This is a genomic window from Halomonas sp. A3H3 (assembly GCF_000982975.1).
In the GTDB taxonomy this organism is placed as follows: Bacteria; Pseudomonadota; Gammaproteobacteria; order Pseudomonadales; family Halomonadaceae; genus Vreelandella; species Vreelandella titanicae.
Map to the genome: position 1 here is coordinate 3,894,017 of NZ_HG423343.1, position 56,942 is coordinate 3,950,958.

Annotated in this window: 51 protein-coding genes and 4 tRNA genes (2 of these 55 running past the window's edge); 29 read left to right on the forward strand and 26 right to left on the reverse strand. The window is 54.4% G+C overall.

From position 1 onward, the window contains the following. The 8 genes from HALA3H3_RS17560 to HALA3H3_RS17595 all read right to left on the reverse strand — a co-directional run. Positions 1–3,169: the 5' portion of an FAD-binding and (Fe-S)-binding domain-containing protein gene (locus HALA3H3_RS17560; protein WP_022522878.1), read on the reverse strand. It extends 38 nt beyond the left edge of the window; the window shows 3,169 of its 3,207 coding nt (coding positions 1–3,169); it begins with the start codon at positions 3,167–3,169; its stop codon lies off the left edge, out of view. Between the two features lie 102 nt (positions 3,170–3,271). Beyond that, positions 3,272–3,862: a DUF4202 domain-containing protein gene (locus tag HALA3H3_RS17565; protein ID WP_022522879.1), complete on the reverse strand. Its 591-nt coding sequence runs from the start codon at positions 3,860–3,862 to the stop codon at positions 3,272–3,274. A gap of 286 nt (positions 3,863–4,148) precedes the next feature. Next, positions 4,149–4,892, reverse strand: coding sequence for a FadR/GntR family transcriptional regulator (locus HALA3H3_RS17570; protein WP_022522880.1), 744 nt, complete (start codon positions 4,890–4,892; stop codon positions 4,149–4,151). 12 nt (positions 4,893–4,904) lie between these two features. Next, on the reverse strand, positions 4,905–5,954 hold the full coding sequence (locus tag HALA3H3_RS17575; RefSeq protein ID WP_022522881.1) for a four-carbon acid sugar kinase family protein: 1,050 nt from the start codon (positions 5,952–5,954) through the stop codon (positions 4,905–4,907). Positions 5,955–6,071: 117 nt separating this feature from the next. Beyond that, positions 6,072–7,196 carry an iron-containing alcohol dehydrogenase gene (locus tag HALA3H3_RS17580; RefSeq protein ID WP_022522882.1) on the reverse strand — a complete coding sequence of 375 codons (1,125 nt, stop codon included), beginning with the start codon at positions 7,194–7,196 and terminating at the stop codon, positions 6,072–6,074. Further along, positions 7,193–8,113, reverse strand: coding sequence for a dihydrodipicolinate synthase family protein (locus HALA3H3_RS17585; protein WP_022522883.1), 921 nt, complete (start codon positions 8,111–8,113; stop codon positions 7,193–7,195). The genes HALA3H3_RS17580 and HALA3H3_RS17585 overlap by 4 nt, the downstream gene beginning before the upstream one ends. Further along, entirely contained in the window at positions 8,110–9,063 is a 954-nt protein-coding gene (gene pdxA / locus HALA3H3_RS17590) for a 4-hydroxythreonine-4-phosphate dehydrogenase PdxA (protein WP_022522884.1), read from the reverse strand. Before pdxA ends, HALA3H3_RS17585 begins: the two co-directional genes overlap by 4 nt. Further along, complete coding sequence (locus HALA3H3_RS17595) at positions 9,060–10,229, reverse strand: sialidase family protein (RefSeq protein ID WP_022522885.1); 1,170 nt, start codon at positions 10,227–10,229, stop codon at positions 9,060–9,062. Before HALA3H3_RS17595 ends, pdxA begins: the two co-directional genes overlap by 4 nt. 496 nt (positions 10,230–10,725) lie before the next feature. Between HALA3H3_RS17595 and HALA3H3_RS17600 the strand changes: the two genes are divergently transcribed. Genes HALA3H3_RS17600 through HALA3H3_RS17615 form a run of 4 tightly spaced genes read left to right on the forward strand, consistent with a single transcriptional unit; the run spans position 10,726 to position 14,407 of the window. After that, complete coding sequence (locus HALA3H3_RS17600; protein ID WP_022522886.1) at positions 10,726–11,751, forward strand: TRAP transporter substrate-binding protein; 1,026 nt, start codon at positions 10,726–10,728, stop codon at positions 11,749–11,751. Between the two features lie 56 nt (positions 11,752–11,807). Then, positions 11,808–12,320, forward strand: coding sequence for a TRAP transporter small permease (locus HALA3H3_RS17605; protein WP_053857032.1), 513 nt, complete (start codon positions 11,808–11,810; stop codon positions 12,318–12,320). Beyond that, positions 12,317–13,615 (forward strand): TRAP transporter large permease, encoded by a 1,299-nt coding sequence (locus HALA3H3_RS17610; RefSeq protein WP_022522887.1) that lies wholly within the window; start codon positions 12,317–12,319, stop codon positions 13,613–13,615. Before HALA3H3_RS17605 ends, HALA3H3_RS17610 begins: the two co-directional genes overlap by 4 nt. A 45-nt stretch (positions 13,616–13,660) precedes the next feature. Continuing rightward, positions 13,661–14,407, forward strand: a complete 747-nt coding sequence (locus tag HALA3H3_RS17615; protein WP_022522888.1) for an SDR family NAD(P)-dependent oxidoreductase — start codon at positions 13,661–13,663, stop codon at positions 14,405–14,407. Between the two features lie 498 nt (positions 14,408–14,905). Here HALA3H3_RS17615 and HALA3H3_RS17620 read toward each other — a convergent pair whose 3' ends face one another. Next, positions 14,906–16,153, reverse strand: coding sequence for a dicarboxylate/amino acid:cation symporter (locus tag HALA3H3_RS17620; protein WP_022522889.1), 1,248 nt, complete (start codon positions 16,151–16,153; stop codon positions 14,906–14,908). A 419-nt stretch (positions 16,154–16,572) separates the two neighbouring features. Here HALA3H3_RS17620 and serS point away from each other — a divergent pair, with 419 nt between their 5' ends. Continuing rightward, positions 16,573–17,850, forward strand: a complete 1,278-nt coding sequence (gene serS, locus HALA3H3_RS17625) for a serine--tRNA ligase (RefSeq protein WP_022522890.1) — start codon at positions 16,573–16,575, stop codon at positions 17,848–17,850. Here serS and HALA3H3_RS17630 read toward each other — a convergent pair. Next, entirely contained in the window at positions 17,795–18,652 is an 858-nt protein-coding gene (locus tag HALA3H3_RS17630) for an SIMPL domain-containing protein (protein ID WP_022522891.1), read from the reverse strand. The two genes, serS and HALA3H3_RS17630, sit on opposite strands and share 56 nt — an antisense overlap. Positions 18,653–18,856: 204 nt before the next feature. On the opposite strand from HALA3H3_RS17630, the gene HALA3H3_RS17635 reads away from it, so the two are divergent. Then, positions 18,857–19,960 (forward strand): AI-2E family transporter, encoded by a 1,104-nt coding sequence (locus HALA3H3_RS17635; protein ID WP_022522892.1) that lies wholly within the window; start codon positions 18,857–18,859, stop codon positions 19,958–19,960. Positions 19,961–20,028: 68 nt separating this feature from the next. Here the strand turns inward: HALA3H3_RS17635 and trxA are convergent, their stop codons facing one another. Beyond that, positions 20,029–20,352, reverse strand: a complete 324-nt coding sequence (gene trxA / locus HALA3H3_RS17640) for a thioredoxin (protein WP_007113240.1) — start codon at positions 20,350–20,352, stop codon at positions 20,029–20,031. Positions 20,353–20,743: 391 nt separating this feature from the next. Between trxA and cysB the strand changes: the two genes are divergently transcribed. Then, a complete protein-coding gene (gene cysB, locus HALA3H3_RS17645) occupies positions 20,744–21,718 on the forward strand; it encodes an HTH-type transcriptional regulator CysB (protein ID WP_009287995.1) in 975 nt (324 codons plus the stop codon). A gap of 14 nt (positions 21,719–21,732) precedes the next feature. Here cysB and HALA3H3_RS17650 read toward each other — a convergent pair whose 3' ends face one another. Beyond that, on the reverse strand, positions 21,733–22,353 hold the full coding sequence (locus HALA3H3_RS17650) for a phosphoadenosine phosphosulfate reductase domain-containing protein (protein WP_022522893.1): 621 nt from the start codon (positions 22,351–22,353) through the stop codon (positions 21,733–21,735). A gap of 117 nt (positions 22,354–22,470) precedes the next feature. After that, positions 22,471–23,826, reverse strand: coding sequence for an aminodeoxychorismate synthase component I (gene pabB, locus HALA3H3_RS17655; RefSeq protein ID WP_022522894.1), 1,356 nt, complete (start codon positions 23,824–23,826; stop codon positions 22,471–22,473). Positions 23,827–24,059: 233 nt separating this feature from the next. On the opposite strand from pabB, the gene HALA3H3_RS17660 reads away from it, so the two are divergent. From HALA3H3_RS17660 to prpD, 6 genes are all read left to right on the forward strand, one after another. Continuing rightward, complete coding sequence (locus tag HALA3H3_RS17660) at positions 24,060–24,803, forward strand: GntR family transcriptional regulator (RefSeq protein ID WP_022522895.1); 744 nt, start codon at positions 24,060–24,062, stop codon at positions 24,801–24,803. A gap of 48 nt (positions 24,804–24,851) precedes the next feature. Next, on the forward strand, positions 24,852–25,742 hold the full coding sequence (gene prpB, locus HALA3H3_RS17665; RefSeq protein ID WP_022522896.1) for a methylisocitrate lyase: 891 nt from the start codon (positions 24,852–24,854) through the stop codon (positions 25,740–25,742). A gap of 232 nt (positions 25,743–25,974) precedes the next feature. Next, positions 25,975–27,102 carry a bifunctional 2-methylcitrate synthase/citrate synthase gene (gene prpC, locus HALA3H3_RS17670; protein WP_022522897.1) on the forward strand — a complete coding sequence of 376 codons (1,128 nt, stop codon included), beginning with the start codon at positions 25,975–25,977 and terminating at the stop codon, positions 27,100–27,102. Positions 27,103–27,169: 67 nt separating this feature from the next. Next, positions 27,170–29,779 (forward strand): Fe/S-dependent 2-methylisocitrate dehydratase AcnD, encoded by a 2,610-nt coding sequence (acnD, locus tag HALA3H3_RS17675; RefSeq protein ID WP_022522898.1) that lies wholly within the window; start codon positions 27,170–27,172, stop codon positions 29,777–29,779. A 101-nt stretch (positions 29,780–29,880) separates the two neighbouring features. Further along, a complete protein-coding gene (prpF, locus tag HALA3H3_RS17680) occupies positions 29,881–31,080 on the forward strand; it encodes a 2-methylaconitate cis-trans isomerase PrpF (protein WP_022522899.1) in 1,200 nt (399 codons plus the stop codon). Between the two features lie 54 nt (positions 31,081–31,134). After that, entirely contained in the window at positions 31,135–32,619 is a 1,485-nt protein-coding gene (gene prpD / locus HALA3H3_RS17685) for a 2-methylcitrate dehydratase (RefSeq protein ID WP_022522900.1), read from the forward strand. A 78-nt stretch (positions 32,620–32,697) separates the two neighbouring features. Here the strand turns inward: prpD and HALA3H3_RS17690 are convergent, their stop codons facing one another. Further along, positions 32,698–32,979, reverse strand: coding sequence for a ComEA family DNA-binding protein (locus HALA3H3_RS17690; protein ID WP_022522901.1), 282 nt, complete (start codon positions 32,977–32,979; stop codon positions 32,698–32,700). A gap of 271 nt (positions 32,980–33,250) precedes the next feature. Between HALA3H3_RS17690 and pyrF the strand changes: the two genes are divergently transcribed. After that, entirely contained in the window at positions 33,251–33,952 is a 702-nt protein-coding gene (gene pyrF / locus HALA3H3_RS17695; RefSeq protein WP_022522902.1) for an orotidine-5'-phosphate decarboxylase, read from the forward strand. A 30-nt stretch (positions 33,953–33,982) separates the two neighbouring features. On the opposite strand, the gene lapB is transcribed toward pyrF, so the two are convergent. The 3 genes from lapB to HALA3H3_RS17710 all read right to left on the reverse strand — a co-directional run bounded on the left by lapB (position 33,983) and on the right by HALA3H3_RS17710 (position 35,880). Next, positions 33,983–35,188, reverse strand: coding sequence for a lipopolysaccharide assembly protein LapB (gene lapB, locus HALA3H3_RS17700; RefSeq protein ID WP_009288003.1), 1,206 nt, complete (start codon positions 35,186–35,188; stop codon positions 33,983–33,985). Continuing rightward, positions 35,189–35,494: a LapA family protein gene (locus HALA3H3_RS17705; protein WP_022522903.1), complete on the reverse strand. Its 306-nt coding sequence runs from the start codon at positions 35,492–35,494 to the stop codon at positions 35,189–35,191. It lies immediately after the preceding gene. An 89-nt stretch (positions 35,495–35,583) separates the two neighbouring features. Beyond that, positions 35,584–35,880: an integration host factor subunit beta gene (locus tag HALA3H3_RS17710; protein ID WP_008959540.1), complete on the reverse strand. Its 297-nt coding sequence runs from the start codon at positions 35,878–35,880 to the stop codon at positions 35,584–35,586. 206 nt (positions 35,881–36,086) lie between these two features. Between HALA3H3_RS17710 and HALA3H3_RS17715 the strand changes: the two genes are divergently transcribed. Both HALA3H3_RS17715 and HALA3H3_RS27445 read left to right on the forward strand, forming a co-directional pair. After that, positions 36,087–36,380, forward strand: a complete 294-nt coding sequence (locus HALA3H3_RS17715; protein WP_022522904.1) for an FAD assembly factor SdhE — start codon at positions 36,087–36,089, stop codon at positions 36,378–36,380. Further along, positions 36,340–36,768, forward strand: a complete 429-nt coding sequence (locus tag HALA3H3_RS27445) for a hypothetical protein (RefSeq protein WP_022522905.1) — start codon at positions 36,340–36,342, stop codon at positions 36,766–36,768. The genes HALA3H3_RS17715 and HALA3H3_RS27445 overlap by 41 nt, the downstream gene beginning before the upstream one ends. Here HALA3H3_RS27445 and nadB read toward each other — a convergent pair. From nadB to uvrY, 7 genes are all read right to left on the reverse strand, one after another. Next, the gene (nadB, locus tag HALA3H3_RS17725) at positions 36,765–38,372 is read right to left on the reverse strand and encodes an L-aspartate oxidase (RefSeq protein WP_022522906.1); all 1,608 of its coding nucleotides are present in this window, start codon (positions 38,370–38,372) and stop codon (positions 36,765–36,767) included. The genes HALA3H3_RS27445 and nadB overlap by 4 nt on opposite strands. A gap of 270 nt (positions 38,373–38,642) precedes the next feature. Further along, positions 38,643–38,729, reverse strand: a tRNA-Leu gene (locus tag HALA3H3_RS17730). Positions 38,730–38,797: 68 nt separating this feature from the next. Then, positions 38,798–38,871 (reverse strand) — tRNA-Cys (locus HALA3H3_RS17735). 86 nt (positions 38,872–38,957) lie between these two features. Continuing rightward, positions 38,958–39,032, reverse strand: a tRNA-Gly gene (locus HALA3H3_RS17740). Between the two features lie 84 nt (positions 39,033–39,116). Beyond that, the gene (pgsA, locus tag HALA3H3_RS17745; protein ID WP_022522907.1) at positions 39,117–39,665 is read right to left on the reverse strand and encodes a CDP-diacylglycerol--glycerol-3-phosphate 3-phosphatidyltransferase; all 549 of its coding nucleotides are present in this window, start codon (positions 39,663–39,665) and stop codon (positions 39,117–39,119) included. 95 nt (positions 39,666–39,760) lie between these two features. Continuing rightward, positions 39,761–41,575, reverse strand: coding sequence for an excinuclease ABC subunit UvrC (gene uvrC, locus HALA3H3_RS17750; protein WP_009288006.1), 1,815 nt, complete (start codon positions 41,573–41,575; stop codon positions 39,761–39,763). Positions 41,576–41,616: 41 nt separating this feature from the next. Beyond that, complete coding sequence (gene uvrY / locus HALA3H3_RS17755; RefSeq protein WP_009288007.1) at positions 41,617–42,267, reverse strand: UvrY/SirA/GacA family response regulator transcription factor; 651 nt, start codon at positions 42,265–42,267, stop codon at positions 41,617–41,619. Positions 42,268–42,463: 196 nt separating this feature from the next. On the opposite strand from uvrY, the gene HALA3H3_RS17760 reads away from it, so the two are divergent. After that, positions 42,464–42,539: transfer RNA gene (locus HALA3H3_RS17760), tRNA-Ala, on the forward strand. Between the two features lie 73 nt (positions 42,540–42,612). Here the strand turns inward: HALA3H3_RS17760 and argF are convergent. Continuing rightward, on the reverse strand, positions 42,613–43,533 hold the full coding sequence (gene argF, locus HALA3H3_RS17765; protein ID WP_009288008.1) for an ornithine carbamoyltransferase: 921 nt from the start codon (positions 43,531–43,533) through the stop codon (positions 42,613–42,615). Between the two features lie 261 nt (positions 43,534–43,794). On the opposite strand from argF, the gene grxD reads away from it, so the two are divergent. The 8 genes from grxD to HALA3H3_RS17805 all read left to right on the forward strand — a co-directional run bounded on the left by grxD (position 43,795) and on the right by HALA3H3_RS17805 (position 49,910). Then, complete coding sequence (gene grxD / locus HALA3H3_RS17770) at positions 43,795–44,145, forward strand: Grx4 family monothiol glutaredoxin (RefSeq protein ID WP_022522910.1); 351 nt, start codon at positions 43,795–43,797, stop codon at positions 44,143–44,145. A 162-nt stretch (positions 44,146–44,307) separates the two neighbouring features. Beyond that, a complete protein-coding gene (dnaX, locus tag HALA3H3_RS17775) occupies positions 44,308–46,326 on the forward strand; it encodes a DNA polymerase III subunit gamma/tau (protein ID WP_022522911.1) in 2,019 nt (672 codons plus the stop codon). Positions 46,327–46,401: 75 nt separating this feature from the next. Next, a complete protein-coding gene (locus tag HALA3H3_RS17780) occupies positions 46,402–46,728 on the forward strand; it encodes a YbaB/EbfC family nucleoid-associated protein (RefSeq protein WP_022522912.1) in 327 nt (108 codons plus the stop codon). Between the two features lie 3 nt (positions 46,729–46,731). Next, a complete protein-coding gene (recR, locus tag HALA3H3_RS17785; protein WP_009288010.1) occupies positions 46,732–47,337 on the forward strand; it encodes a recombination mediator RecR in 606 nt (201 codons plus the stop codon). 47 nt (positions 47,338–47,384) lie between these two features. Then, positions 47,385–48,518, forward strand: coding sequence for a ribonuclease D (gene rnd, locus HALA3H3_RS17790; RefSeq protein WP_022522913.1), 1,134 nt, complete (start codon positions 47,385–47,387; stop codon positions 48,516–48,518). Next, the gene (locus tag HALA3H3_RS17795) at positions 48,518–48,832 is read left to right on the forward strand and encodes a YcgL domain-containing protein (protein ID WP_022522914.1); all 315 of its coding nucleotides are present in this window, start codon (positions 48,518–48,520) and stop codon (positions 48,830–48,832) included. Before rnd ends, HALA3H3_RS17795 begins: the two co-directional genes overlap by 1 nt. 12 nt (positions 48,833–48,844) lie before the next feature. Next, positions 48,845–49,423 (forward strand): acyl carrier protein phosphodiesterase, encoded by a 579-nt coding sequence (locus HALA3H3_RS17800; RefSeq protein ID WP_009288012.1) that lies wholly within the window; start codon positions 48,845–48,847, stop codon positions 49,421–49,423. A gap of 31 nt (positions 49,424–49,454) precedes the next feature. Then, positions 49,455–49,910 carry a YcgN family cysteine cluster protein gene (locus HALA3H3_RS17805; protein ID WP_041159210.1) on the forward strand — a complete coding sequence of 152 codons (456 nt, stop codon included), beginning with the start codon at positions 49,455–49,457 and terminating at the stop codon, positions 49,908–49,910. A 15-nt stretch (positions 49,911–49,925) separates the two neighbouring features. Here HALA3H3_RS17805 and HALA3H3_RS17810 read toward each other — a convergent pair whose 3' ends face one another. Further along, entirely contained in the window at positions 49,926–52,028 is a 2,103-nt protein-coding gene (locus HALA3H3_RS17810; protein ID WP_022522916.1) for a S9 family peptidase, read from the reverse strand. Positions 52,029–52,090: 62 nt separating this feature from the next. On the opposite strand from HALA3H3_RS17810, the gene HALA3H3_RS17815 reads away from it, so the two are divergent. The 4 genes from HALA3H3_RS17815 to hrpA all read left to right on the forward strand — a co-directional run. Next, positions 52,091–52,516, forward strand: coding sequence for a hypothetical protein (locus tag HALA3H3_RS17815; protein ID WP_022522917.1), 426 nt, complete (start codon positions 52,091–52,093; stop codon positions 52,514–52,516). Between the two features lie 63 nt (positions 52,517–52,579). Beyond that, complete coding sequence (locus HALA3H3_RS17820; RefSeq protein WP_027958452.1) at positions 52,580–53,359, forward strand: class II glutamine amidotransferase; 780 nt, start codon at positions 52,580–52,582, stop codon at positions 53,357–53,359. 212 nt (positions 53,360–53,571) lie between these two features. Beyond that, the gene (locus HALA3H3_RS17825) at positions 53,572–55,242 is read left to right on the forward strand and encodes a long-chain-fatty-acid--CoA ligase (protein WP_022522918.1); all 1,671 of its coding nucleotides are present in this window, start codon (positions 53,572–53,574) and stop codon (positions 55,240–55,242) included. Between the two features lie 305 nt (positions 55,243–55,547). Beyond that, positions 55,548–56,942: the 5' end (the start) of an ATP-dependent RNA helicase HrpA gene (hrpA, locus tag HALA3H3_RS17830; protein ID WP_053857033.1), read on the forward strand. It continues 2,640 nt past the right edge of the window; only the first 1,395 of its 4,035 coding nucleotides appear in the window; its start codon is at positions 55,548–55,550; its stop codon lies beyond the right edge, outside the window.

The following is a 56,942-nucleotide window of genomic DNA, read 5'->3' on the forward strand; positions in this document are numbered from 1 at the left end:
GATGTAGCAGCACTTGTTCAGAGTAGCGCTTTACCTGGCTGCGGCAGGAGTAACCGGTGGCCAGTAACTTGCCTACGTTTTCTTCGGCCTCCACCTGGGGCTGCCACGACTGGGCGTAGATCGTTTTGGACGTAGCGGCGTTGCGGGTTTCGTGGCCGTAGGTGCCAGACATACCACAGCAACCGGTGGCCACCAGCTCAAGCTCTAACCCAAACGCCGCAAATACCTGCTGCCATGCTTTAGGGCTACCCGGTGCATTGGTTTTCTCGGTGCAGTGGGAGAGCAGCTTAAAGCCGGGGTCGGTTAGCTTAAGTTGGTTGGGCGCTAGCGTATTGATGCGGGTCGTGAGCCACTCCTGCAGCATCAGCACCTCCGGCACCGCCTCATTACCTAGCGCTTTGACGTACTCCTGGCGATAGGTGAGCGTCATCGCCGGGTCGATACCCACCAGGGGGATATCAAAGCGGGCCAAGGTGCGTAGCCGCTCGGCCTGCTTGGCGGCGGTACGTTCGAAGGCGCCCAAGAAGCCCTGCACCTGGAGTGGTTTGCCGTTCGCCGAATAGGGCATCACAAACACGCGTAGATTGAGGCGTGACAGCAGTTCCACCACGTCCATCACCAGCTTGGCTTCAAAGTGGCTGGTGAAGGCATCCTGGACAATAATCACGCTATTGGCGCGCTGCTGTTCGGTTAACAGGGCCAGTGAGAGCGGTGTTGCCTCGGCAACGCCCCAGGCGTTTAGCTGCTTTTTAACACTGGCCCGTGAAAGCGCCGGGGAGTCGCTCATGCCCAGCGTACGGCGCATCAGTTGCTCTACCCAGCGCTGGCCAATCACGGCGTTATACAGCGGTGCGGCTTTGGCCAGGGTAGGCAGCATAAACTCGGTGCCGCCAATCACGTAGTCGCGCAGCGGGCGCAGGTAACGGCCGTGGTAGACCTCCAAGAACTGCGAGCGGAACTGGGGAACGTTGACCTTGATCGGGCACTGACTCGCGCAGGACTTACACGCCAGGCAACCCGCCATGGCGTCATAAACTTCATGGGAGTAGTCGTGGTGCTGCTTGCGGCTTAGAGTATTCGCCACCCGCAGCGGAAAGCGTTTAATAAAGCCCCAGCCGCCTTCGGCTTTTTTCTTGCGCGACTCCTCAACAACATCGATTCCCGCCTGGGTCTGCAGGCGCAGCCACTCGCGGATCAGGCTGGCGCGGCCTTTGGGCGAGTGACGACGATCCCGCGTCGCCTTCCAGGAGGGGCACATGGGGTCATCAAGGTCGTAGTTGTAGCAAGCGCCGTTACCGTTGCAATACACCGCGGCGTCATAGGCCTGCCAGGCGCGCTCATCGATGGTGCGGTCAAACTGACCGCGCATGGGCACGCCATCCACCGTCAACAGATCGGGGTCGCTATCTTTGGCGATTAGCTCGCTACTCTGAGGCTTGCCCGCAGCGTCGGGCGAGGTGGAAATGCCCGCGGCCCCTGGCGGGTTAGAGAGAGGTGAGGCGATCTTGCCAGGGTTTAGCTGGTTATAGGGGTCAAAGGCGGCTTTTACCCGCTGTAGGCTGGGGTAGAGCTCACCAAAGAATTTAGGTGAGTACTCCGAGCGCACGCCCTTACCGTGTTCGCCCCACAGCAGGCCGCCATATTTCTGGGTCAGCGCCGCCACTTCATCGGACACCGCGCGAATCAGTGTTTCCTGTTCGGGATCCTTCATATCGATGGCGGGGCGCACGTGCAGTACACCGGCGTCGACATGGCCAAACATCCCGTAGGCGAGGTCTCGGGCATCCAGCGCGGCGCGGAACTCGGTGATAAAGTCCGCCAAGTGCTCCGGCGGCACGGCGGTATCTTCCACAAACGGAATCGGCCGCTTCTCGCCCTGCACATTGCCGAGCAAACCCACCGAGCGCTTGCGCATGGCGTAGACTTTCTGGATCTGCCCGCGCCCCTCGGCCAAGGTGTAGCCTAGGCGCTCAACGGTGGTGTCTTGGCTTAGGTGGTCGGTGAAGGCGCGAACCCGCTTGGCGAGGGCGCTCTCATCGTCGTCATTAAATTCGATCAGGTTAATACCACGAATCGCCGTGTTAGCGGTTGCCGGGAAGAACTCCGCCACGCTGTCCCAGACGAAGTCCTCCATGGCCAACTGCAGCACGGTGTCGTCGATGGTCTCTATGGAAGTAGGGCGCAGCGCCTGCGGCTGGGGTTGTAGCGCCTGCGGCTGAGGTTGTGAAGAGGTGCTAGCGGCCATCAGCGCTTTGGCATCCCGCAGTGCATCCATAAAACTGGTGTAGCGCACATTGACCAGAGTGGAGTGCTTGGGAATCGGCAGCACATTCAACACCGCCTCGTTCAAAAAGCCCAGCGAGCCTTCCGAGCCGCACAGCAGGCTGTTGAGGTTGAGCTGCCCCTCGCTATCGCGCAGGTGGGCCAAATCGTAGCCGGTCAAGCAGCGGTTGAGCGGTGGGAACTTGGCTGCAATCAATTCGCGCTGTTGGTCGATAATATTGGCGGCGGTGGCATGTACGCGGCCCAGAATACCTTCCTGCTGGCACTCAGCCTGCTCTTCGTCCGATGTTAAAGCGCGGCTGTGCAGGTGCTTTCCACCGATCAAAATGGTATCGAGCTCCAGCACATGATCACGGGTTTTTCCGTATTCGCAGCTGCCCTGGCCGCTGGCATCGGTAGAGATCATGCCGCCAATGGTGGCGCGGTTGGAGGTCGAAAGCTCCGGGGCGAAAAACAGCCCATGGGGTTTGAGCGCTGCGTTTAATTGATCCTTCACCACACCTGCCTGAACGCGCACCCGCCGTGTTTCCACATCGATCTCTAGGATCTGATTCATATGGCGGGAGACATCCACCACGATGCCATCGGTGAGCGACTGACCGTTGGTGCCGGTGCCGCCGCCTCTGGGCGTTAATACAATGCTGCGGTGAGTGGTTTGCGCGGCCAACCGGGTAAGGCGCTCTAGGTCTTCGGCATGCTTGGGGTAGACCGCCGCCTGGGGCAGGCGCTGGTAAATCGAGTTATCCGTTGCCAGCACCGTACGGTTGGCATAGTCGGGAGCGATTTCGCCTTCGAAGCCGCGCGTTTTAAGCGCCTGCAGAAAACGTACATACTCATTGCCCAAGCGTTCGAACGGGGCGGTACGGGTGTCCAAGGATGCAATCATAGTTGATCAAGCCGTCAGTGCCGGGGGCGCATTAAAAGAAGACCGCTACTTTACCGCAGCGGCTGCCCCGCTGCATCTCACTGTCGCGCTTTGCACTGCACCTTACTCTGCTCCCAGGGCCTCTTTTACTAGCGCTAATGAGGCATCCGACATCGGTAGCTTCAAGGCTAGTGCATGGGCGCGGGGTGACATTTTGCGCCAGGTCATCTGCACAATGCGCACCATATGGTCGTGCTCGATCTTGCGCGAGAAATCGGCAAAGTAGTTCTCTAAAAATACCAGGCAGGCGCAATCTTCCAGCGCTTGTACATCGGGATCGCGACCCAGGCCTTTCTTGCCGATTATCGTTGCGGCTCGGATGGCATCTTCGTCTGCGTAGCCTGCGTCGCGCATTAGCTGGGCGGTGGTATCGCCTGCGCGCTTTCCCTGGTCGCGTCGCCAGGTTAAGTAGCCTACGCGCCCTTCGGGGTACTCCTCACGCGGTACTAACCAGCGCTGTAAGTGCTGGGCGCGTACGGCTAAGCGCAGCACCTCAACTGGAGCGTCATGCACGCGGTCTAGCCAGTCGCTCATGCGCTGGGCATAAGCCAGTTCCTGGGGCATGGATGTGCCATCGGCAAGCGTCGTGGAGCGCGGATCCTCGGCATGCAGGGCATCGATGGCGATGAGCGTTTGATCAAAAGCGGTAGGCATAGCTGCGTTGCTCGGCTAAAAATGATGCTAATAGGTTGCCGAGAAACCGTGCGAATCACAACTGCTGTAGGGAAGGTTATGAAAATAGGGGAGCGCAGGCGCCCGCTGCTAATCACAGCGGGCGCCTACGGCCCTCTCTTTATTCACCCGGTCTTGTAGGTATCCGACTTTCCAGGCGTTTTTTCTGTGTGGTACAACCATGACGCTGTGCTGGTAGGAATAAAGTAGCTGCCAGAGGCTTTCTCATAGTGGTAGTGATGTCGCTGCCCAGGCAAGAACATAAGAATTACTTTGTCGCTGTCATGGGGCTGGAAGTCGTGGCGCGTCGCTTTCCTTCGAACAAGCGGTCACGCGACCCGGTCAAGTGCTGACGCATGAGATCACGCGCGAGTTCTGGGTGACGCTGTTCGATCGCCTCAGCGATAGCGCGGTGCTCTTCAAACACATGTTGCAGGCCATCGGGCGTTGCCTTGAGGGAGAGCCCATGAAACTGCATGCCAACGGCGATGTGATCTTCCAGTGCTTCCATTGCTGTCGCGTAATAGCGGTTTCCCGACGCCTGCGATATTGCCAAATGAAACTGAAAATCTGCGTCCTCATGATGTCGGCGACGGTTGGTTGCATCGCGCAATAATTTCAAGGCGGATTTAATGAGTTGAAGGTCTTCCTCGTTGTGCCTTTCCGCAGCCCTGGCTGCTGCTCCCGGCTCGACACTAAGGCGAAAATCATAGCAATCTTCTAAATCGGCAATGTTTTCTATCTGTCCGAAACCCAACGGTTGCCGCAGGCCGAAGCTTCGTACGAAGCTGCCAGCACCGCGCCGGGAATAGATCAGCCCTTGCTCGCGTAGTTTCTGCAGTGCGTCGCGCACGATAGGGCGAGATACCTGAAATTCTGCAGCAAGCTCATGTTCAGTCGGTAAGCGCTCGTCAGCTTGGTAAGACCCTGACTTAATCGCACGTTGCATCTGGTCGTAGACCATCTCGCCTAAACTGCGGCGTCCCGATGTGGGTTCTCGTTGATCACTCATGCGGCTTTTCCGTTAAGTTTTGCAAATCATTTCGGCGACCCTTACCAGTGTATCATCCGCGCCAAAGCCACCCGACTTAGTAATAAATACCGTATTTTCGGTTCGGCAGACGGGAAGGCCGGGAAGAATTTCACCGAGTATTTGCATTTCCAGTATATCGTTACTTAGCAGCACAGCCTCAGCCGTCGCTCCGCCCGTGAGAAACCAGGTAACGTCATTCTCTGGGGTTAGCTTTTTGAGCGACGCAGCGAGATTCGTTGCCACCGTTGCAGCCGGTATTGATGTGGCGCCGGAAGTGGCCTGCAACACGGTTATACGGGCGTTTTGCTGCGGCTCTGCGTCTAAGCATCCGTTGGGCGCCGGTATATGTACGACATCAAGTTTAGCTGAGAGCAGCGCTTTAATCTGAGCCAATGTAATCGGATCCCTTGACCCTGCGGTTATACATAGCGCTGGCGGGAACGACAACGGCAGGTCTTGCGGAGTCGCATGCTCGGCCATGTGCATTGCCAAGCGTTCTGCGAGCGCGCGTGCACCCAAAAATAGGGTGTCGGTGGTATGAGCGCCAATCCACTGATCCATCTCTTCGTCATGGAGCGTATCAGGTATACAGGCGCTGCTGGCATGGTGGCCGAGCGCATCGCCGACCGAGATTGGTGCGTCCACCCCAAAGCCGCTGACGCAGCTGTTGACAACGATCCGCTCGAATTGCGGGATTGCCGGCATGGCGACGATCCTATGGTAAGGGATTTCGTCTAGCTCAGCGGCAATCGGTCCTTTGAGCCGGGAGTCAACCTTCTTAAAAATGAGTGTGCCGCTAGGCAGTGCCCGCATCACTTGAGCGACTCGCTCTTTAGCATCCTCTGGGGAGGCGTCACGCGTTTGTGTCGAGACGGCCAAAACCTCTGGGCGTCGTTCGGCCAGCGCGCGCGCGATGGCCTCTGGTGAGGTCACGGCATAGGTGCGAAACCCATACCGTGCAAATGCTGCGCTAGAGTCGAGTGCACCGGTGAGGTCGTCAGCAATAATGATGAGTCTCAAAGCTTCTATCTTGGGCGCCATTGGGGATCTCTTTTTTATTTCGCTGAACCGTTATTTCCAATCACCTGCAGGCCTAGAGATAGCTTTGGCTATTCAAAGCGATGGGGCTGAGGCCTGGTGGTTTTTAAGTGCCGTGAATTAGAGCGCAGCTCGGTATATCGCAAGCACATCGTCAACGGTCATATCGCGTGGATTATTGTCCATCAAGCGGCGGATACCATGTGCTTCTTCGGCCCAGGTAGACAGGTCTTCTTCTTGAGCGCCATGTTTGGCAAGCTGCATCTCGACGCCGAGATCTCGACAAAAGGCATACGCCGAATCAAACAACGATCCAGCGGAGCCATCGAAGTGAAGTCCCAGCGCACCTGCGATTTCGCGCGTCTTTTCTGAGTGCACAGACTCATTAAAGGCAAGCACGTGTGGAAAAATGATCGCATTAGATAGGCCATGTGGAAGACTGAGGCGTGTTCCCAGGGGATAGGCGAGGGCATGGCCCGCGGCGGTATTTACTGGTCCTAGACAGATTCCGCCGTAATACGAGGCGAGCATCATGCCGGCGCGTGCTTCGGTGTCCTGACCATCGGCGACCGCGCGTGGCAGGTATTTGCCGATCAAGGACATTCCCATTCGCGCATAGCCGTCGATCAGGTCGTGCGCGTTGATGTTGGTGAATGCTTCGACACAGTGCGCCATGGCGTCGATTCCGTTCGCCGCGGTGACAGCAGGCGGTACCGAGTAAGTAAGCACGGGGTCGAGTACGGCGAAATCGGCCAGCAAATATGGGCTTTCAACTGCGATTTTCGACTTCGAATCCGGATCAGTGACCAGGGCGCGAATACCCGCCTCGGACCCGGTGCCGGCGGTTGTTGCCACTTGGGCGAGGAGAGTGCGGCGCCCCTGCACGCGGTTCGGGCCCGCAACGTCCTTAAGCGCTTGTTCACCGTCCCAAAGTGCGGCGACCAATTTGGCGATATCCATCACCGAACCGCCGCCGAGACCCACGACCAGATCAGGCCGGCATTCGCGGGCGAAAGCAATTGCCCGTTCAAGTACACTGGTGTCGGGTTCGGGTGTAACGTCAGCGAATATGGTGACGTTACCCGGCAGCTCTAGTGCGTCGGCATAGCTGGCCGTGTGCTGGTCAGCGATGACGAGCGATCGCTCGACCCCAGCCGCCCATGAGCCTAAACGAGCAGAGGCTCCGGCCCCCACTTCCAGCCGCTTAGGCTGGTGAATAGTGATCGGTTTATCGATTGCGCTCATGCTTTGTCCTCATGCTCAAGTTGTTCCATTCGCGTCAAGACCGACGCACGCTCCTCATCAGAAAGCTCAATGAACGGCGGGCGAACGCGTGTCCAACTATCTAGGCCACGGCGACGGGCTAGCATCGTCTTGACGGTGGGTAGCTGAACGTAGGCATTGGTGAGTTCGCGCCATGCATTGATGCGCGCCTGTGCCGACTCAACCTCAGCCTGGTGCGTGGGATCATTCCATTTATCGAAGACGATGCGTAAATCCGCCGCGACCAAATTCGAGCTGGCCGTAATGCAACCAGCGCCTCCTGATTGCAAAAGCGGCAGCATCAGCGGGTCGGCCCCGGCCATCACAGCGCAATCTGGACACTCGGCGATGGTGCGGCGCATGTTGTCAAGATCACCTGAGCTGTCTTTGATCCCGATCACAATGCCAGGGTAGGCGGCTTGCAAGCGAGTAATGAGCGCCTGCGAAATCGCGACCCCGGAGATCTGAGGAATGTGATAAAGGATCACGCGCAGCCGGTCATCGGTGACCTGGTCGATAATGTCGGCATAGGCACGGAAGAGCCCTTCGTCACTGACGCACTTGTAATAAAAGGGGGGCAGCAGCACGACCGCCTTTACGCCAGCCTCGACCGCGTGTCGCGTCAGCGCTACGGTGTCCGCCACACTGGTTTGTGCGGTTCCTGGCATCAGCCGCGATGGCGCGATACCGGCTTCAATCACCCGCTCAAGGAGCTCCTGTCGTTCTTTCAGACCCAACGAGTTTGCTTCACCGGTTGTGCCAAGGAGGGCGATACCGTCGCAGCCTTCTTCGATAAGCGCATGACAATGCTGTGCAAAGGCGGCGTGATCAGGGCTTCTGTCCTGGGTAAAGGGGGTGGCGGCGGCACAGTACACGCCGCCGAAATCGTTGGTTGTCATGATGTGTACCTGCCTGCTACCAGTTTGCGCGCATAGGCAATGGCAGCTTTCATGTTGGTGTGGTTGGCCTTACCAGTGCCGGCGATATCGAAAGCCGTGCCGTGATCGACTGACGTGCGATCGATCGGCAGTCCCACCGAGACATTCACCGTCGAGTCGAAGGCGATTAGCTTGATCGGAATATGGCCCTGATCGTGGTATTGGGCGATCACTAAGTCGAATTCACCCTGGTAGGCGCGATAATAGACAGTGTCAGCTGAAATGGGCCCTTCAACGTTCATGCCTTCGTCATGCGCCATGGCGACAGCTGGCTTGATCTTTTCAATATCTTCATTGCCGAATAAGCCGTTTTCGCCACAGTGAGGATTAAGTCCTGCGACGGCAATACGGGGAGACTCGACACCCATACGGCGCATATGCTCGTAGCCGGCGCGAATCGTCACGAGTACTTGCTCGGGAGTCACGCGCTCAATGGCATCTTTTAGTGAGACATGAGTCGATACGTGGATCACTTCCAGCCGCTCAGATGCCAGCAGCATGTAGGCCGCATCCGATCCCGTTAAAGTGCGTAGCATGCCTGTATGGCCATCATAATGATGACCAGCCGCGTTCAGCGACTCCTTGTTAATCGGCGCTGTGACAATGCAGCCAATTGAGCCGTCTTGAGCCGCCCGAACCGCCGTCTCAATAAAGCGAAAAGCGGCATCCCCAGCCGCGTGGCTAAGTTGGCCCCAGGGCAATGGAGCACCCGGAATGTCTACATCCTCGACTAAGCCTGAAAGGTCAATGGATGTGCCGACTGCCTTTTGGGCTGCCTCTAAGGTCGCCAGGTTGCCAAAAACGCGCGTTTTCGTTCGCTCTTCGGGCGTCATCTCGGCCAGCGCCTTGATGGTTATTTCGGGGCCGACTCCAGCGGGGTCGCCCATAGTAATACCGAGAATATCGCTCATACGGCTGCTCCGTTTATCCAATCAAGGCTGAGCCGAACATGCTTGATAGCTCGGCGGTATAAGGTGTAGGCGATTTCCACCTGCCCATTGTCTCGCTGCAGAATGACGGGGTAAGACAACTCTTTGTTGTGGCCGTCCACCGAGTTGTTGGAGAGGCATGTGCCTGTGGCCTCCTCGATAACGACTTGATAAGAGAAGGTGCGTCCATCGTCTTCGGAAAGGCATAGCGCCAGGGGGGCGCGTGGAACACCCCAGATCGGCTGGCAGCCGCCCGAAGCATTTGGCCGATCATCCTCCTCGCCTAGCTCGTCATACAGAGACTCGCGGCGATCCTGAGACATTGCGGCTGAGACTGGATTGCAGACCATAGCGATTCGCCCATCGGCGAGCCGTGTCACGCCAATTGAGGAGTTGTTGTTAGGTACGTTGGTGGGCGTGGGGGATGTCCAGGTTTGACCGCCATCGAGGCTTTCTGAACGGTGTACGAAATCTGCTTGGCGGCGACGATAGAAGGCTACCAGCTTATCGTTTTCGAGCGTCACCGTTGACATGTGAACAGCCCCTGGCGAATCAGGCACGTCTGCAATTGCCCATGTTTCGCCTCGGTCTTTCGAGACCGCTACTGCAGCCGTATCGTAGCTGCCATTCCAGCGTTGGCCTGGGCGAGGGTTACAGCGAAATAGTGGCAGCAACCACTCGCCGTTCTGCCTAACACTCAGTGGGGCGCGGATAAAGGTTCCATCCGGCAAACCCAGGTCACGGCTGGGGCCACTGGTTACATGCGCGCCCTTTACCTCAAGTCGGCGCATGATCACCCTGGCTTCATCCTGATTGCCCGAAGGTTGAGCCGTATTGAACAGAATTATTTCGCCCTCGGGCGATATAAAGATGATTGGATTTTGTTCAGACCGGGTCGCGTCGTCGGTAAGGCGTTGCGCGGGTCCCCAGGTATCTGCGTTAGGCGACAGCACTGATGCGTGAATGGAGATATCCGACTTGCCTTCGAGTGTTCCCCCGAACCACGTGCAGAGCAGTGCGCCATCGGGAAGGGCGGATAGGAAAGCGGCATGATTTTGTACGGCTGCTGACGGCAGAATAGCTTCGGTCCCGCCAGGGCGCGAGACGGAGGCCCCGTTCATTTTTGCTGCGATTTCGTCAGGTGTCATTTTTTGTACTCACTCCTTAGCGGCATGGGTGTGTTATCGCTGCCTTTATGACGATGATCATCATCATTGGAAAAGATGTTGTCAAGTTATAGAGTAAAAATAAGCGTATAGACTAAAGGGTTATTTGTTTTAAAAACTCTTTATTAACAATGGCTTATTTTTATATATTTTCTTAAGATGAATTTTATGTATTTCCGTAATTGACAACATTGTTGGCTGAAGCCATTGTGGTAGGACGCTGAGCGTTGAGAGAGATCATAGATGTCAATAGGCGTGAAGAGGAGCAACAGCATTGATAAATTGCAGGTCACTGATTCAGTGCCTTCGATTTTTATTGCTGTTGTATGCGACTGCCTCACTTCGGTTGAATCTTTGCGCAGTCGATATCGTATGCGGCGCCTTTACGAAGTCGCCCTGAGGCCCAACGTTACAGACCGCTAATACAATCACACAAGAGCGGGTTAAACGCTTAGTTTGTGTTAAAGGAGAACAAACAATGATTTTAGAAAAGACTATGTTGCACAAAACAACAGTTCTATTGTTGTCAGGAGCTTTGTTTACCGTCATTAGTGGTTGCTCGAATGAAGATTCTGAGCAAGCTTCCGCAAGCGAAGAAACAGTGAAGTTGGTAGCTGCGACGATTACACCTAAGAACTCACTGCTAGCGAGAGCGCTTACAGCATTTGGCGAAGAAATTGAAAGTCAGAGTAACGGAGAGATCGAAGTCACCGTTCACACTGATGGAACCCTAGGCAACGCCTCAAGCTTATATCAGTCAGTCATCTCTGGTGATATTGATATGATCTACTCAGACTCAGGCTGGTTCGCTGAACAAAATCCCGTGTTTGAAGTGCTGGGTGCTTATTATCTGTTTAAAGATAGAGAACATTTCGAATCTATCGTGAATACAGAAGGTGAACTCTCATATTTCGAGGATTTGCTTCTAGAAAATCCTGGTTTGAAGACAGTTATGTATGAGGGCGGCCTGGAAAGAAATATCATTAGTACCTTCCCCATTAATTCTGTTGAAGACCTAGAAGGGCAAACAATGCGCAGTGGCACAGGGTCTACTGAGCTTGAGTGGTGGCGTAACTTAGGGGCTGACCCCACGAGCATTGCCTTTAACGAAGTATACTCTGCGCTACAGACAGGCGTCGCAGATGGATCGCAAAATAGTTTAGATGCAATGATTCAACAGCGGTTTGGCGAAGTAGCCAAATACATAGCTAGAACACAGCACCGTTTAGATCTTGGCTTTGTGGTCATGAATAACGAACGATATGAAGCATTGTCTGATGAACATAAAGACGCAATCGAAAGAGCACGGGATGTCGTTCAGCCTGAATATATCAGTAAAGCTTTTGAAAAAACTGAAGAAGATATCGCAACGTTAGAAAATGATTTTGGTGTGAGTTTTACAGATCCTGATCGAGAGAGTTTTATTGAAAGATCGCGGGTTCAGCTAAATGAATTGGCTGAAAAATATGATGTGGAAGATGTCGTTAACAAAACCTTTAACTGATAGTGAGTTTGTACTGCCCTAAGGTTTTAGGGTAGTACCTCTTTGGAGGTTGTGACATGTGGCCTGAAAAAATTAATTCTTTACTGTTAAGATCGGTATCATTGATAGGGATGTTCATGCTGGTACTAATTTCAGTAACGTTGTTTACTGGGGTGATCACAAGGTATGTGTTCTCTTATTCCATACCGGAGCTAGAGGTGTTAAGGAAGTTTTCTCTACTGTGGCTTGTTTTTTTGGGGTCTGCTATAGCAGTAAAGGAAAAGGCACATTTGGAAATTGACATACTCTCGGATTATTTGAGCGAAAGAGGAACTAAAATAAGAGATGCCATCGTCTATTTTCTTACTCTTGTGGGTATTGTGATACTGGTTTTTATTGGCGTTGCTGCTTTCAAGTCAGGGTTGGTTAGGTCGGAATTAGTATCGATTCGATTTCTTTCTTCGCAGCCTTCCCTAATTTATTATTATTCAGCATTCTTGGTGGGCTCGATACTCATGGTTTATTTTCATTTGCTCAATGCTAGGGGCTTATTTTTTAAGAAACATAAGAAAGAGGTTCAAAGTAAATGATTTTGCTGACAATCATTTCTGTTTTCCTTGTTTGCTTGTTGATTGGTGTTCCTGTTGCGTTCAGTATAGTTATCGCTGCAGCGATTCCTATCATCTTCGAGCCGCTCGTAAGCTTGACTCAAGCTAGTTCTGTTATGATCGAGTCCTTTTCAAGCTTTACACTGTTAGCGATCCCGCTATTTATTTTTTGTGGTGCGTTGCTCAACCTGACAAAAGTAACAGATGACTTAATTTATATATCTAAATCCTTAGTGGGTAACTTGAAAGGCAGCCTGGCACATATAAATATTGTAACGAGTGTGTTTTTTGGGGCTATATCGGGCTCTTCAGTAGCAGATGTTGCATCGCTAGGCCGGATTTTAATACCTGCCATGGTAAAAGCAGGTTACAGCAAAGAGTTTGCAGCAACGATAACCGCTGCATCTTCTACCATAGGGTCGATAATACCTCCTAGTATTTTATTAATAGTGTACGGTGCTTTATCACAGACCTCTGTCGCTTCGTTGTTTATAGCAGGGATTATTCCAGGGGTTCTGATTGGTGCAACCCAAATGTTTTACGCCTACTATTATGCTCATAAAAATAATGTTGGGCCGGTGAGTAATGAGCTTCTTGGTTTAAGTGAGGATGATAAGCTTTCCAAGCGGTTGGCGATAAAGAAAAGCATTTTTCCTGTTAGTTTATTTTTAATTGTCATTGTGGGGATAATGGCAGGTGTATTTACCGCAACGGAAGCCGCCGCGATTGCCGTGGTGTATGTATTTGTTGTGGCCTTCTTTATTAAAAAGGAAAGAAGCTTTAAAAACTATAAAGAAGTTATGCACAGGGCTGTGACGGATTCAGCCTCTATCTATATACTGATTGCCGCTGCTTCGTTTTTATCTTGGGTCTTATCTTATTATCAAGCGCTAGATCCAGTCATTAGTTTTATTATTGAAAATGATTTTAACGCCTTTACTTTTTTATTAGTGCTGGTGTTGCTGTATTTTATCCTTGGTACCTTTATGGAGCCAAATTCAGCCATGCTAATCTTTGTGCCTATGTCCGTTCCTGTTATACGCGAATTAGGCGTTGATCCGGTTGTTGCAGGTATTGTAACGGTGATGGCTATTCGGCTGGGGACGGTAACGCCGCCTTATGGGTTGTCTACTTTATTGTCAGCAAAAATAGCCGGTACAAACGTACTGAAAATGATGAAACATATTGTCATTTTTGTCATTATTTACCTTGTGTCTATACTTAGTATTATTGTATTCCCGCAAATTGTGACATTCCTACCGGACTTGTTGATGTAATATGCCATCAATTAGTAATTGAATTCATTTTTGAGGTTAATGGCGATGATGTTAGCTGATAAGGTAGCGATCGTAACGGGTGCTAGTAGAGGCATAGGCAGGAGTATTGCTAATACGCTGGCTGAGAATGGAGCCTCTTTAGCTATTGTTGGTACAAACTTAAAGCTGTTAAATGAAGTTTGCAGCGATGTGGAAAAAATGGGAAGGGAGTGTCTGGTTTTTGCTGGAGATGTTACTAATCCTGAAACTGCAGAAGAGGTTTCTAAGAAAACAATAGGACATTTTGGGAAAATTGATATATTGGTAAATAATGCTGGCATTAATATGCGCAGCGCTACTTTAGATGTTGAGTTAGAAGATTGGCATCATGTAGTCGATGTTAACCTGAATGGAAATTTTTATTTCAGCAAGGCAGTTTTATCTCATATGGTCGAGAGGGGTTGCGGTAAAATTGTTAATGTTAGTTCTAGTACTGCTAAGTCGGGGCATAAGAATGCTGCCCCTTCATATGGAGCATCTAAAGCTGGTGTTGATTACTTAACAAGGCATCTTGCTCTTGAGATGGCAAGGTATAATATAAATGTTAATGGTGTTAGTCCTGGTCCTATTGAAACCGATATGATTAAACAATGGTCAGATGATTACTTTGAAAAAGTCACATCTAATGTGCCTTTGAAAAGATTAGGAACACCTAAAAATGTAGCAGATGTTGTGCTTTTTCTTGCCTCCAGTATGTCTGATTTTCTCACTGGAGAAACTATTAATGTTAACGGTGGGACTTATATGAATTGATGTTTTCGTGATTGTTTTGATGCTTGGAATTTTTCTTTATTCCTGGGTTTGGAGCTTGAAACTGTCCATCGTCAACTGAGTCTCCAAATGAACAAGGGCATTGGCCCTGCTTCGTAGATGTTCTTTATCACGTCAATTTGAACGGTATCCAAAGTCTTTAGCACTCCGAAAGAAGCTGTACGAACAACGCGAGACAACGTGATGGCATGTATCGGCATTGATGCCAGCAAACTGAAGTTTGAGCCCGTGGCAAACCAACGTTATTGGTGTTGGAAGCGGCTATGCGGAATTGGCGCATATTGCGTTTGGCGTGTTGAAGTCCCAAAGTAAATATTAACTACAAGGAGGGTAAATCCCCCTTGCAGTTGCTATCGAGAGACGGTATCAAAGCACCCCTGCCTACACCTAGCATTTGCCGGGTGTTTTTCTGTGACGGGATGCTTGCTGATCGCATAATGAGTTGCGCTTCTTTACACGCTATAAATGCCTGAGTTCATACTAGCGGCGGTTGTAGATCTCTTCATTGAGCTCCCCTTCGCTTTTACCTACCAGGGTTGTCACCATCAAATCACCGGCAACGTTGACGCTGGTGCGTGCCATATCAAGGATCCTATCAATCCCCGCGACCACGGCGATAGCTTCCAGCGGCAGACCAACCTGGGCCATCACAATCGAGAGCATAATCAGGCCAGCGCCTGGTACGCCTGCGGTACCAATGGAGGCCAGTGTGCCGGTGGCGACAATCATGCCGTAATCCATCATGCTCAAATCAGTGCCAGTCATTTGGGCGATGAATAGCACGACCACGCCCTGGTAAAGCGCGGTGCCATCCATATTGATGGTGGCGCCTACCGGTAACACAAACCCTGAAACCCCTTCGGAAACGCCCAGGTTCTTCTGCGCGCAACGTATAGAGACCGGCAGGGTGCCCGCAGAAGAAGCGGACGAGAACGCCACAACAATAGCGTCCAGACTGCCCTGCAAATAGCGCATGGGGTTTAGCCGCCCCAGTAGCGAGATCAAACCCGAGTAGATCACCAGCACGTGAAGAATGCTGGCCAGGTACGCCACGCCAATCAACTTGGCCAGCGGCAGCAATATCTCTAAACCGTACTGTCCGGAGACGTGGGCGATTAAGCCAAATACGCCGAAGGGCGCAAACGCCATCACAATGCCGGTGAGCTTGTACATTGCCTCGGCAAAGCTATCGAAGACCTTCATGACCGGCTCGCCTTTATCGCCGATCAACGTCAGCGAAATACCTAAACCAATGGCAAACACAATGATCTGCATAATGTTGCCGTTGGCCAGGGCGTCCAACGGGTTACGCGGCACTAAGTTAACCAGAATAGAGACCAGCGATGGCGCTTCGTTAGCGGTCACTTCAGAGTCAAAACTTAAATCAACGCCCACGCCCGGCTGCAGCAGGGTGGAAAGTACCAGACCAATGGAGATAGCAAAGGCGGTGGTGACCAAATAGAGCGTAATGGTACGCGCGCCAATACGACCCATTTTCTGGGGGTCGCGCATTGAGGTAATACCCACCACCAGAGTGGAAAACACTAGTGGCACAATCAGCATCATAATGGCGTTAATAAAAATATCGCCCAGCGGTTTAAACACGCTGGCGGTCTCACCTAATAGCGCGCCTGCCAAAATACCCAACGCCAAGCCGGCGAGAATCTTCTTCCATAGGGCAATTCGTCGCCACCAGGCAAACTTTCCTTGCTGTGCTGTCTCCTGCACTGCGCTTCTCCTGTCAAAAGTGTTAAAACCTATTATTTATCGATTCGTTAGACGAATCGGCGGGCACTCTATCACTTTTGGCTAACGGGCTGGGATGGATATGCCGAGTGGTCATAGCACATACAGTCGATTCGATAACTGAACCTTGCTTAGCGATAGCGCAAACTTATTACGTGCCGCTACCTTCTAGCAGCGCTATGCGCTGCATTCGCGGGTGCGCCGTAGGCTTACCACGCGCTACTGGAGTGTGGCGTTAGCTAGTGCTGACTTCTCTGGTGCTGGAGCCTTTTAGCGTAGCTAAACGTGCGTCTGGTGATACCGGCCATAGCTCCTCGCCGCGCTTTTGCCTACAATAGACCCCTTTATGCACGCGCATTGGCGCGGTGCTTTTATTGTTTTCAGGCCAAGGGACAGGATTCATGCTCGATCCGAAACTGCTGCGCGGTGATCTTGACACGGTTGCTCAACAACTGGCCCGCCGGGGCTTTGTGCTTGATAAAGCGGGATTGCAGGCGCTGGAGTCGCGTCGCCGCGAGCTGCAAACGCAAACCGAGCAGCTGCAAAATGAGCGCAATATGCGCTCCAAAGCGATTGGTAAAGCCAAAGCCAACGGTGAAGATATTCAGCCGCTGCTGGATGAAGTCAGCGATTTAGGCGATCGCCTGGATAAAGCCAAGCGCGAGCTAGCCGAGGTGCAGGAAGAGTGGGACGACGCTATCAGCGGTATTCCCAACCTACCCCATGAAAGCGTGCCGGAAGGCAAAAGCGAAGACGAGAATGTCGAGCTGCACCGCTGGGGCACGCCGCGGGAGTTTGATTTCGAGGTGTTGGATCACGTTGATCTGGGTAAGCAGTCGGGTTATCTCGATTTTGAGCTGGCGGCTAAAATCACTGGCGCTCGCTTTGCGGTCATGCGCGGGCCCATAGCGCGCCTGCACCGGGCGTTGGCGCAGTTTATGCTGGATACCCAAACCGAACAGCACGGCTACGAAGAGTGCTACGTGCCGTATATGGTCAACCGCGATTCGCTGATGGGCACCGGCCAGTTGCCGAAGTTTGGCGAAGATTTGTTCAAGTTGGACGATGAGCGCGAGTACCACCTGATCCCCACTTCAGAAGTACCGCTGACCAACTTTGTACGCGATGAAATTGTCGAGCAGGCAGCGCTGCCGATGAAGCTTACCGCACATACGCCATGTTTCCGCTCCGAGGCGGGCTCGCACGGGCGCGATACCCGCGGAATGATCCGCCAGCATCAGTTCGATAAAGTCGAGATGGTGCAGATTGTGGAGCCGGAGAAGAGCTACGACGCGCTGGAAGAGATGCGTGGTCATGCAGAGGCGATCCTGCAGGCACTGGCGTTGCCGTATCGCGTAGTGACGCTATGCACTGGGGATATGGGCTTTGGGGCCACGAAGACCTACGACTTGGAAGTGTGGCTGCCCAGCCAGGAGACTTACCGGGAGATCTCGTCTGTCTCTAACTGCGAGGATTTCCAGGCCCGGCGTATGCAAGCGCGGTATCGCCATCCGGATTCCAAAAAGCCGCAGTTGCTACATACGCTGAACGGTTCAGGGCTGGCGGTTGGTCGTTGCCTGCTGGCGGTGCTTGAAAACCACCAGCAGGCAGATGGCTCGGTGATTATTCCTGAGCCGCTACGTCGCTATCTGGGCGGCGTGGAGCGTCTGGCCCTTTAAGCGCCCACTCAACGCTAACCCCGGCATCAATGCGGATGGTGCCGGGGCTGTAATCGCTGGCGGCACTGGATTGACTGGCGCCAGCGGCATCGCTTTCTGCACGCATCGCCATCATGCGCGGCTGGAAGATAGGTGATTGCGTCTCTTCAATGCGCTGCACATGACCAAGCTCAGCATCTAAGCTGTCGGCCATCAGGTTTGCTTTGTGTTGCGCTTTCTCCAGCGCTTTGACCAGCGCTTCGTCAGTGGCAGCGTCGCGGTCTTGTAGGTCAAACTGCACGCCATCCAATGAGTTAACACCAGCGGCTATTAGCGCGTCTAACACCTCGCTTAACTGACCAAGGTCGGTGAGTTCGACGGTGATCGGGCGCTCAAGACGTGTGCGCTGCAGGGTCTCATGCTCGCCATCTTCATTGCGTGGCCCTTGAATATGCTCAGGATAGACATTTAGCGAGCCTGCATTGATGGCATTGCGTTCAAGGCCGGTGGCTTCCATTTGTTCGATTAATTCGCTGGCGCGGGTCTCTAAGCGCTCGCGGGCATCGCTAAGTGCGCTACTATCGCTCTCTTCCAAGGTGGAAAGGGCGGGTGTGTTTTCCCACAATCGTGCATTCAGGGTGGCCTTGTCGGGTTCTACCTCAACCCAAGACTGCGCTTGAACATGCAAGCTTGGCTGGGGCGGTGTTGACGGTGAAGCGTGTGCAAAAGGAGCGCTAAGGAGTGCCAATAGAGCGCCGCCTAGTAGGCCATTGCGTAAACGTTTAGAGCCTGGTTTTTGAAGGTTAGCTGGTATGGCTTGCATAAATGTTTTCCTTAGTGAGCGGGCAGTGGCGCCGCCAAGTTAAAACCGGGTATAAATCATTCAAGTAGACGTAGCTTTGAAGCGAAGTAGAAAAGAAAGTTCAGCACGGAAGAGTGGTCGCAAAACAGTTGCTTATTATTTGCACGGTTTGTGCAATATGCCGAATGCAGCCATTATATATGGACAACAAGCCAGGGATAGATTATGTCGAACTTGTCGGACGAGGATTACCGCAGTATTCCCCTCAATGCCACCTTGGCGCTCGCTGCGCTGGTAGTGATTATTGCAGGAATGAAAGCAGGTGCTGATTTATTAGTGCCGCTGCTGCTCGCAATATTTATCGCAGTAGTATGTACCTCTCCAGTGCAGTGGCTGCATCGCTGTGGGCTGAGCATGCGGCTGTCAGCCTTGTTAACCCTGATGGTGTTGCTGGGGTTTATATCGCTGATTGGCCTGCTAGTGGTCAATAGCTTTAGTACCTTCGTGACGGCGTTGCCGGAAATAGAGTCGCGGCTTTATGAACAGTATTGGAACTTGCTCAATGCACTCTCCTCTCGAGGGTTAGCGATTAATCCTGACCAGATCAACTCGCTCTTTGAGGGGGAAGATGAAGGCTCCTGGATGCCGGCGCTATTGAGTCAGCTTGGCAACCTCTTTATGCAGAGCATCATTGTTGGACTGCTGGTCATCTTCATGCTGTTCGAGACGTTGAATGTGCGCGATAAAATTTCCCGCGCACTGGAAAATCCGGCACCTAGCTTGAAGCGTTTTAGTGAGTTCAGCTTAACGCTGAAGCGCTATCTAGCCGTAAAAACCATGATTAGCCTGGCCACCGGGGCGCTGGTATGGCTCTCTTGCATGATTGTAGGCGTGGATTTTCCGCTGTTGTGGGGCGTGTTGGCCTTTGCGCTCAACTTTATTCCCAATATTGGCTCCGCGCTGGCGGCGATACCCCCCGTGTTGCTGCTGCTGGTCTCCCAAGACGGCGGCGCTTTTCAAGCGTTACTGCTAGCCTCTGCTTATTTGGTCATCAACTTTGTGCTCGGCAATCTGATTGAACCGCGGGTAATGGGGCAGGCGTTGGGGCTTTCTACATTTGTGGCGTTTTTATCGCTGGTGGTATGGGGGTGGATCTTTGGTGCGGCGGGGATGCTACTTTCGGTGGTACTAACGATGACGTTGAAGATCGCACTTGATAGTCACCCACAAACACGTTGGATCGCTAGGCTGTTAGGGCCTGGAAAGCGCCGTGTAAAAGATATTCGGGTAAGCGATGCGAGTCTGCCGCCGTGGAAGCGCAAAAATTAGGTAGGAAATTTAGCGAAGGCGTGTTACCGCCGACAGAGTCGGCGGCTATTACAAGTGCTACACATTCATCAGGCGTTTTGTTCGATGAATTGCGTCAGTTGTGACTTAGATTGCGCGCCAACCAGTGAAGCGACTTTGGTGCCGGATTTAAACAGCATGACGGTAGGTACACCGCGGACGCCTTGCTCGGCAGCAATTTCTGGTGCGTCGTCTACATTGACACTAACAACTTTCAGGCTTTCCTGACGTTCTGCAGCTACTTCATCAACGACCGGGGCCATGACCTTGCATGGGCCACACCAGGGCGCCCAGAACTTCATTAGCACAGGCTGTTCAGCGTTGAGGACTTCTTGCTCAAAATTGGCGTTGGTGACATCAACATTATTAGCCATTTGCTTCTCCCGTTTGCGTTGCTCTTACTGTTTCGTTGCCTCAAATGGAGCAACGGTCATTACGCGATCCATTGGTGCTCTTTCAGTGCGCCTCGTGTCTATCGCGACAAGTGTGGGCAGATGTTAGCGGGCGCGAAGGTTGCTGGCAAATTTCCTGCACAGTGAGTTAACTAAATAGCAGAAATTAAAGGGTGCTGGTAGGGCGTTTTTTTTATAATATAAAAGTATTATTTTGGTGTTTTTTATTCTATATGGTGCTGTAGAGTGCCGAGTGTGACGACACGATCCGTCAGACTTGATGTGGCATCAGCGCCTGTGTGTGCTTAACGATTCGGCCTACATCAAGATACGGTCTACATAGATCTGTATAGAGAATAAATAAGGTGAGGATATGAAGCTACAACAGCTCCGCTATATCTGGGAAGTCAATCGACATAACCTGAACGTCTCGGCCACAGCGCAAAGTCTATTTACCTCACAGCCGGGGATCTCTAAACAGATACGTTTGTTAGAAGATGAGCTTGGCGTCGAGATTTTTGCGCGCAGTGGTAAGCACTTGACACGTGTGACGCCTGCCGGGCAGTCAATTATTGACCTGGCCGGGCAGGTACTGCGTCTCACCGAAAACATCAAGCAGGTGGCTCAGGAGCATAGCGATGAGCGCCGCGGTAGCCTGGCCATTGCTACGACCCATACCCAGGCCCGTTATGCGTTACCGCCCATTATCAGCGAATTCACCCTTAAATATCCTGATGTGGCGCTGCATATGCAGCAGGGTACGCCCAAGCAGATTGCACAGATGGTCAGTGAAGGCCAGGCCGATTTCGCCATCGCGACCGAGTCGCTGGAGCTATTTACCGATTTAGTGCTACTGCCCTGCTATCGTTGGAACCGCTGCGTACTGGTGCCTAAAGGGCACCCGCTAGCCACTCATCAGGGCCCGTTGACCCTGGAGGCGCTCGGTGAACATCCGCTGGTCACCTACGTGTTTGGGTTTACCGGCCGCTCGCAGTTAGACGACGCCTTCAAAGCGAAAGGGTTAACACCCAATGTGGTGCTAACCGCCGCCGATGCCGACGTGATCAAGACCTACGTACGGCTGGGCATGGGGGTTGGCATTGTGGCGCATATGGCTGTGGACGAGGCGCTTGATGATGACTTGGTGGCACTGGATGCAAGCCACCTGTTTGCCAGCTCTACGACAAAAATTGGTATCCGTCGTGGCACCTTTATGCGCGGTTACATGTATGATTTTTTGGAGCGCTTTGCGCCTCATTTAACCCGCGACCGGGTTGATGAAGCATTAACGGCAGGCCCGCGCCATGAGCAGTCGTTGTTTGACGACCTGGACCTGCCGGAGTATTAACCCGCAGTGTGGAGTTAGTGCTGCAAATGTAGCCCGCACTCGCGCTTCTCTTCCACCTTGGTAGGGTCGAAGTAATCGAAGTTATTGGGCAGATTATGCGCCTGTAGATACTGGTACATATCTTTGGCGCTCCACTGCAGCAACGGGGCAACTTTCAATAGGCCATCGCTGTTGCGACTAACCGGCTGCATTTTTGCGCGCTCGGGGGTGTCCTCAGCGCGCAGTGCGGTGAACCATACGTCGGGCTGCATTTCACGCAGCGCACGCTCGAAGGGCTCGATTTTAACTTCCTGAGTAAAGGCTGCGTGGCGCGGGTCGTCGATACCCGGCATGGGGCCTTCCAGCGCCTCGCGGTGGGCGCGCGTGCGCCGGGGTACAAAGCTCACGATGTTCAGGTTGAGTTGTTGAATCACTTCGTCAGCGAATTGATAAGTCGCTTCGGTGTTGTAGCCGCTGTCCATCCACACAATGGGTATATCCGGGCGCACCTGGGTCACCATATGAAGAATCACCGCCTCAAAAGGGCGAAAGTTGGTGGTGCAAATAGGTCGTGCACCCTGGGTCAGCGCCCACTCAACTAATCCTTGAGGATTATTTGCGAAATCTCTGTTAATCGCTTCAAGCTCTGAGGACATACTGCCTCCTAATCGGAAGTTAAATAATACTGACTAGGCTACCAAACAGGAGGCAGCGAACCCCAATACCGTTTAGTTTGGCTTTTATATTCCTTTTTGATATAGAGCTCGCGTTGCTTATTCCAAAGCGCCAATAAGATGGCGAATTTTATCCAGTGTCTCGGTGTACTCTTCGTCCGCTTGAGAGTCTGCTACTAAGCCCCCTCCGCCCCATACATGCAGTCTTCCCGCCTCGGCAACCATAGTGCGAATAGCGATGGAGGTATCCATGCTGCCACGTACATCGACATAGCCAAGGCTGCCGCAATAAACACTGCGTTGGCAGGGTTCTAGTTCATCAATGATCTGCATCGCGCGAATTTTAGGTGCACCGGTAATTGAGCCGCCAGGAAAGGCCGCCTTAAGCAGTGCCAGCGGGGTGTAATTACCGGCCAGCGTTCCCTGCACCACGCTAACTAGGTGGTGCACGTTAGGGTAGCTCTCTAAGCGACATAGCTGCGGAACGCGAATGGAGCCTGGCTGGCAGACGCGACCCAGGTCATTGCGCAGCAGGTCAACGATCATCACATTTTCAGCGCGATCTTTAGTGCTGCTCAATAGCTGTGCCGCCAGCGCCTGATCCTCTTCATGTGTGGCCCCTCGCGGGCGGGTACCTTTAATCGGCCGTGTTTCGACCTCGCCGTTGCTGCACTGAATAAACCGCTCGGGTGAAAGTGACAGTACGGCCTTATCGCCCCAGGCCATAAAACCTGAATAGGGTGTGGGGGTCGCTTTGCGTAACTGCAGGTACGCCTGCCACTCATCCCCTTGGTAGTCGGCATAAAAGCGTTGAGCCAGGTTGATCTGATAGCAGTCACCCGCGCGAATATAGCGCTGCACGGCGTTAAAGCGTGCGACATATTGGGTGTGGCTAAGTTCTGCTTTAAAGGTATTCGTTAATGTAAACGCGCTAGTTGGCTCTGGCGTCTTGGTAAGCCAGTTTTCCACCTGCTCACGACGCTGCGGAGTGGCGATTAGCCACGCCTGCTGGGCCATGTGATCCAGGGTGATACACCAGTCGTAAAGCCCCAAACGGGCTTGCGGTAAGGTGACCGGGCTTGCCTGAGCACTCTGAACCGATAAGGTTTTACGCCCTAAATCGTAGCCCCAGTAGCCTATTAGCCCGCCTAGAAAAGGGAGTTCACTGGTTTCATCAGGGATATCCAGTTGATCCAGTAGCCACTGCTGAAGAGCAAACGCATCGTTAGCCAAGTGCGCCGGTGGGCTAAGCTGATCTGACGCAATACTCGCTTCGCCATGATGAGTAACTTCCAGCGTAGCAAGTGGGTCGCTGCTGATAATATCAAAGCGACCGGTGGCGATAGGGCGGCCACTATCGAGCAGCACCGCGCCGGGCCTGGCACGTAGGCAGGCGAATATACCCAATGGGTCGGGTGAATAGGGCAGGGCAGTTATCGTCAACGCCTGGTTCATTAAGCAAACGCCTGGCCGGTAAAAGGGCTGCATATGTTAGAGGTCGTTGAAGATCGGCACCAGTCGCACGATTGACGCATTTCTCACGCTCGGAAGAGGATTGTTGACACTGTTTTTGCAGCTAGACTTTTTGCCTACAACGAAAGATGTATAAAGTCGCTTTATAAGCAGGTTGACGGCGGTGGTTCGCGGGGCTAAAGTTTCGCTATGTTTCTAATTGTCGACAATTCGCCATGAGCTTACCTGTTTCTTCTTCTTATTCCGATTCCTCGCCGCATGAAATGGCAACCCCTGAAGTACGCACGCTCGCCGAGCGGGTATTTCATCAGTTGCAGGATGCCATCGTACGCGGCGAGCTTGCTCCCGGCAGTAAGATCACCGAGCCGGGATTGTCTAAAACCTACGGTATTTCACGTGGGCCGCTGCGCGAGGCGATGCGCCGCCTGGAAGCACACCGCCTCATCGAGCGGGTTCCCCATGTGGGCGCAAGGGTGGTTAAGCTCTCAATGAAAGAGCTTTTAGAGCTGTTTGACCTGCGTGAAGCCCTGGAAAGTATGGCGGCGCGCTTGGCGGCTGAGCATATGTCACCGGCAGAGGTTCAGGGTTTGCGGGATGTGCTGGCGCTGCACGAAGGTCAGGCGGATTTAAAGCGTGGCGAAGCTTACTACCAGCGCGAAGGCGATCTCGATTTTCACTACTGCATCGTTCAGGGCAGCCACAACAAAATGCTAATGAACCTGCTCTGTGATGACCTTTACTACCTTGTGCGCCTTTATCGCACTCAGTTCAGTGCTAGCGGCACGCGACCGCAGCGCGCCTTTGTGGAACACCATCGCATTGTTGATGCCATTGAAGCTGGCGATGCGGAGCTGGCCGAGCTGCTCATGCGCCGCCATGTCAGCGCCTCCCGCGCCAATGTGGCGGATCGCTATGCAGCGACCCTCGAACAGTCAGCATCTAAATCGCAAAGTTCTTAATCACGAAGCTAAAACATAACTAGAAATTAGCAATAGGAGAAACGCCCCATGTCCCAGATGACTCCCGGCGCCCGGTTTCGAGCCGCGCTTGAGGCTAACCGTCCGCTGCCGATCTTAGGCACCATTAATGCCTACACAGCGTTAATGGCCGACAAAGTAGGCCATCAAGCCATCTATCTTTCAGGTGGTGGTGTTGCCAACGCCTCGTTCGGCTTGCCGGATCTGGGCATGACGACCATGAATGATGTGGTGGAAGATGCCCACCGTATCTGCGGCGCTACCGAGCTGCCGCTGTTGGTGGATATCGATACCGGTTGGGGCGGTGCCTTCAATATCGCCCGCACCGTGAAAGAGATGCAGCGCGCTGGCGTGGCCGCGGTACATATGGAAGATCAGGTCGCGCAAAAGCGCTGTGGACACCGCCCCAATAAGGCGATTGTCTCCCAGCAGGAGATGGTCGACCGCATTAAAGCGGCAGCGGATGCCAAGATCGATCCCGACTTCTATTTGATTGCTCGCACCGATGCGTTTCAAAAAGAGGGGCTTGATGCGGCCATTGAGCGTGCCAACGCCTGCGTTGAAGCTGGTGCAGATGCCATCTTCGCTGAAGCGGTTCATACCTTGGATGATTACAAAGCCTTCTGCGAAAGGGTCAATGCACCGATCCTGGCTAACATCACCGAGTTCGGCGCTACTCCGCTATTTACTCAAACGGAGCTTGGCGAGGTTGGCTGCCGCATGGTGCTTTACCCGCTCTCGGCCTTCCGCGCCATGAACGCCGCGGCACTGCAGGTCTATCAAAGCATCCTCGACAATGGCCACCAAAAAGACGTGGTGCCGCTGATGCAAACCCGCGACGAACTCTACGATTTTCTCAATTACCACGACTTTGAGCAGAAGCTGGACGCGCTGTTTGCCGAGAAAGGCGATGACCAATAAACCGCCAGTTAAGATGAAGCGCAGTTGGAAATGATTTCTTCTGCAAACTGGTGAGAGGACAGGTTGAAGCGAGGGTCTTTTGTCATGGATGACAAAAGTAGCGCCCAGGGAAGGGTTCACAGCGCCCTCGCGGAAACCTGTCCTCTCACCAAGATAGCTTTGCCGAAAGTTTAATGAACGACCTTATTCATAAATCGATAGTAAAAATAAAAGCAGTAATAGGAGACACACCATGGCTGATAAACCCGCAACAGGTGCAGGACTGCGTGGCCAGAGCGCCGGTTCCACCGCGCTGTGTACGGTAGGTAAAACAGGCTCAGGCCTGACCTACCGCGGATTTGATATTAAAGAGCTGGCTGAAAAAGCCAAATTCGAAGAGGTCGCTTACCTGCTGTTAAAAGGCAAGTTGCCTAATCAGGGTGAGCTAGACCACTACATCAGCAAGCTCAAAAGCCTGCGCGGCTTGCCCGATGCATTAAAAACGGTACTTGAGCAGATCCCCAAAGACGCTCACCCGATGGACGTAATGCGCACCGGCACTTCAATGCTGGGCAATCTAGAAACCGAGGAGAATTTTGATCAGCAGCAAGACGTTGCTGATCGGTTGCTGGCGGTGCTGCCCTCGATTATTTGTTACTGGTACCGCTTCTCCCACGACGGTGTGCGCATTGATACCGAAACGGATGATGACTCAGTAGGCGGGCATTTCCTTAATATGCTGCGCGGTGAGCCCGCCTCTGAACTGCATGCGCGGGTCATGAACGTATCGCTGATTCTTTACGCCGAGCACGAGTTTAACGCCTCTACCTTTACCGCAAGAGTATGCGCCTCGACGCTTTCCGATATGCACTCCTGCGTGACCGGTGCGATTGGGTCGCTGCGCGGCCCACTGCATGGCGGCGCCAACGAAGCGGCCATGGCGATGATCGAGGATTGGCAGTCGCCGGAAGAAGCAGAAAGCAAGATCATGGGCATGCTGGAGCGTAAGGATAAAATTATGGGCTTCGGGCATGCGATTTATCGCGAGTCCGACCCGCGCAACGCGATTATCAAGCACTGGTCCAAGAAGCTCTCTGACGATGTGGGTGATAAGGTGCTTTACCCGGTTTCTGAACGGGTCGAAGAGGTCATGTGGCGTGAGAAGAAGCTGTTCTGTAACGCAGACTTCTTCCACGCCAGCGCATACCACTTCATGGATATACCCACCAAGCTGTTTACGCCGATTTTCGTCTGCTCTCGGCTGACTGGCTGGGCGGCGCACGTATTTGAGCAGCGCGCCAATAACCGCATTATTCGCCCTAGCGCCGATTACACTGGCCCCGAGAAGAGCGAGTGGGTGCCGATAGAAGCGCGAGACTGAACCGCTTGCTGCCCGGTGACTTGGACACCGGGCTTTTTTCAGCCCCCTTCTTGTGAGTCTGCCTGCTATGAATACCCAATACCGTAAACCTCTGCCTGGCACAGCGCTTGAGTTTTTTGATGCTCGCGAGGCGGTGGAAGATATCCAGCCCGGTGCCTATGCGCAGCTGCCCTATACCTCACGTGTGCTGGCTGAGCAGTTGGTGCGCCGCTGCGATCCTGAACTGCTCACCGATGCGCTAAGACAGTTGATTGAGCGCAAGAGTGACCTGGATTTTCCCTGGTACCCTGCGCGTGTCGTCTGCCACGATATCCTAGGCCAGACTGCGCTGGTCGATTTGGCCGGGCTGCGTGACGCCATTGCTGAGAAGGGCGGCGACCCCGCCAAGGTCAACCCGGTAGTGCCCACCCAGCTAATCGTTGACCACTCGCTGGCGGTGGAGCACGCAGGGTCGGAAGAGGGCGCCTTCGAGAAAAACCGCGCCATTGAAGATCGCCGCAACGATGATCGCTTCCACTTTATCAACTGGACTAAGACGGCATTTGAGAACGTCGATGTGATTCCCCCCGGCAACGGCATCATGCACCAGATTAATCTGGAGAAGATGTCGCCGGTGGTGCAGAACCGTGACGGCATTGCCTATCCGGATACCTGTGTGGGTACCGATAGCCATACGCCCATGGTCGATGCCCTTGGCGTTATCTCCGTAGGTGTGGGTGGTCTGGAGGCCGAAAGCGTCATGCTGGGCCGTGCCTCCATGATGCGCCTGCCGGATATCGTCGGCGTGGAGCTGACCGGCCAGCTGCAGCCCGGCATTACCGGCACCGATATGGTACTGGCGATTACCGAGTTCCTGCGTAAAGAGCGGGTAGTAGGCGCTTACCTGGAGTTCTACGGTGAAGGTGCCGACGCGCTAACGGTCGGCGATCGCGCCACTATCTCCAATATGACCCCCGAATACGGCGCGACCGCGGCGATGTTCTACATCGATGGCCAAACTATCGACTACCTGAAAATTACCGGCCGTGAAGATGAACAGGTGGCGCTGGTCGAAACCTACGCCAAGCACACCGGCCTGTGGGCGGATAGCTTGACCGAGGTTGAGTACGAGCGGGTACTGACCTTTAACCTCTCGTCGGTAACCCGCACCCTGGCGGGGCCCTCCAACCCCCACGCCCATTTGCCAACTTCAGAGCTTGCCCAACGTGGTATTGCTGTTGGGCTTGAGGCGGCACAGGCGGAAGAGAAAGCGGGCAAAATGCCCGACGGCGCGGTTATCATCGCCGCCATTACCAGCTGCACCAATACCTCTAACCCACGAAATATGGTCGCCGCCGGGCTTATCGCCCGTAACGCCAACCGGTTGGGTTTGCTGCGTAAGCCGTGGGTGAAGTCGTCGCTGGCGCCGGGCTCGAAAACCGTCAATATGTACCTGGAAGAAGCTGGGTTGATGAGCGAGCTGGAAAACCTCGGCTTTGGGGTTGTGGCCTACGCCTGTACCACCTGTAACGGTATGTCCGGGGCGCTGGACCCAAAAATCCAGCAGGAGATTATTGAGCGTGATCTCTATGCGACCGCCGTGCTTTCCGGCAACCGTAACTTCGACGGCCGTATCCACCCCCATGCCCAACAGGCCTTTTTGGCGTCTCCGCCCCTGGTGGTCGCCTACGCCATTGCGGGTACGATTCGCTTTGATATCGAAAAAGATGTCCTGGGCGTGGATCAGGCGGGAAATCCCGTCACTTTGAAGGATATCTGGCCAGCGGATGAAGAGATCGATGCGATTGTTAAATCGTCGGTGAAGCCGGAGCAGTTCCGCCAGACCTATATTCCCATGTTCGATCTGGACAAGAGTGCCCGCGCTCAGGTCAGCCCGCTATATGACTGGCGGCCCCAGAGCACCTATATTCGTCGCCCGCCTTACTGGGAGGGCAATATGGCTAAAGTGCGCACTCTGAAAGGTATGCGGCCGTTGGCGATACTGCCGGACAATATCACCACCGATCATCTTTCACCCTCCAACGCGATTCAGTTGAACAGCGCGGCAGGGGAGTACTTGGCCAAAATGGGCCTGCCGGAGGAAGACTTCAACTCCTACGCCACCCACCGCGGTGACCACCTGACTGCCCAGCGCGCTACCTTCGCCAACCCGAAGTTGTTCAACGAGATGGTGCGCGATGCCGACGGCAACGTTAAACAGGGCTCGCTGGCGCGGGTAGAGCCGGAAGGCCAAGTCACCCGCATGTGGGAGGCGATTGAAACCTACATGGCCCGCAAGCAGCCGCTGATCATTATTGCCGGGGCGGATTACGGTCAGGGCTCCTCACGGGACTGGGCGGCTAAAGGCGTGGCGCTGGCGGGCGTGGAAGCGATCGCCGCCGAAGGCTTTGAGCGTATTCATCGCACCAACCTGATCGGGATGGGGGTGATGCCGCTGGAGTTTGAGCCCGGGACTACGCGTATGACACTGGGCCTGGACGGCACTGAAACCTTTGATGTCGAAGGCGCCGTTTCGCCAGGGGCGATGCTCACCCTGGTGATCCACCGCCAAAACGGTGAAAGCGAGCGGGTTACGGTGAAGTGCCGTTTGGACACCGCCGAGGAGGTGTCTATTTACACTGCTGGTGGTGTACTGCAGCGTTTTGCTCAGGACTTTCTTGAGTCCACGGCGGCTTAATTGAAACGGCCTAGCTGGCGAAGAGAACCCGGTGCCTTTAGCTTTTCGAACCTAGCTTTTCGAATCAGGCTTAGAGCACCGGGTTATTTTTAGGAGTGGTAATGATGAGCGAGTCAGTTCAAAACAACAGTGTGCCGCAGATAAAAATTCCAGCCACCTATATGCGCGGCGGCACCAGTAAGGGCGTGTTTTTTAAACTAAGCGACCTACCCGAAGCGGCCCAGCAGCCAGGCGTGGCGCGGGATCAGTTGCTACTGCGTGTCATCGGTAGCCCTGACCCTTACGAAAAGCAGATTGATGGTATGGGGGGCGCCACTTCAAGTACCAGCAAGACGGTGATTCTGTCTGAAAGTGAATCGGCAGAACACGATGTGGATTACCTGTTCGGTCAGGTCTCCATCGACAAGCCCTATGTGGATTGGAGCGGTAACTGCGGCAACCTCTCCGCGGCGGTCGGCCCTTTTGCGATTAGCAATGGTCTTGTTGACCCTGCACGTATTCCTGAAAACGGGGTGGCCGAGGTACGCATTTGGCAGGTGAATATACAGAAAACCATCGTCTCACGGGTGCCTATCGTCAATGGCGAAGTGCAGGAAACTGGCGATTTTGAGCTGGATGGCGTGACCTTTCCTGCTGCCGAGATTCCGGTGGCCTTTATGGATCCGGCCGATGGCGAGGGAGCCATTTTTCCCACCGGTAATCTCATTGATCAGCTTGATGTGCCAGGCGTGGGGATATTGAAAGCAACCCTGATTAATGCCGGTATTCCCACCGTGTTTATTAACGCCGCCGACATTGGCTATACCGGCGCCGAGCTGCAGGATGCCATCAATGGTGACAGCCGGGCGCTTGAGATGTTTGAAACTATCCGTGCCCATGGTGCTGTGCGCATGGGGCTAATCAGTGATGTCAGCGAAGCGGGTAAACGACAGCACACGCCCAAAGTGGCTTTCGTAGCGCCGCCGGCGGATTACGTATCATCGAGCGGTAAAAACGTACTGGCGACGAATATCGACCTGCTGGTGCGAGCGCTCTCCATGGGCAAGCTGCACCACGCCATGATGGGCACCGCCGCCGTTGCCATTGCTGCGGCGGCGGCCATTGAAGGCACATTAGTGAACCTGGCCGCCGGTGGCGGTAAACGAAACGAGGTCACCTTCGGGCATCCTTCCGGCAGCCTGCGGGTGGGAGCTGAGGCAAGCCTGGTGGAAGGGCGTTGGCATATCGAACAGGCACTGATGAGCCGCAGCGCGCGGGTGTTGATGGAAGGATTTGTGAGAATTCCTGGTGACAGCTTTTAGGACGCATTCCTTGGGCCATACTGAGTAGGTGATTCAACAGTAGGAGATAGATCCATGTCTGCCACATCCGAAGCCAATGAGCGGCCCGATTACGACCCCGAGCTACAGGCTATTGCCGATTACGTACTCAATTATCAGGTGGCGTCCGATGAGGCATTGGAAACCGCCCGCTACTGCTTAATGGATACGCTTGGCTGCGGGCTGTTGGCGCTGCGTTTTCCAGAGTGCACAAAGCACTTAGGCCCGATAGTGGAGGGCACGGTAGTACCGTTTGGGTCGCGGATACCGGGCACCTCGCTTCGCCTTGACCCGGTTAAGGCGGCGTGGGATATCGGCTGTATCATTCGCTGGTTGGATTATAACGACACTTGGCTTGCCGCCGAGTGGGGGCACCCTTCCGATAATCTTGGTGGAATACTCGCCGTGGCTGACCATCTGTCTCAGCAACGAGTCGCTAAAGGCGAAGCACCCCTAGTGATGCGCGATGTGCTCAACGCCATGATCATGGCTCATGAGATTCAGGGGGGGCTGGCGCTGGAGAATAGCTTCAATCGGGTTGGCCTCGATCACGTGGTGCTGGTGAAGGTCGCCTCTACGGCGGTGGCCGCCAAGCTGTTGGGCGCCAATCGTGAACAGTTGCTCTCGGCGCTTTCACACGCCTGGGTGGATGGTCAGAGCCTGCGCACCTATCGTCATGCGCCAAATGCTGGTTCACGTAAAAGCTGGGCCGCAGGGGACGCCACCTCACGGGGCGTGCGCTTAGCGGATATCGCTCTGCGCGGTGAAATGGGTATTCCCAGCGCGCTCTCGGCGCCCCAATGGGGCTTCTACGATGTGCTGTTCAGTCATGCCAACAAAGATTTGAGCCTCAAACCGGAAGCTGACCGCCGCCTACGCTTTCAGCGGGAGTTTGGCAGCTACGTGATGGAGAACATTCTGTTTAAGATCTCCTTCCCCGCTGAGTTTCACGCTCAAACCGCCTGTGAAGCCGCCGTGACGCTCCATCCGCAGGTGAAAGACCGCTTGGCCGATATCGAGAAAATCGTGCTCACCACCCACGATTCGGCTATTCGGATTATTTCCAAAACCGGCGCACTCGCCAATCCGGCGGATCGTGACCACTGCCTGCAATACATGACAGCGGTGCCGCTTATCTTTGGTGCGCTTACCGCCGAGCACTATGAAGACAGCTTTCATGCAGCTCATCCGCTAATAGATGAGCTGCGTAATAAAATGGTGGTAGAAGAAAACGCCGAGTATTCGGCGGATTACCACGACCCTGAGAAGCGCTCTATCGCTAATGCAGTGCAGGTGTTTTTTAGCGATGGGAGTGCGACCGATAAAGTGACAGTGGAGTATCCGGTCGGCCACCGACGTCGTCGGGAAGAGGGGATGCCGCTATTGGTTGAAAAGTTTGAGCGCAATCTGGCAACTCGCTTTCCGACAAGTCGTTGCCAAAAAATCGCCGAGCTGTGCAGCCATCAAACAACACTTGAAACGATGCCAGTACACAAATTTATGGATATGTGGATGATTTAACGTGCGCTATTCACAGTGCCCGGTGCTTATACACACCGGGCACTGTGGTGTTAACGAGCGACATGCTCTCCAATGAGGCTATTCAAATGTCACTTGATCGCGCATGCGGTCAACGGTGGCAGGCCCAATGCCGCTGACGCGCTCAAGATCTGCAGCGCTTTCAAAGACGCCGTTGGTTTCGCGCTCTTCAATGATCGCGTCGGCTCGGCTGGGGCCGATCCCTGGTAGTTCGGCCAGCAGTTCAGCATCGGCAGTATTGACGTTAATCGGGGCTACATCTTGTGCCAGCACGCCACTGGAAAGCCCTAAGCTAATGCTAAACAGTAGTGCGGCCAGCATTCCTTTAAGTGTCATTTTCATATGCAATGATCCTTTTAATAGCGTTGGTTTTTTGTGTTTACACATGCGACGTCGTGTAGAGGTTTCTACCTGTGCCCGCGTTATCAGTGGGCAAGATAAACGCCGCTGCACTTGTTAACTTAGCCTTATTTAAAGCGTGTTTATGTCAGCGATATATGACAGCAGTTGTAAGATTTTAGCTATGGATATATGGCAAATGGCTTACATGATGAGGGCGCGAGGAGTAGGGAGAGGCTGATATAATGGTCAAAAACGTACTTGGAGTAACGTTGTGGTCACCGATTCCCCGATTATTATTGCCCTTGATTACCCGTCGCTAGACGCCGCGCTATGCATGTCTGATCAGTTGGATCCCACCCGATGCCGTGTGAAAGTGGGTAAAGAACTGTTCACCCGTAGCGGCCCGGCAGTGCTTGAGGCGCTGCATGGGCGCGGGTTTGAGGTGTTTTTGGATCTTAAATTCCACGATATTCCCAATACCGTTGCCAGCGCTGTGCAGGCGGCGGCGGAGCAGGGCGTGTGGATGGTCAACGTACATGCCAGCGGTGGGCGGCGGATGATGGAGGCGGCCGTGCAACGTCTGGATCAGAATGCCTTAACGACCCATCTAATCGCCGTTACCGTATTGACCAGTATGCAGACCGATGATTTGGCAGAGCTGGGTATTAAGGCACCACTCGCCGATCACGTGGAGCGCTTAGCGCTGCTGGCGAAGCAGAGTGGCTTACAAGGAGTGGTCTGCTCGGCCCAGGAGTCTGCGCGAATCAAAACGCTATGCGGTGAGTCGTTCTTGAAAGTGACCCCTGGTATTCGGCCAAGTTTTGCAGTCGCTAATGACCAACAGCGGACGATGGGCCCCAGTGAGGCTATGGCTGCGGGAAGCAGCCACCTGGTCATTGGTCGCCCCGTCACTCAGGCTGACGACCCCATGGTAGCGCTTGAGGCGATTGAGGCGGAGCTAGAGGGGCACTAAATATTTCTGCATACCTTAGCTTTGCGAACACTATTCGCCCTCCACGCCAATGACCGGCTTAATCGTGCCCCAGAAGCGGCAACTGGGGCACTGCCACTGTAACGCGTCGCTAGCAAAGCCGCAGCGCTGGCAGCGATGACGCGTGCGGTTAAGCAGCAGCGCATCGGTATGATGTTTTAGTAACAGTAGGCGCGTATCCGGGGAAGGTTTTCCACTAAGGCGCTGGCTTTCAATATACAGATCGATCAAATAATCCAGCCCGCCTAAACTCGGCACGGCGCGCAATCGCTCACCAATCAACTCAATCGCTTTGTCGACGCCGTCACGCTGATGAACGAGCTGACCTAGGGCAATAATGGTACTGGTGTAAGGCGCTAGCTCAAGCAGGCGATAGAGATGCGCTTCGTAGCCGGTGTCATCATTATTGCGCATATAGGCGTGCTTAAGGGCAGGCAGCATGGTGGGGATATGCGCTATCTCCTGGCCGGGGATGTTGTCTAATCGCTCAATAGCGCGGGCATAGTGCCCGTTGTCCATCTCTAGTTCGGCCAGCATCAGGGTGGCGCGAACGCATTTCTCATCCAGCTGCAGGGCTTTTTTGAGATGCTTTTTCGCCAGAGGTCGACTGGCTTCACTAATTTCTTCCAGTGCCAGCTCGCATAGCCAGTGCGCCGCGGGGCGACGCATCTTAGGATACTGTTTAAGCAGCGGCTGAATAACGTCAAGGGCTTGCTGCCACGCTTTTTCACGCTCTAATAAGTCGACGAGCAGCTGTTTGGCAGCATAGCGGTGATCATCATCACCGCTATGCTCCAGCAGGGTATTGAGTAGCCGCTGGGCGCGGTCATGAACACCAAGCGCCATAAAATCCCGAGCAAGTTCAAGCTGGATCTGTTCGTTGGTGTGCTGCGAAAGGGCTGGGCGAGCCAATAGGTTTTGGTGAATGCTAACGGCTTTGTCGGCCTCGCCGCGGGCACGAAACAGCTTGCCGAGGGCGATATGGGTGTGAACCGTGTCACTGTTGACCGCTAGCACGTTGATAAAAGTATTGATCGCTTCGTCGGGCTGCTCATTAAGCAGGTAATTAAGCCCGACGAAGTAGTCCCGGGAGAGGCCTTGAGACGAGGCCGCAGGCGGATGGGTGCGATGTCGGCGGCGTAAGGCTTGGCGATAACCTAACCCGTAACCAATGGCAATGGCGACCAACAGTACGCTTAGCAGCGCGACATCCAGCATTTATGCCAGTTCCTTAAACTCCTGGGTGCGTAGGCTATCGAGCTCTTTACGCTGCTGCTTATTCTGGCGCTGGCTGCGGGCCAGGGTGGCTTTTAACCGCACGTAGGCACCTAGCATGGCGAGCATGCCGAGTATGACGCCAAACACCAGGGTCGCGAGTAGCCAAACCGAGAGTGATACCGCTGGCAGCTCCAGCCAGATAAGGTTTAAGGCAATGGTTTGCTGATTATTAACGGCAAACAGAATGCCTACCAGCACTACTATCAGCAAAATAACGGCTAAAATCAGCCCTTTGATCCAACGCATGTGAGTTTCCTAGTCTGTGACGTTCACGGTAGCGCTATTGTGTACGACTCAAGCAGCGACGTCATCCCACAGAAATTAATAGTCGCGTTTTAGTAGCCTAGTGCTCTACTTGCGTCTACCTGCTCGCGTAGCTCCTTGCCAGGCTTGAAGTGCGGCACATACTTACCTTCCAAATCGACTGCATCGCCTGTTTTTGGGTTGCGCCCTACCCGCGGCTCCCGATAGTGCAGTGAAAAACTGCCGAAACCACGGATTTCAACGCGACCGCCGCTAGCTAGAGAATCCGTCATGTCGTCCAGGATAATACGCACCGCCGTTTCAACATCTTTGGCGGATAACTCCGGCTGACGCATCGCAATTTGTTCGATTAATTCAGATTTAGTCATCGGTTGGCTCCCTGCGAACATTGAAGGCCGTGACGCGCTCTCGACCTCGCTAACATCAAATTCAGCATACTGCGCAATTCAGTATAAAACAATTCAGATAAAACAAGGTTCTACACTCTTTAATAGCATAGGCGATGGAGGGCGCTGGCGCGACCCCACAGCTTAGGTATACTGGCCTTTCATTTATATAACTGGAGCGGCTGACGTTGAACGACGATAATTCCCCAGCAGCCATTTTGCGCAAACGGCTTTACTGGCACTCCCGGCGCGGTATGTGGGAGCTTGACCTGCTGCTTATTCCATTTCTTGAACAGCGTTTTGACCATCTTGGCGAAGCGGATCAACTGGCCTACCAGCAGCTCATTGAAGGCGAGGATCAGGATCTTTTTGTCTGGCTGATGCACCGAGAGTGGCCCGAGGAGCCTAGCCAGCGGCGTATCGTACAAATGATCGTTGAACATGCTGAAACCACCGATAATTCTGCCTATCGTACCCTCTAAGTATTGGCTACTAGCCCAATGTGGGCTGTTGATCGGGATAGTAGCGCTGAGCTATTGGATAGGGGGCACGCCAGCGGCGGTGGCGATAACGGTGTTAGGCGTTGTCCTTGGATGGCGCGGCTATCTTCGTCAACCCAAAGGCGTGCTCTCGCTTACGTCGACGGTGCCACAAGTTCAAGGTCGTTGGCTGCGCGAGTCGCAGTCTGAAGAGGGGGCTCTCACGCGAAATGAGGCTCTGGGCGATACGGATCGAGTACGCTGTGACTATCTAGGGCCCTGGTTAATAGGGCTTTATGTGGGTAAGCAGCGGGTTTGGCTCTGGCCTGATAGCGCGCCTCAACAAAGCTTGCGTGAGGTGCGCAAGCTCTTTCATCGTCCGGGCCGCTAGCGGTTTGTTGCTAACGCGTCTGTTAAGTCGTTCATCGCAAGCGAAGAAGCAACGGCTTCAGGCTGCCGGCTAGGCCAGTCGGTGGAGTAATGCAGTCCGCGTGACTCATGCCGCTGCTGAGCGGCGAGAACAGTCAATAGTGCTAGCTGTAGGGTCTGGTGCAGGCGTTTGCCTTCCGGGGCTGTTAGGGCTCCCTGAATCTCTTCCACGCTGTTTAGCAGTGACTTCAAGTGCGTCAGGGCAGTACTTAGCCCGGTGGCGCTGCGCACAATGGAGACATGCTGGCTCATGGTGGTGCGCATTTGTTGGCGTATATCGCTGAGCACTGCCTTGGGTAAGACAGCCGCCGCAGCCTGCGCCGGGGGCTGAAATCCGCTACCGCTGGTCGTTTGGCCGTGCTGTTCCACGTCGGCTAACAGCGCTTGTGCACAGCTGCGGGCAAATACCAAGCACTCTAACAGCGAGTTGCTGGCCATACGGTTGGCGCCATGAAGCCCCGTGCAGGCGGTTTCACCGATGGCATAGAGGTTGGCAACGCTCGTGGCGCCTTGCAAGTTGGTGGCGACACCGCCGCAGCTATAATGGGCGGCAGGCACCACGGGGATAGCCTGCTGGGTGATATCAATCCCCCGGCAGGCACAGTGCGCCAGAATAGTGGGGAAGTGGTGGCGAATTGCCTTTTCACCTAAATGGCGAATATCCAACCACACGTGGCCCAGAGCGCTGCACTGTATTTCGGCATCAATGGCGCGGGCGACGACATCCCGCGGGGCTAGCTCCGCACGCTTATCCAGCGCCAACATGAAACGCTCTCCCGCCTCATTGAGCAGATGCCCGCCTTCACCACGAACCGCCTCACTTATCAAAAACGCCGGGCCTTCGGGGTCAAACAGGCAGGTTGGATGAAACTGTTGAAACTCTAGATTCATTAACCGAGCACCCAGCTCTGCAGCCATCATCATGCCTTCGCCGCTACTGGGAGCGGGCGTAGTGGTGTGGCGGTAAAGGCCGCTTGCGCCGCCGGTTGCCAATACGGTTTGGCGCGCAGTGAGCGAGTGCCACTGGTGGTTGGCATCGCTGCCATAGGCGCCGCGGCAGGCACCTTGGGAATCTTGTAGCAGACCAACCACCGTTAGGTCGTTGCGCTGGGTGATATTGGGGTGCTGTGCTACTTTGGCTACAAGCGTATCCACCACGGCGCGGCCGGTGGCATCATCCGCGTGGATAATCCGACGTGCGTTGTGGCCGCCTTCTCGGGTTAAATGATATGGGTAACGTGCTGCAGGGTCGTTCTCGGGGGTAAAGGGAACGCCCTGATCAATCAACCACTGAATAGCGGCGGGCCCATGGGTAACGGTAAAGCGAACGGCCTCGATATCGCATAGACCATCGCCAGCCACCAAGGTGTCATTGATATGCGCGTCGAGGTCGTCATCAGGCGAGAGCACGGCGGCAATGCCGCCTTGAGCCCAGCGGCTGGCGCCTTGATCATCTTGTGCAGGGCGAACCAGCGTCACTGACCTGTGATCAGCCACTTCCAAGGCAAGGGTGAGCCCAGCGACGCCGCCGCCAATGATAAGTACATCGGATGTTGGCGTGCTCATGGTGCCCGCTCCCTCTTGATACTGATCGAAATATTGCAAACCCTAAACGTCACTAGCTTCGTCGCGCGCGAAAAGTTAGAAGGCAGGCATCATAGCGCGGCGATTAGCGTTTAGCGATGCTTTGGCTTAAGAAATGAGTGATATTCGGGGAGACAATTGCGCGATGTTCAAGTACGCGAATAGGCGCAGTAAAAGGCTTCGTAAAGAAAGCCGATACAGGAAATAAATGACTGAAGAAGAAAAGCTGGAGGGGAAGTAAAACAACAGAAGTGGTGCCCGGAGCCGGACTTGAACCGGCACGGGGTTGCCCCCGAGAGATTTTAAGTCTCTTGCGTCTACCGATTTCGCCATCCGGGCTATACATCACAAAAAATCACATCGCAATGCTGTTTCGTGCTGCTTAAAACACCACTGCTACACAAAGATGGAGGCTGGAGTCGGAATCGAACCGGCGTACACGGAGTTGCAGTCCGCTGCATAACCACTCTGCCATCCAGCCTCAAAAGTCGTTGGAGCGGGAAAGGAGATTCGATCGGACTGGCGCACCAGCTCACGACCCTAGCCTTCAATACCACACATCCAAAATGGAGCGGGAAAGGAGATTCGAACTCCCGACCCTCGCCTTGGCAAGGCGATGCTCTACCACTGAGCTATTCCCGCTCGACTCGAGGGCGAATTATACGGATCGCCACCGTGTTGTCAATCAATGAATTAGCGTGTGTTCCTTATTTACTTATCAGCAGCTTACATGGAGCGGCTAAGATGCGGCCAGGCGGCTTTTAGGTACTGAATCATCGACCACAGCGTTAGGATAGCGGCGGTATATAGTACTACAACGCCTAACAGCGTAAATTCGTGCGTCGGTGGAAGCGCCAGCAAGATCAGCAGTGACACCATTTGCAGAGTGGTTTTAAGCTTGCCTATCCAAGAAACCGCCACCATGCCGCGTTTGCCCATTTCAGCCATCCACTCACGCAGCGCCGAAATGACAATTTCCCGGCCGATAATCACCAGCGCAGGGAGCGTCAGCACCAGGGTGTCGTAACGCTCGATCAATAGCGCTAGGGCGACGACCACCATGAGTTTGTCAGCCACTGGGTCTAAAAAAGCGCCAAAAGGCGTTGACTGATTCCAGCGTCGCGCTAAATAGCCATCCAGCCAGTCGGTAATGGAGGCCAGACCAAATAGACCGGCCGCCACGGGCATGCTCCAACTGAAGGGTAGATAAAACAGCACCACTAGCAGCGGAATAAAGGCGATTCTCGCCAGTGTCAGTATGTTGGGTATATTCATCGCAGAGAGCGATCCTTGCCGGAAAATCAGAGGATTCGAAGTGTCTGGCCTCATTCTATCCCCCTTGGCCGATGGCATCCATGCCAAACGGGCGTTTATCCGTTGAGTGCTCGGTAAATACTCTCGGCTAACGACGCATTAATGCCCGGTACGCGAGCGAGTTCATCGCGGCTGGCCTTTTGCACGCCCTGCAGGCCGCCGAAAAAGCGCAGTAATTCCCGTCGACGTTTGGGGCCAATGCCGGGGATATCTTGTAGGGTTGAAGTGCGTCGCGCTTTATCGCGCTGAGCGCGGTGGCCAGCAATGGCAAAACGGTGTGATTCATCACGAATATGCTGGATCAAGTGTAGGGCGGGGGAGGCAGGGTCCAAATCTAGCGGATTGTCCGCTGTTTCCACAAACAGGCTTTCAAGCCCCGCCTTACGCGTGGTGCCTTTGGCGACACCCAATAGAATGATGTTGACGATGTCGAGTTCTTTAAACACCTCGCGGGCCATATTGAGCTGGCCCTTGCCACCGTCGACGATCAGGATGTCAGGGGCGACTGCTTCACCGCTTTTCACGCGCTTAAGGCGTCGGGTTAGGGCCTGCTGCATGGCAGCGTAGTCATCACCGGCGGCTACCCCTTCAATGCGGAAATGGCGGTAATCGCTTTTGCGTGGGCCTTGATGATCAAACACCACGCAGGAGGCAACGGTCGCCTCGCCGTGGCTATGGCTGATGTCGAAACACTCCAGGCGTTGCGGTGTGTCCGCTAAGCCCAGCGCTTTCTGCAGGGCGGTAAAGCGTTGAGTGAGCTGGGTTTGGTTGGCCAGTTGAGAGGCTAGCTGCTGCTCAGCGTTGGTAATGGCGAGCTGTTGCCACTGGGCGCGGTGGCCGCGCACTTGGCTGGTAACGCGAATGCGCTTGCCCGCCTGCTGGGTCAGCGCTTCGGCAATCAGCTCGCTGTCGTCTAACGGGTGGCTGGTAATCACTTCGCTGGGCACGTTGTGCGGTTGACCGAAATAGTATTGGCTGACTACTTCGGTGAGCAGCGTTTCAAGCGGTAGATCCAGATCGTTTTTCGGCGTGTGATGACGCGCCCCCAGCAGGCGACCATCGCGCACGCTCAACACCGAAACGCCCAGTGCACCGGGGCGCTGGGCGAGGGCGAAAATATCCGCATCACCGCCGCCGGTGTCGACAAACTGGCGTTGCTGAAGCTGGCGCAGTTGCTGAACCTGGTCGCGAAGACGGGCGGCCTCCTCGAAGTTGAGTGCCTGGCTGGCCTTTTCCATCGCCTCCATCAGTTCTTGAGTAACACTCTCACTTTTGCCTTCCAGGCACATCACTGCGTGTTCGAGGTCGCGGCGGTAGTCTTCGGCGGAGATATAGTCGACGCAGGGAGCGCTACAGCGATGAATCTGATACTGCAAGCAGGGGCGTGAGCGATGGGCAAAGACGCTGTCCTCGCAGTTGCGAATATGAAATATCTTTTGCATCAGCGCCAAGCTTTCACGCACGGCTCCGCTGCTAGGGTAGGGGCCTAGGTAGCGACCATCGTCGCTGCGCTGACGGGCGCGCTTATACTCAAGTGCCGGGTAAGGATGGCGGTCGGTGACAAAGACAAACGGGTAGGACTTATCGTCGCGCAGTAAAATGTTATAAGGCGGACGCAATTGTTTGATCAGCGTCTGTTCGAGCAGAAGGGCTTCAGTTTCCGTGCGGGTGACGGTGACCTGAACGTCGGCGATACGCCCCACCATGGCCTGGGTTTTGGTATTCAGTTGACCACGGAAATAGCTGGCTAGGCGTGCCTTTAAGCGCTTGGCTTTGCCCACATAGAGCGTATTGCTTTGCTCATCAAGCATGCGGTAAACCCCTGGCGAGGAGCTTACCGAGCTCAAGAACTGTTTTGAATCAAAGGTCATATTAGCGTGTCGGTACCCGATAACAGCAGGGAAGATAGGGGTTATATTTGGGTGGCGTCAAACCCCTCGACCAGCCCGTGACGGAGCGCTAAGTGAGTAAGCTCGACGTCGGTGGCAACCTGTAGTTTATCAAAGAGTCGGTAACGATAGGTGTTTACCGTTTTAGGGCTTAAGTGCAGGCGATCGGAGATATCTTGCACTCGCTGGCAGTTAACGATCATCAGGGCAATCTGTAGCTCACGGTGGGAGAGGTGGCTAAACGGATTATCTTCCTCGGTGAAGTGCGAAAGCGCCAGGCGTTGGGCAATTTCCTGACTGACATAGCGGCGGCCATGAAACACTTGGCGAATGGCATCGGTCATTTCTATCGCATCTGCACCTTTGCTTAAAAAGCCTGAAGCACCTGCTTCAAGCATGCGGCGCAGCACGCTGTCTTCCATATGCGCGGTCAAGATCAAGACCTTCACGTCTTCCATGTTGCGGTGAATGCGTCGAGTGGCTTCGAGCCCGCCTATGCCCGGCATGCGAATATCCATCAACACGATGTCGGGTTTTAAATGGCGACACTGTGTTACTGCACTTTCGCCATCGTCGACCTCGCCCACAATTTTAATGTCACACTCTTCATTTAGCAGGTGAGCAATGCTAGTTCTTACTAGGTGATGATCATCGGCGATAAGTACACTGATCAATGGACAGGCTCCTGCTTGGAAACATCATGGACTCAGGCGTTGGCCTTGGACACTACTCTATCTTGTTAACTATATGTGCATATAGAGTGCCACAGCTAACGACAAAGGAGAATTAGTTGTCCGCTGCTGATGTAAAAACTTGACCGCGGTAAATGTTCACCGTAGTATCCGCCTCGCTGTTGGAAAGACAGCACGTGGGGCCTTAGCTCAGCTGGGAGAGCGCAACACTGGCAGTGTTGAGGTCAGCGGTTCGATCCCGCTAGGCTCCACCAACAAAAATTTCACCCAATATTAGAAAAAAGCCTCGTTGTTTAAACGAGGCTTTTTTTGTTTGCAGTAAATCGTTTATTCAGTGACCTTACCCAGAAGCAAAAATTCGATCAACGCTTTTTGTGCATGCAGGCGGTTGCCTGCTTCCTGCCAAACCACGGCACGTGGGTCGTCGAGCAGCGTGTGGCTGATCTCTTCTCCGCGATGGGCAGGCAGGCAGTGCAGGAAGAGGACGTCTTGGTCTGCCTGATCGAGCATGGCTTCAGTAACTTGGAAACCTGCGAAGTCGGCTTCACGTTTCGCCTGCTCCTCCTCTTGGCCCATGGAGGCCCAAACGTCGGTAGTGATCAGGTCGACGTGCTTTACCGCTTCCTGAGGGTCGTGCAGCAGCGTTACTTGATCGCCAGCGGCCGCCATAATATCGGCTCGGGGCTCGTAGCCTTTCGGGCAGCAAATGCGCAGATGGAAACCGAATTGGCGAGCGGCATTGATCCAGGAGTGGCACATGTTGTTACCATCACCAATCCACACTGCTGTGCGTCCCTTTACGCTGCCGCGTAGCTCAGTCCAGGTCATCACGTCGGCAAGTAGCTGGCAGGGGTGGTAGTCATCGCTTAAGGCGTTAATCACCGGTACGCTGCTGGCGCTGGCGTAGGTTTCCAGCCCAGCGTGGGAGAAGGTGCGAATCATCACCGCATCGACCATTTCAGACAGTACGCGAGCGGTGTCTTCAATTGGTTCGCCACGACCCAGCTGAGTATCGCGGGGGGAGAGAAAGAGTGCATGGCCGCCAAACTGTGCCATTCCCGTTTCAAACGAAACCCGTGTACGCGTCGATGATTTTTCAAAGATCATTGCCAGGGTACGGTTGGGGAAGGGTGTGTAAACAGGACCTTGGGCTTTTAGATTAGTTTTGATCGTAATGGCACGCTGGATCAAATAGTCCAGCTCATCTGGGGTCAAATCTAGCAAGGTCAGGAAATGGCGTGTCGCCATAAGGGCTTCTCTCCGCGCAAAAACACTATCCTAGCTATGCTGCAGGGGATGCGCAACGCGAACGGCATGCGTAGAATGCCATATACACGTTAAAGCCGAGCGCTCTACTCAGGTACTATTCTAAGTACGATTTCTTAAGTACTAGTCTCAAGTACCCATTACAAGGGCTAGGTTTAAGAACCAGGTTCTAGGGCCTGGTTCAAGGGCTAAGCCAAGTAGATGAGTGAGAGGGCATCGGTCATCAATAAGCGAGGAAATAGTATGAGCACAACTGCCGAAAACATTCAGCGTCAAATTAGCGAAAATCCGATCCTGATTTACATGAAAGGTTCGCCCCAACTGCCTCAGTGTGGGTTTTCTGCCCAGACCGTCCAAGCGCTTATGAGCTGTGGCGAGCGTTTTGCGTTCGTTAACGTTCTGGATAATCCGGATATTCGCGCCGAGCTGCCCAAGATTGCTAACTGGCCGACCTTCCCACAACTGTGGGTAGAAGGCGAGCTGGTGGGTGGTTGCGACATCGTGGTTGAGATGCATCAAAGTGGCGAGCTGGAAAAGCTAGTAAAAGCCGCTGCTGAGCGTGCTGGTGCGGCGGAAGGTGGTGATAACGCCTAGGCGTTGTCTAAAATAGCCCGCTTTATTCAGGCGGTTGGCGGGCTGCGGTGCAACCGTTAGAATGGCGTTTGTTCTCGCATCGTCTTTGTTATGCATCGTGGCCTTTGCCCCGCGCTGGCTACAGCGTGGGGCAAGTCAGCCCGCCGAAGGAAGTACAGCTTCATGAGTTATCAGGTTCTGGCCCGTAAGTGGCGGCCTCGCACATTCCACGAACTCGTGGGCCAGGCCCATGTTCAACGCGCCTTGGTCAATGCCCTGGATCAGGGTCGTTTGCATCATGCCTACCTGTTTACGGGGACTCGCGGTGTGGGCAAAACCACCTTGGCGCGTATTCTTGCCAAGTGTTTGAACTGCACGGCTAACGGACGTGGTGATGAGGGCATTACCTCTACACCGTGTGGGCAGTGCGATAGCTGTCAGGCAATTGATGAAGGGCGCTTTGTTGATCTTATTGAGGTCGATGCGGCGTCAAGAACCAAAGTAGAAGATACCCGGGAACTGCTGGACAATGTCCAGTATGCGCCTACCCAAGGGCGTTATAAGGTGTACCTGATCGATGAGGTGCACATGCTTTCCACCAGCAGTTTCAATGCGCTGCTGAAAACGCTGGAAGAGCCTCCCCCTCACGTTAAATTTCTGTTGGCGACCACCGATCCGCAAAAACTGCCGCCGACGGTACTTTCACGCTGTCTTCAATTTACCCTCAAACATATGCCACCAGAGCGCGTGGTGGAGCATCTCACCTATGTGTTGGGTGAAGAGGGCGTCGCTTTTGATGAAAGCGCCTTGTGGCTATTGGGTAAGGCGGCGGAAGGCTCAATGCGCGATGCCATGAGCCTCACCGACCAGGCTATTGCGTTTGGCCAGGGGGTCGTTCGTCATGCGGATGTGGCCGCCATGCTGGGTACCCTGGATCATCGCCATATTCTTGGGCTGGCAGAATCTCTGGCCGATGTGGATGTACAGCGCCTGCTCTCCGAAGTGGCCGAATTAGCCGAGCAAGGCCCAGACTTTGCCGCGGTGTTGGATGAGCTATCGAGCATACTGCACCGCTTGGCAGTGGCGCAGATGGTGCCGGATGCCGTGGATAACAGCCACGGTGATCGTGATGCTATCCTGCAGCTGGCAAGCCGCTTCACTGCTGAAGACATTCAGCTCTATTACCAGATTGGTATTCAGGGGCGTGGGGACATGGTGCACGCTCCTGATTTGCGCAGCGCGTTAGAGATGACGTTGCTGCGTATGTTGGCATTTCGCCCTCAGGGTGTACCGAAACCGCCGCGTACCCCGCTACCGCTTCGCCGCGAGCCTTCTCAATCGGCAGCGACCGAAACGAGTGCCCAAGTAGCAGAGACGCCATCACCGGCGCCGCAGCCCTCGCCAGCAGCTGATGCAAAGCCAGAAGTCCATTCCACACCAGGCGCTCAGCCTGAAACGCCATTAGAGCCAAGCCCTGAGCAGACAGCGTCTGCCGCTAAAGAGGAGCCGCCGCTGCAAGAGCCACCGCCTTGGGCAGTCGAAGCGGATACGCAAGCGTCTGAGGTGGAAGCTCCCCAGCAAGCCCCTGAGCCAGAGGCTATGTCTGAATCAGAACTCCTTACTGAGCCCAAGCCTGTTACTGAGCCAGTGCCAGCCTCAGCGCCTTCACCCGATGCCGCGCCCCAAACGGTGGAGCCCTCAACGGCTGCAGCGCAAGAAGCTGAACCAGAGGTCGTTCCAGGAGCCCTGTTAGAAACCCTGCCAGAAGCCTTGCCAGAAAGCCGGCCGGACATTCAGTCCGGCAAGCTGGATAATGCGCAGTGGTTGCAGTGCTTTGATTCTCTTGGCTTGGGTGGCTTAACCCGTAATTTGGCGGGCAACTGCCTGGTCGAGAGTGACGACGGTACGCTGCTTACGCTGCGCCTCGACCCCAGCCAAGAGGCCATGCAGGCGGAAGTACATCAAACCCGCATTGAGCGGGCGCTAAAAGAGCAGGGCATGCCAAGGCGAATAGCGTTTTACGTTGCCGAGTTGTCTAATAGCCTTGAGACGCCACGGCAGCGCGAAGAGCGTCTTAATAAAGAGCGTCATGCCCAGGCGGTTGATCTACTCAATCACGACCCCCATGTACAAAAGTTACAGCAGGCGTTTGGGGCAAAGCTGATAGAATCCAGCGTAAAGCCTGCCAACGCTATGCGCTAAGCTCATTTTCTAGACGCGTGATAGAAACACTCGTTTTAGCTATACCTTTTAACTACGTATGTTGGAGATCAGACCATGCTTAAAGGTGGAATGGGCAACTTAATGAAGCAAGCCCAAGAGATGCAGGAAAAAATGCAGCAAGCCCAGGAAGAGGTCGCCAAAGCCGAAGTCCAGGGTGAGGCGGGTGCCGGTATGGTCAAGGTCACCATGAACGGTCGCCATGACGTTTCAAACGTGACCATTGACCCCAGCGTCATGGAAGAGGACAAAGAGTTGCTGGAAGATTTGCTAGCCGCGGCGGTCAATGACGCAGTGCGCAAATTGGAAGTCAGTTCTAAACAGAAAATGGAAGAAGCGACGGCAGGTTTGAACCTTCCGCCCGGCTTTAAGATGCCGTTCTAAGCAATGCGTTTTTCTCCTCTCGTTGAGCAGTTAATGGATGCGTTTCGCGTATTGCCAGGCGTTGGGCCCAAAACGGCTCAGCGCATGGCGATGCATTTGCTGGAGCGTGAGCGTCCTGGAGGGCAGCGTCTGGCGGCGGTTATTCAACAAGCGATCGATGAAGTTGGATACTGCCAGCGCTGCCGCACGCTCACTGAAGCAGAGATCTGCATGCTGTGTGAAAGCCCGCGGCGCGATGATGCACTACTTTGCGTGGTGGAGTCGCCTGCCGATCAATTGGCGATTGAAGAAGCCGGTGGTTTTAAGGGGCGCTATTTTGTGCTCCACGGGCACCTTTCGCCGCTAGATGGCGTGGGGCCTGAGTCGATCGGTTTAGACTTACTGGAAGCGCGTGTTGCAGAAGGGCTCATCGAAGAGGTGGTGTTGGCGACTAACCCCACCATCGAAGGTGAAGCGACCGCCCATTATATTGCTTCGCTACTAGCAGAACACGGTGTCAAACTCTCGCGGCTTGCCTATGGCGTTCCCATGGGTGGAGAGCTGGAGTACGTAGATGGCGGCACTTTGAGCCGTGCATTTAATGGTCGCTTGCCGTTTGCCAGTGAATAAGCCTACCTAAAACGCAAATGCTTTAGTATTTGCGCCAACCTGGAAGAATGCTTTTGTCCTCTCTGACCCCCTCTTATCAATGGCTTGATACTCCAGAGGCGCTCGATGCAGCGTGTGAGCAAGTAGCCGATGCTTCTGTAATTGCTCTGGATACCGAGTTTTTCCGAGAGAACACGTTCTTTCCAGTGCCGGCGTTGGTTCAATTCACCGCGGGGGAAGAGGCTTATCTGATTGATCCGGTAGCCGTCCCGTGTACTGATAAATTCCGAGCCCTGCTGCAAAATAGTGCTATCAAGTTACTGCACGCCTGCAGCGAAGATCTAGAAGTCTTCCAGCACTGGGCAGGTGTATTGCCGGAACCGTTAATCGATACTCAGGTAGTACAAGGATTTTTAGGCGAAAATCCTGGAATGGGGTATCAAAAGCTGGTCGAATTTTGGGTCGGCGAAACCCTGCCTAAGGAAGAGACCCGCTCAAACTGGCTATTACGCCCGCTGTCGCCTGCGCAGTGCCAGTACGCTGCTCTGGATGTGATCTATTTGTTAAAAGCCTGGACGCTTCAGGCTGAAAAACTCGCCATGCTGGGACGGCGTGAATGGGTAGACGCTGAGTGTGCTAGCTTAATTGAACAGGCGGGCCGCAGCGTCGATAACGACCAGCAGTGGTATACCCGTCAACGCCAATTGTGGCGCTTAACGCCCCGGCAAATGGAAGCGTATCGGCTAATGACCACCTGGCGTGAAGGCGAGACACGCCGTCGTGACTTGCCGCGCAACTGGTTGATTAGCGATAAGCTGCTATTTGCGATCGCCGAAAAGATGCCCAGTAATCGCTTCGAGCTCGCTGAGGTGGAAGGCGTTAAACCGATGCTGATCAAAAAAGAGGGCGACGCACTGCTGGCAATGGTCAAACAGGCCCAGCACTGTGATGAAGAGGCGCTGCCCAAGCGTTGGCCAGACCCCATGCACCCGACGTTCAAATCACGCTTTAAAGCACTCAAGAAGGCGGTAACCGCTAAAGCTAATGACTTGGGTGTGGCACCGGAAATGCTCATGCGCCGCCGTGATATTGAAACACTGGTGATGCAGGACTTGGCAGGGGAACCTCTCACCTGGCCGACCGGTTGGCGTGGCGAATGTCTGAATGGCGCGTTGGCCCAGGCCCTTGAGGAGCGAGCATAATGAGCGACAAGCTGATTTGCGAGGTTTTTAAAAGCTCGCGTAAAGATGAAATGTATTTATATGTCGATAAGCGTCAAGGATTTGCAGACGTCCCTGCGCAATTACTTGAAACCTTCGGCAAGCCTGTACCGGTGTTTACCATGCTGTTGACCGCAGACAAAAAATTGTCACGGGTTAATGCGGCAGACGTGGTGGAAGGGATTAAAGACAAAGGGTTCTACCTGCAAATGCCGCCGCCCAAAGAGGCTTATTTGCTCGACGTGCATCGTGCCCATGTGGCTTCGCGCTCTGATGCCCGTTCTGACGAACAGTAGCGCCATCCGGCTATGAATTTTCTTGCCCATGCGTGGTTGGTGAGCGCTGGTAGCGATGATTTCCTCTACGGCAATTTAATTGCCGATGGCGTTAAGGGGCGCAATTTGGCCGATTGGCCTGCTGCTACTGCACTGGGCATTCGCCATCACCGTCGGGTGGATGCCTGGGTAGATAACCACCCTAGCGTTGTTAATGCACGGCGGCGTGCGCCAACAGGGCAGCGGCGCTATGCGGGGATAGCCCTGGATATGGTGTGGGATCATTTCCTGGCCCGTGATACGGCAGGGCAGGCGGATCAAGAAGCAATTGTTGAGCGCTGTTATCGACTGCTCTCCGCTCGTACCGCGCCGAACCGACTGGCCGGTATGATGCCGATTCTCGTCGAGCAGGACTGGCTAAGAGGCTATGCTGATTTTGCGTTTACCTGCCGGGCCGTTGCCGGGATTGGGCGGCGTTTGTCTGGCCCCAATCAGTTGGCTGCTTTAGTGCCTTGGCTGTACGACGATTATCAAGCGTTAGAGGCCGATTTCCAGACCCTATGGCCCGAACTATTGGCTGAATTAAGCCACCAAGATACACCCCCATCATAATGAGTTTTTCGTAATAATGAGCCAGGAGACGATGGAGACCGCAATGCGCGAACGTTTTTGGGAGCGCTTTACCCTCGAAGAGTTGACGCCCCAGGAGTGGGAAGCGTTATGCGATGGCTGTGGGCAGTGCTGCCTGCTAAAGTTGCACGACGAGGATACTCAGGAGTTAGCAGTACTGAACGTTGCTTGTCGCTTGCTGGATATTCACAGCTGTCAGTGCAGCGATTATGCGAACCGCTTTGAAACCGTTCCCGACTGCACCCAACTGACGCCTGCCTTGGTTAAAGAGTTCACCTGGCTGCCGCAGAGCTGTGGTTACCGGCGGGTGGCTGAAGGGCGCAAGTTGGCGGGTTGGCATCCGCTGTTAAGCAATGATGCCGAGCGGGTTCACCGCAAAGGCGTCAGCGTACGCAGCTTTGCGGTGTCCCAAGATGAGGTGCCCGAGCAGCAATTGGAGTCGCATATTATTGCCGTGCTGCCGATGTAGTTCCCTTTTAGCACTTTACTCAGCAGTTGAAGGTGCTGGCGAGTGCAGTCCCAGCGCCCAGAGGATAAACGCGTCTTGGCGGGCGGTATCGCGCCACGCTTTGAACCGACCGGATGCGCCGCCGTGGCCACTGCTCATATCGGTACGCATCAGAATCGGCGCTGACCCCAGCTGCTGTTGTGCCACCTGGGCATAAAATTTGGCGGGCTCCCAGTAGCTGACCCGGGTATCGAACCAACTGCCCTCAATCCACAGGGCGGGGTATGACTGCGCTTTAATATTATCGATAGGCGAGTAAGCGGCTATTCGCTCGGCGACCTCTGGTTCTTCAGGGTTGCCCCACTCGCTGTACTCCGCGGTCGTCAGAGGCAGCTCCGGGTTCTGCATCGTGCGCAGCACGTCTAAGAAGGGCACGTCTAGCAGAGCGGCGCAAAACTTTTCCGGGGCACGATTAATGCAGGTGCCGACCAGCAGCCCTCCAGCGCTGGCGCCATAGGCCGCTATGCGCTGTGAATCACTGACACCCTGCTCCACAAGCGCTTCCCGGGCGGCCAGGAAATCGTTAAAGCTGTTCTCCTTGTGGGCCATCTTGCCGTTTAAATACCAGGGTTCGCCGCGCTCGCCGCCGCCACGCACATGAGCAACGGCAAAGGCCGCACCGCGCTCGAGCAGTTCCAGCCGGGCGATCGAGAACCAGGGGTCGAGAGCCTCACCGTAAGCGCCGTAGCCATACAGCAGCGTGGGTAAGGGCTGATCCGCCAGGTCGGCGCGCATCACCACCGATACGGGCACTTGCTCGCCATCGCTGCTGGTTGCCCAAAGGCGGCGGCTGACTAGCTGTTCAGGCTGTAAGTTGCCGTAAACAGGTACCCGCTTCAGTAGCGTCCGTTCGCCACTGGTTAGATCGAGTGAAAACCAGCTGGGCGGCTGGGTAAACGACTCTTCGCGAAGGCGCACTACCTGGGTATCGAAGTGCGGGGCATCTTCAAGCATCTGCGAACAGGGTTGTTCAGGCAGTGCCAGGGTCTCATCCAGGGTGCAGCTATGCTGGGCATCGAAAAGTAAACGCCGCAAACGCACTTGCGCCTGGGCATGGTCGCGCTCAGCCAGCATCAGCCCCCAAGAGAACGCATCAACGCCTTCCAGGGTGGCTTCTTCACGGTGGGCGATTAACGTTTGCCAATTCAATTGGGGCTGACCAAGCTGACTTTCGGGCAGAAAGTCGAGCTGGAAGTGAGCACCTGCCTGGTTATGCAGGCGGTAAAAGCTGCCTGGTCGGTGATCAATGCTGTACTCAACCCCCGCCTGGCGCTGCTGAATACACAGCGGGGCTGAATCAGGAGAGTGAGCGGCCAATAGGTGAATTTCACTGGTGTCTTTTGAGCCGCTTTCTAGCAGCAGCCACGACCGCGAGCGCGTTTTGCCAATACCGAGCCAAAACTCAGGATCCTCTTCCCGTAGCACCAATACTGGCTCATTTGCAGCATCAGGCTCCATCAGTGAAAGCGCAAGCCGCCAAACGCTGTCTGGGCGCTGAGTGTCGTCAAACCGCGTGAACAGCAGCGTCGCTGTAGTGGCAGTTTGATCTTCTGCCCAGCAAAGCCCCGCACCAATATCGCTTAATAGTTGCACGGGCGTTCCGTTAGGCAGCGCTTTCAGCCACAGAGTAAAATGCTCGTCGCCTTGAGTATCTTCTGTCCAGGCCAACCACTGCTCATCGGGTGACAGCGCCATATCGCCCATGTCGTAAAAGTCTTGCTCGGCGGCACGGGCTCTAACGTCGAAAAAGCATTCCTGTTGTTCAGGCTGGCGATTGGGGTGGCGCCACCAGCAGGGGTAATCATCTTCGGCACTGGTTTCGTTCCAGAACGTGAAGTGGTCAAGCGTTGTCTTAAGGCTGGTCACGGCTAATTCGCGGCGCGCCAGGTGGCTCTGGTATAACGCTTCCTCCAGCGGGGCAAGCGGGGCAAACCAATCGGCTTGTTGCTGGTTGGCGGCCTCTAAAAAGGCACTGACCTGTGGGTCATCGCGCTCTTCTAACCAGTGCCATTGCGGGTCATTAGCGCGATAATAGCGTGCAGCGGGTAAGCCTGAAGGTATGCCTTGCTGTGCTTTCATAAATTGATAGGTACCATAACGGGAAATCAACGTCGGGTGAGTTCACCCATATGAGGGGTATTATGCTGTTTGCAAATTCAACGCCACTACTGTGGTTGAGTTATTACGGGCTGTCGCTGTTAGTGATTGTCGCGGTCTATTTTGCGTTCACTTTTCTGCCTCGCTTGCCACGTCTTGTGCTGACCTGGATGGTGGCAGGGGCAATATGGGCACCCGCCACTTTCCGGCTGCCGTTAATAGAAGAGGGTGAATTCTATACCGGTTGGGCACCTTCGGCGATGGTGGCGGCGGTTGGGTTTTTAGAAAACAACGGCGCAGCACTTCGTGGCGGGCTAATGTGGCTGGTGTTGGGGATGGCATTAGGCGCGCTGATTGGCGTTGCTCTGTGGTGGTGGCGCCGTCCTGGGGACGATGAGTATGTCGCCCAGGAAGAAGAGAGTGCCGATGAAAGCGAATCACCACGCCGTCGCGAACCGGTGATTGGTTAATGCCTGTGTTTAGGTTCCATGCTTTTGCAGAGAGCGCCGGGTGTCTATGTATTGGTAAAGCGTATGTGTGAACTGCTGGGTATGAGCGCCAATGTGCCCACCGATATCTGTTTTAGCTTTTCGGGCTTTTTGCATCGCGGTGGGGGCACCGGCCCTCATCGCGATGGTTGGGGAATTGCCTTCTACGAAGAGGGCGGTTACCGCGATTTTCGCGACCCCCATCCCTCCGTCGATTCCCCTATCGCCCGGCTAATTTGCGATTACCCGATTAAGTCCAATGTGGTGATCAGTCACATTCGCCAGGCCAACGTGGGGGGCGTAAAGCTTGCCAATACCCACCCTTTCACGCGCGAAATGTGGGGGCGACCCTGGTGTTATGCTCACAATGGGCAATTAAGTGGCTGGGAGCGTTTAGCGTTAGGAAACTACACCCCGGTTGGCAGCACCGATAGCGAGTACGCCTACTGCTGGTTAATGGGGGAGATTCGCCGTGAATTTCCTTGCCCGCCAGCAGATCCCACAACGCTGTGGGAGCGCTTGCACCAGCTATGTGAGCAGCTAAGAGCGCTGGGCGTGTTCAATATGCTGCTCTCCGATGGCGGCTATTTATATACATTTTGCGCCACGAAGCTTGCACATATTACCCGCTGCGCGCCCTTCGGCGAGGCGGAACTCTCCGACGCCGAGATGACGGTGAATTTTGCCGAACATACCACGCCTGACGACATCGTTTCAGTGATTGCCACTGAACCGCTCACGCACAATGAAGCTTGGCAGCGCATGGTGCCGGGTGAGCTATTGGTCTGGCGCGATGGAGAAATTCAGGCGCGTTACTGTCCATAAAGAAACGATCTACTAAATTGGAATGAGGGACGCAGCAGAAAATCAAGTGAGCCCGACTATGGGCTAAAGTTGAAACGTCAGTTTCAATCGATCGTTTTACAGCCTGTTAGAGGTCGTATATCGTTGGGCTTCTTAACCTATTTTTTCAGATAGAGCCTAGCGACAACAACAAGGTCGGTGACTTACGCCGACGCCAATAGCGGAGATTGCCCATGAGCGAACACGCCAACGCCGCCGTTTTACGTGGCCCAGCGCTTGAAGGGTTGGATCAGTACGATTCAGTCACGGATGTTTTTCATAACGCAGTAACACGCTTTAAGGACAAGCCAGCTTTTTCCTGTATGGGAAAAACGCTCTCTTTCGCTGATCTTGACCGCCTCTCTGCAGACTTTGCTGCATGGCTACAGCATGAAACCGACCTCGTTCCCGGTGATCGTATCGCCATCCAGTTGCCCAACGTACTGCAGTTTCCTGTGGCGGTATTCGGTGCACTGCGCGCAGGCTTGGTAGTGGTCAACACCAACCCGCTATATACCGAGCGGGAAATGGCCAACCAGTTCAAGGATTCCAACGCTAAAGCCATTGTGATTTTGGCCAATATGGCGGACAAGCTGGAGAAAGTGCTCGATAAAACAGATATCAAGCATGTGCTCGTCACCCAGCTAGCTGACTTGCACGATGTGCCCAAGCGCTGGTTAATCAATGCAGTGGTCAAGCACGTTAAGAAAATGGTGCCTGCTTATTCACTGCCCAGTGCGGTTGGCTTCCGTGATGCGCTAAAAAAAGGTGCCTCGCTAAGTCATACCGAGGTCAAGAGGAGCCACGACGATTTAGCCGCGCTTCAATATACCGGTGGCACCACGGGTATGCCAAAAGGCGCAATGCTGACCCATCGCAATCTCATCGCCAATATGCTGCAAGCGCGGGAAGCGATTGGTACTCATCTGACCGATGGCGAAGAGCTGGTTATCGCACCGCTACCGGTTTATCACATCTATACCTTTACGGTTAACTGCCTGTTCCTAATGGAAACCGGTAACCACTCTTTGCTGATCACTAATCCTCGCGACCTGGATGGTTTTATCAAAGAGCTCAAGGGGCTGCCCTTTAGCGCTTTTATCGGCCTCAATACGCTGTTTAATGCGCTATGTAATCGCGACGATTTCAAGCAGCTCGATTTTTCCAAATTGAAGCTGACGATCTCCGGCGGCATGGCGCTGACCAAAGCAGCGGCGCAGCGTTGGGAAAAAACCACCGGTTGCCCAATTGCCGAGGGGTATGGTCTGACCGAGACTTCTCCCATTGTTAGCTTCAACCCGACCGATTCGATCCAACTGGGCACTATCGGTAAGCCCGTGGCGGGCACCGCGGTAAAAGTCGTCGACGCCGATGGCAACGACATGGCATTGGGCGAGCCGGGAGAACTGTGCGTGCAAGGGCCACAGGTGATGAAAGGCTACTGGCAGCGTGAAGATGAAACCCGTGACGCCATCGATGAGGATGGCTGGTTTCGCACCGGCGACATCGCTGTGCTGCAGGATGATGGCTATATCCGCATCGTTGATCGCAAAAAAGATATGATCCTGGTTTCTGGCTTTAATGTTTATCCCAACGAAGTTGAAGATGTGGTGGCAGCCCACCCGGATGTGCTTGAGTCTGCCGCGGTCGGTGTGCCAGATGAAAATGCTGGCGAAGCCATCAAGCTGTTTGTGGTAAGTAAAAATGACCAGCTAGATGAAAAAACACTACGCGACTGGTGCAAAAAAGAGCTCACTGGCTACAAAGTGCCGAAATTCATAGAGTTTCGCGATGAGCTGCCCAAAACCAACGTGGGTAAAGTACTCCGCCGTCAGCTGCGTGACGAAGAGCCCTCAAAAACGTAATCAGATAGCCATTAATAAACACTCGATTAGCGGGCGAGGGCAGGTTGTAACAAGGGTCTTTCGCCATGGCCGGAAAATATTCCTGACAATTCCGGCATTTCCGCCATCCATGGCGGTCAGATGGCGAAAGTAGCGCCCACGGATGGGTTCACAGCGCCCTTGTGGAAACCTGGGCTCGCCCGCTTCCTGCTTGCTTTGTGGTTAGGCGTCGCGGAGCTGAAAGCGTTACACTATACGACCCGCTCAATTGAGCGGGTTGATTTTTTATATCTGTTATTAATATCTCTTGTTAAATGCCCAAGCGAATGGAAGCCGACTCAATCGTGACCACCGACACATCCCCAGCCCCCACCGATAGTCAACGTCTTGCGTCGCTGAAACAGGCCGCGGGCGATGTGATGCTGCGCGATGCAGAGCGGCTGGAGCGCCGGCTGGCTGGTTTAAACCGTCGCCTACGTGATAGCAAACCGATTAGCCGTGGCTTGGACGAGGTGCAGCGCGAGCTTGGTCGTGCCCAGCAGCAGCTCAGTCAGCGCGAAAGCCAAAAGGTCGCCTTCAATTACCCGCCAGAATTGCCGGTGGTCGAACGCCGGGAGGATATTGTCAACGCCATCCGCGATCATCAGGTCGTGGTGGTGGCGGGGGAGACCGGCTCAGGCAAAACCACCCAGCTGCCTAAAATGTGTTTGGAACTGGGCCGAGGCCGCCGTGGCTTAATTGGCCACACCCAACCGCGTCGCTTGGCTGCCCGCAGTGTCGCCAGTCGCCTGGCGGAAGAGCTGGAAGTCTCTCTGGGCGAGCAGGTGGGCTATCAGGTGCGCTTCACCGACCAGAGCAGCCCGACGACCCTGGTCAAACTGATGACCGACGGGATTTTGCTGGCCGAGACCCAGCATGATCCGCTGCTGCTGCGTTACGACACCATCATTATTGATGAAGCCCACGAGCGCAGCCTGAATATCGACTTTCTACTCGGCTACCTCAAACGTTTGCTCCCCAAGCGGCCCGATCTAAAAGTCATCATTACCTCGGCGACTATCGACGTGGAGCGCTTTGCCAAACACTTCGGCACCACCAAGACGCCTGCACCGGTGGTGGAAGTCACCGGGCGCACCTACCCCGTTGAAGTACACTACCGGCCGCTGGTGCGCGATGAGGACGATGAAGAAGACCGCACGCTGCAAGAGGGCATTCTGCACGCGGTGGAAGAGATTGAAGCCGTTGAGCGTGAAAAAGGCTGGTTGCATGGCCCTCGTGATGTGCTGGTGTTTTTACCTGGTGAGCGCGAAATTCGTGAAACCGCCGATACCCTGCGCCGCGCCGAGCTGAAAGGCACTGAAATCCTGCCACTCTACGCGAGACTCTCCAACGAAGAGCAGAACCGTGTGTTTGCTCCGCACCGTGGCAGGCGCATTGTACTCGCCACCAACGTCGCGGAAACGTCGCTGACCGTGCCTGGGATTCGCTACGTGATTGACCCTGGCCTCGTGCGTATCAGCCGCTATAGCTACCGTTCCAAGATCCAGCGACTGCCGGTAGAAGCGGTTAGCCAGGCCAGCGCCAACCAGCGTAAAGGGCGCTGTGGGCGGATTGCCGAAGGCGTGTGCATTCGCCTCTACAGCGAAGAGGATTTCCTATCCCGGCCCGGCTTTACCGACCCGGAAATCCAGCGCACCAACCTTGCCTCGGTGATTCTCTCG

What these genes read in the sequence shown, in the direction of transcription:
- HALA3H3_RS17565 (WP_022522879.1), bottom strand. Translation starts at nt 3,862, where the DNA reads ATGCCTACCGCTTTTGATCAAACGCTCATCGCCATCGATGCCCTGCAT.
- HALA3H3_RS17570 (WP_022522880.1), bottom strand. Translation starts at nt 4,892, where the DNA reads ATGAGTGATCAACGAGAACCCACATCGGGACGCCGCAGTTTAGGCGAG.
- HALA3H3_RS17575 (WP_022522881.1), bottom strand. Translation starts at nt 5,954, where the DNA reads ATGGCGCCCAAGATAGAAGCTTTGAGACTCATCATTATTGCTGACGAC.
- HALA3H3_RS17580 (WP_022522882.1), bottom strand. Translation starts at nt 7,196, where the DNA reads ATGAGCGCAATCGATAAACCGATCACTATTCACCAGCCTAAGCGGCTG.
- HALA3H3_RS17585 (WP_022522883.1), bottom strand. Translation starts at nt 8,113, where the DNA reads ATGACAACCAACGATTTCGGCGGCGTGTACTGTGCCGCCGCCACCCCC.
- pdxA (WP_022522884.1), bottom strand. Translation starts at nt 9,063, where the DNA reads ATGAGCGATATTCTCGGTATTACTATGGGCGACCCCGCTGGAGTCGGC.
- HALA3H3_RS17595 (WP_022522885.1), bottom strand. Translation starts at nt 10,229, where the DNA reads ATGACACCTGACGAAATCGCAGCAAAAATGAACGGGGCCTCCGTCTCG.
- HALA3H3_RS17600 (WP_022522886.1), top strand. Translation starts at nt 10,726, where the DNA reads ATGATTTTAGAAAAGACTATGTTGCACAAAACAACAGTTCTATTGTTG.
- HALA3H3_RS17605 (WP_053857032.1), top strand. Translation starts at nt 11,808, where the DNA reads ATGTGGCCTGAAAAAATTAATTCTTTACTGTTAAGATCGGTATCATTG.
- HALA3H3_RS17610 (WP_022522887.1), top strand. Translation starts at nt 12,317, where the DNA reads ATGATTTTGCTGACAATCATTTCTGTTTTCCTTGTTTGCTTGTTGATT.
- HALA3H3_RS17615 (WP_022522888.1), top strand. Translation starts at nt 13,661, where the DNA reads ATGATGTTAGCTGATAAGGTAGCGATCGTAACGGGTGCTAGTAGAGGC.
- serS (WP_022522890.1), top strand. Translation starts at nt 16,573, where the DNA reads ATGCTCGATCCGAAACTGCTGCGCGGTGATCTTGACACGGTTGCTCAA.
- HALA3H3_RS17630 (WP_022522891.1), bottom strand. Translation starts at nt 18,652, where the DNA reads ATGCAAGCCATACCAGCTAACCTTCAAAAACCAGGCTCTAAACGTTTA.
- HALA3H3_RS17635 (WP_022522892.1), top strand. Translation starts at nt 18,857, where the DNA reads ATGTCGAACTTGTCGGACGAGGATTACCGCAGTATTCCCCTCAATGCC.
- trxA (WP_007113240.1), bottom strand. Translation starts at nt 20,352, where the DNA reads ATGGCTAATAATGTTGATGTCACCAACGCCAATTTTGAGCAAGAAGTC.
- cysB (WP_009287995.1), top strand. Translation starts at nt 20,744, where the DNA reads ATGAAGCTACAACAGCTCCGCTATATCTGGGAAGTCAATCGACATAAC.
- HALA3H3_RS17650 (WP_022522893.1), bottom strand. Translation starts at nt 22,353, where the DNA reads ATGTCCTCAGAGCTTGAAGCGATTAACAGAGATTTCGCAAATAATCCT.
- pabB (WP_022522894.1), bottom strand. Translation starts at nt 23,826, where the DNA reads ATGAACCAGGCGTTGACGATAACTGCCCTGCCCTATTCACCCGACCCA.
- HALA3H3_RS17660 (WP_022522895.1), top strand. Translation starts at nt 24,060, where the DNA reads ATGAGCTTACCTGTTTCTTCTTCTTATTCCGATTCCTCGCCGCATGAA.
- prpB (WP_022522896.1), top strand. Translation starts at nt 24,852, where the DNA reads ATGTCCCAGATGACTCCCGGCGCCCGGTTTCGAGCCGCGCTTGAGGCT.
- prpC (WP_022522897.1), top strand. Translation starts at nt 25,975, where the DNA reads ATGGCTGATAAACCCGCAACAGGTGCAGGACTGCGTGGCCAGAGCGCC.
- acnD (WP_022522898.1), top strand. Translation starts at nt 27,170, where the DNA reads ATGAATACCCAATACCGTAAACCTCTGCCTGGCACAGCGCTTGAGTTT.
- prpF (WP_022522899.1), top strand. Translation starts at nt 29,881, where the DNA reads ATGATGAGCGAGTCAGTTCAAAACAACAGTGTGCCGCAGATAAAAATT.
- prpD (WP_022522900.1), top strand. Translation starts at nt 31,135, where the DNA reads ATGTCTGCCACATCCGAAGCCAATGAGCGGCCCGATTACGACCCCGAG.
- HALA3H3_RS17690 (WP_022522901.1), bottom strand. Translation starts at nt 32,979, where the DNA reads ATGAAAATGACACTTAAAGGAATGCTGGCCGCACTACTGTTTAGCATT.
- lapB (WP_009288003.1), bottom strand. Translation starts at nt 35,188, where the DNA reads ATGCTGGATGTCGCGCTGCTAAGCGTACTGTTGGTCGCCATTGCCATT.
- HALA3H3_RS17705 (WP_022522903.1), bottom strand. Translation starts at nt 35,494, where the DNA reads ATGCGTTGGATCAAAGGGCTGATTTTAGCCGTTATTTTGCTGATAGTA.
- HALA3H3_RS17710 (WP_008959540.1), bottom strand. Translation starts at nt 35,880, where the DNA reads ATGACTAAATCTGAATTAATCGAACAAATTGCGATGCGTCAGCCGGAG.
- HALA3H3_RS27445 (WP_022522905.1), top strand. Translation starts at nt 36,340, where the DNA reads ATGCTGAAACCACCGATAATTCTGCCTATCGTACCCTCTAAGTATTGG.
- nadB (WP_022522906.1), bottom strand. Translation starts at nt 38,372, where the DNA reads ATGAGCACGCCAACATCCGATGTACTTATCATTGGCGGCGGCGTCGCT.
- pgsA (WP_022522907.1), bottom strand. Translation starts at nt 39,665, where the DNA reads ATGAATATACCCAACATACTGACACTGGCGAGAATCGCCTTTATTCCG.
- uvrC (WP_009288006.1), bottom strand. Translation starts at nt 41,575, where the DNA reads ATGACCTTTGATTCAAAACAGTTCTTGAGCTCGGTAAGCTCCTCGCCA.
- argF (WP_009288008.1), bottom strand. Translation starts at nt 43,533, where the DNA reads ATGGCGACACGCCATTTCCTGACCTTGCTAGATTTGACCCCAGATGAG.
- grxD (WP_022522910.1), top strand. Translation starts at nt 43,795, where the DNA reads ATGAGCACAACTGCCGAAAACATTCAGCGTCAAATTAGCGAAAATCCG.
- dnaX (WP_022522911.1), top strand. Translation starts at nt 44,308, where the DNA reads ATGAGTTATCAGGTTCTGGCCCGTAAGTGGCGGCCTCGCACATTCCAC.
- HALA3H3_RS17780 (WP_022522912.1), top strand. Translation starts at nt 46,402, where the DNA reads ATGCTTAAAGGTGGAATGGGCAACTTAATGAAGCAAGCCCAAGAGATG.
- recR (WP_009288010.1), top strand. Translation starts at nt 46,732, where the DNA reads ATGCGTTTTTCTCCTCTCGTTGAGCAGTTAATGGATGCGTTTCGCGTA.
- rnd (WP_022522913.1), top strand. Translation starts at nt 47,385, where the DNA reads ATGCTTTTGTCCTCTCTGACCCCCTCTTATCAATGGCTTGATACTCCA.
- HALA3H3_RS17795 (WP_022522914.1), top strand. Translation starts at nt 48,518, where the DNA reads ATGAGCGACAAGCTGATTTGCGAGGTTTTTAAAAGCTCGCGTAAAGAT.
- HALA3H3_RS17800 (WP_009288012.1), top strand. Translation starts at nt 48,845, where the DNA reads ATGAATTTTCTTGCCCATGCGTGGTTGGTGAGCGCTGGTAGCGATGAT.
- HALA3H3_RS17805 (WP_041159210.1), top strand. Translation starts at nt 49,455, where the DNA reads ATGGAGACCGCAATGCGCGAACGTTTTTGGGAGCGCTTTACCCTCGAA.
- HALA3H3_RS17810 (WP_022522916.1), bottom strand. Translation starts at nt 52,028, where the DNA reads ATGAAAGCACAGCAAGGCATACCTTCAGGCTTACCCGCTGCACGCTAT.
- HALA3H3_RS17815 (WP_022522917.1), top strand. Translation starts at nt 52,091, where the DNA reads ATGCTGTTTGCAAATTCAACGCCACTACTGTGGTTGAGTTATTACGGG.
- HALA3H3_RS17820 (WP_027958452.1), top strand. Translation starts at nt 52,580, where the DNA reads ATGTGTGAACTGCTGGGTATGAGCGCCAATGTGCCCACCGATATCTGT.
- HALA3H3_RS17825 (WP_022522918.1), top strand. Translation starts at nt 53,572, where the DNA reads ATGAGCGAACACGCCAACGCCGCCGTTTTACGTGGCCCAGCGCTTGAA.